The organism is Pseudomonas sp. BW7P1, assembly GCF_024981055.1.
GTDB lineage: Bacteria > Pseudomonadota > Gammaproteobacteria > Pseudomonadales > Pseudomonadaceae > Aquipseudomonas > Aquipseudomonas bananamidigenes.
The window spans coordinates 2,477,319-2,532,592 of record NZ_CP103374.1; the positions used below are offsets into that span (position 1 = coordinate 2,477,319).

At 60.7% G+C, this 55,274-nt stretch carries 56 protein-coding genes and 3 pseudogenes (2 of these 59 cut by a window edge); 32 read left to right on the forward strand and 27 right to left on the reverse strand.

The genetic code is table 11. The features are described from left to right. Positions 1 to 547, reverse strand: partial view of a CoA transferase subunit A gene (locus NWV16_RS11165; RefSeq protein ID WP_260523054.1) — the 5' portion only. Its footprint begins 152 nt before the window's first position; 547 of the gene's 699 nt are visible here — the first part of the coding sequence; it begins with the start codon at positions 545 to 547; its stop codon lies beyond the left edge, outside the window. Between the two features lie 143 nt (positions 548 to 690). On the opposite strand from NWV16_RS11165, the gene NWV16_RS11170 reads away from it, so the two are divergent. Next, positions 691 to 1,569 (forward strand): LysR family transcriptional regulator, encoded by an 879-nt coding sequence (locus NWV16_RS11170; RefSeq protein ID WP_260523055.1) that lies wholly within the window; start codon positions 691 to 693, stop codon positions 1,567 to 1,569. Here the strand turns inward: NWV16_RS11170 and NWV16_RS11175 are convergent. Together NWV16_RS11175 and NWV16_RS11180 are read right to left on the reverse strand one after the other, a co-directional pair. Then, positions 1,553 to 2,401 (reverse strand): NAD-dependent protein deacetylase, encoded by an 849-nt coding sequence (locus NWV16_RS11175; protein WP_260523056.1) that lies wholly within the window; start codon positions 2,399 to 2,401, stop codon positions 1,553 to 1,555. The genes NWV16_RS11170 and NWV16_RS11175 overlap by 17 nt on opposite strands. Before the next feature lie 79 nt (positions 2,402 to 2,480). Further along, positions 2,481 to 3,527, reverse strand: a complete 1,047-nt coding sequence (locus NWV16_RS11180) for a class I SAM-dependent methyltransferase (protein ID WP_065260378.1) — start codon at positions 3,525 to 3,527, stop codon at positions 2,481 to 2,483. Positions 3,528 to 3,975: 448 nt separating this feature from the next. Here NWV16_RS11180 and NWV16_RS11185 point away from each other — a divergent pair. The 3 genes and pseudogenes from NWV16_RS11185 to NWV16_RS11195 all read left to right on the forward strand — a co-directional run bounded on the left by NWV16_RS11185 (position 3,976) and on the right by NWV16_RS11195 (position 6,450). Beyond that, a pseudogene (locus NWV16_RS11185) lies at positions 3,976 to 4,508 on the forward strand (hypothetical protein). A gap of 360 nt (positions 4,509 to 4,868) precedes the next feature. Further along, complete coding sequence (locus tag NWV16_RS11190; RefSeq protein ID WP_260523057.1) at positions 4,869 to 5,708, forward strand: DUF692 domain-containing protein; 840 nt, start codon at positions 4,869 to 4,871, stop codon at positions 5,706 to 5,708. After that, positions 5,701 to 6,450 carry a DUF2063 domain-containing protein gene (locus tag NWV16_RS11195; protein WP_260523058.1) on the forward strand — a complete coding sequence of 250 codons (750 nt, stop codon included), beginning with the start codon at positions 5,701 to 5,703 and terminating at the stop codon, positions 6,448 to 6,450. The genes NWV16_RS11190 and NWV16_RS11195 overlap by 8 nt, the downstream gene beginning before the upstream one ends. 1 nt (position 6,451) lies before the next feature. Here NWV16_RS11195 and NWV16_RS11200 read toward each other — a convergent pair whose 3' ends face one another. The 5 genes and pseudogenes from NWV16_RS11200 to NWV16_RS11220 all read right to left on the reverse strand — a co-directional run bounded on the left by NWV16_RS11200 (position 6,452) and on the right by NWV16_RS11220 (position 11,931). After that, complete coding sequence (locus NWV16_RS11200) at positions 6,452 to 7,384, reverse strand: tryptophan 7-halogenase (protein ID WP_312846927.1); 933 nt, start codon at positions 7,382 to 7,384, stop codon at positions 6,452 to 6,454. Further along, positions 7,308 to 7,574: pseudogene (locus tag NWV16_RS11205) on the reverse strand (FAD-dependent oxidoreductase); the annotation flags it as partial. The gene NWV16_RS11200 and the pseudogene NWV16_RS11205, both read right to left, overlap by 77 nt. After that, positions 7,474 to 9,654: a hypothetical protein gene (locus tag NWV16_RS11210; protein ID WP_260523060.1), complete on the reverse strand. Its 2,181-nt coding sequence runs from the start codon at positions 9,652 to 9,654 to the stop codon at positions 7,474 to 7,476. The gene NWV16_RS11210 and the pseudogene NWV16_RS11205, both read right to left, overlap by 101 nt. A 232-nt stretch (positions 9,655 to 9,886) precedes the next feature. After that, positions 9,887 to 11,194, reverse strand: coding sequence for an ATP-binding protein (locus NWV16_RS11215; protein ID WP_260523061.1), 1,308 nt, complete (start codon positions 11,192 to 11,194; stop codon positions 9,887 to 9,889). Continuing rightward, positions 11,191 to 11,931 (reverse strand): response regulator, encoded by a 741-nt coding sequence (locus tag NWV16_RS11220; RefSeq protein ID WP_065260374.1) that lies wholly within the window; start codon positions 11,929 to 11,931, stop codon positions 11,191 to 11,193. Before NWV16_RS11220 ends, NWV16_RS11215 begins: the two co-directional genes overlap by 4 nt. Before the next feature lie 307 nt (positions 11,932 to 12,238). On the opposite strand from NWV16_RS11220, the gene NWV16_RS11225 reads away from it, so the two are divergent. The 5 genes from NWV16_RS11225 to NWV16_RS11245 all read left to right on the forward strand — a co-directional run bounded on the left by NWV16_RS11225 (position 12,239) and on the right by NWV16_RS11245 (position 15,467). Further along, positions 12,239 to 12,499, forward strand: coding sequence for a DUF2790 domain-containing protein (locus tag NWV16_RS11225; RefSeq protein ID WP_065260373.1), 261 nt, complete (start codon positions 12,239 to 12,241; stop codon positions 12,497 to 12,499). Positions 12,500 to 12,528: 29 nt separating this feature from the next. Beyond that, complete coding sequence (locus tag NWV16_RS11230) at positions 12,529 to 12,867, forward strand: hypothetical protein (RefSeq protein ID WP_260523062.1); 339 nt, start codon at positions 12,529 to 12,531, stop codon at positions 12,865 to 12,867. Positions 12,868 to 12,944: 77 nt separating this feature from the next. Then, on the forward strand, positions 12,945 to 14,159 hold the full coding sequence (locus NWV16_RS11235; RefSeq protein WP_260523063.1) for a cytochrome c biogenesis protein DipZ: 1,215 nt from the start codon (positions 12,945 to 12,947) through the stop codon (positions 14,157 to 14,159). 217 nt (positions 14,160 to 14,376) lie between these two features. Next, positions 14,377 to 14,649 (forward strand): DUF4242 domain-containing protein, encoded by a 273-nt coding sequence (locus NWV16_RS11240; RefSeq protein ID WP_065260370.1) that lies wholly within the window; start codon positions 14,377 to 14,379, stop codon positions 14,647 to 14,649. Positions 14,650 to 14,654: 5 nt separating this feature from the next. Then, positions 14,655 to 15,467: a class I SAM-dependent methyltransferase gene (locus NWV16_RS11245; protein ID WP_260523064.1), complete on the forward strand. Its 813-nt coding sequence runs from the start codon at positions 14,655 to 14,657 to the stop codon at positions 15,465 to 15,467. 35 nt (positions 15,468 to 15,502) lie between these two features. On the opposite strand, the gene pcsA is transcribed toward NWV16_RS11245, so the two are convergent. After that, positions 15,503 to 16,225 (reverse strand): phosphatidylcholine synthase, encoded by a 723-nt coding sequence (gene pcsA / locus NWV16_RS11250; RefSeq protein ID WP_065260411.1) that lies wholly within the window; start codon positions 16,223 to 16,225, stop codon positions 15,503 to 15,505. A gap of 251 nt (positions 16,226 to 16,476) precedes the next feature. On the opposite strand from pcsA, the gene NWV16_RS11255 reads away from it, so the two are divergent. After that, entirely contained in the window at positions 16,477 to 17,196 is a 720-nt protein-coding gene (locus tag NWV16_RS11255) for a tellurite resistance TerB family protein (protein ID WP_260523065.1), read from the forward strand. Between the two features lie 122 nt (positions 17,197 to 17,318). Beyond that, on the forward strand, positions 17,319 to 19,883 hold the full coding sequence (ligD, locus tag NWV16_RS11260; protein WP_260523066.1) for a DNA ligase D: 2,565 nt from the start codon (positions 17,319 to 17,321) through the stop codon (positions 19,881 to 19,883). On the opposite strand, the gene NWV16_RS11265 is transcribed toward ligD, so the two are convergent. After that, entirely contained in the window at positions 19,884 to 20,285 is a 402-nt protein-coding gene (locus NWV16_RS11265; RefSeq protein WP_260523067.1) for a hypothetical protein, read from the reverse strand. A gap of 114 nt (positions 20,286 to 20,399) precedes the next feature. Further along, positions 20,400 to 20,714 (reverse strand): DUF2388 domain-containing protein, encoded by a 315-nt coding sequence (locus tag NWV16_RS11270; RefSeq protein ID WP_065260365.1) that lies wholly within the window; start codon positions 20,712 to 20,714, stop codon positions 20,400 to 20,402. Positions 20,715 to 20,961: 247 nt separating this feature from the next. On the opposite strand from NWV16_RS11270, the pseudogene NWV16_RS27815 reads away from it, so the two are divergent. From NWV16_RS27815 to NWV16_RS11290, 5 genes and pseudogenes are all read left to right on the forward strand, one after another. After that, a pseudogene (locus NWV16_RS27815) lies at positions 20,962 to 21,720 on the forward strand (MCP four helix bundle domain-containing protein); the annotation flags it as partial. A gap of 129 nt (positions 21,721 to 21,849) precedes the next feature. Then, on the forward strand, positions 21,850 to 22,575 hold the full coding sequence (locus NWV16_RS27820; RefSeq protein ID WP_409519382.1) for a methyl-accepting chemotaxis protein: 726 nt from the start codon (positions 21,850 to 21,852) through the stop codon (positions 22,573 to 22,575). A 458-nt stretch (positions 22,576 to 23,033) separates the two neighbouring features. After that, positions 23,034 to 24,683, forward strand: coding sequence for a malate dehydrogenase (quinone) (mqo, locus tag NWV16_RS11280; protein WP_260523069.1), 1,650 nt, complete (start codon positions 23,034 to 23,036; stop codon positions 24,681 to 24,683). Positions 24,684 to 24,965: 282 nt separating this feature from the next. After that, positions 24,966 to 25,217 (forward strand): hypothetical protein, encoded by a 252-nt coding sequence (locus tag NWV16_RS11285; RefSeq protein WP_260523070.1) that lies wholly within the window; start codon positions 24,966 to 24,968, stop codon positions 25,215 to 25,217. A 42-nt stretch (positions 25,218 to 25,259) separates the two neighbouring features. After that, positions 25,260 to 25,676, forward strand: a complete 417-nt coding sequence (locus tag NWV16_RS11290) for a hypothetical protein (RefSeq protein ID WP_260523071.1) — start codon at positions 25,260 to 25,262, stop codon at positions 25,674 to 25,676. An 88-nt stretch (positions 25,677 to 25,764) separates the two neighbouring features. On the opposite strand, the gene NWV16_RS11295 is transcribed toward NWV16_RS11290, so the two are convergent. Beyond that, the gene (locus NWV16_RS11295; RefSeq protein WP_260523072.1) at positions 25,765 to 26,211 is read right to left on the reverse strand and encodes a nuclear transport factor 2 family protein; all 447 of its coding nucleotides are present in this window, start codon (positions 26,209 to 26,211) and stop codon (positions 25,765 to 25,767) included. Between the two features lie 452 nt (positions 26,212 to 26,663). Here NWV16_RS11295 and NWV16_RS11300 point away from each other — a divergent pair, with 452 nt between their 5' ends. Next, on the forward strand, positions 26,664 to 27,875 hold the full coding sequence (locus tag NWV16_RS11300) for a helix-turn-helix domain-containing protein (RefSeq protein ID WP_260523073.1): 1,212 nt from the start codon (positions 26,664 to 26,666) through the stop codon (positions 27,873 to 27,875). Positions 27,876 to 27,907: 32 nt separating this feature from the next. After that, positions 27,908 to 28,540, forward strand: a complete 633-nt coding sequence (locus NWV16_RS11305) for a PQQ-binding-like beta-propeller repeat protein (protein ID WP_260523074.1) — start codon at positions 27,908 to 27,910, stop codon at positions 28,538 to 28,540. Positions 28,541 to 28,544: 4 nt separating this feature from the next. Here NWV16_RS11305 and NWV16_RS11310 read toward each other — a convergent pair whose 3' ends face one another. Together NWV16_RS11310 and NWV16_RS11315 are read right to left on the reverse strand one after the other, a co-directional pair. After that, positions 28,545 to 29,411: a CAP domain-containing protein gene (locus tag NWV16_RS11310; RefSeq protein WP_260523075.1), complete on the reverse strand. Its 867-nt coding sequence runs from the start codon at positions 29,409 to 29,411 to the stop codon at positions 28,545 to 28,547. Positions 29,412 to 29,551: 140 nt separating this feature from the next. Beyond that, the gene (locus NWV16_RS11315; protein WP_260523076.1) at positions 29,552 to 30,322 is read right to left on the reverse strand and encodes an alpha/beta hydrolase; all 771 of its coding nucleotides are present in this window, start codon (positions 30,320 to 30,322) and stop codon (positions 29,552 to 29,554) included. A gap of 99 nt (positions 30,323 to 30,421) precedes the next feature. Between NWV16_RS11315 and NWV16_RS11320 the strand changes: the two genes are divergently transcribed. Next, positions 30,422 to 31,366, forward strand: coding sequence for an aldo/keto reductase (locus NWV16_RS11320; protein WP_260523077.1), 945 nt, complete (start codon positions 30,422 to 30,424; stop codon positions 31,364 to 31,366). A 55-nt stretch (positions 31,367 to 31,421) separates the two neighbouring features. On the opposite strand, the gene paoC is transcribed toward NWV16_RS11320, so the two are convergent. From paoC to paoA, 3 genes are read right to left on the reverse strand one after another with little or no spacing between them, the layout of a single operon-like run. Then, positions 31,422 to 33,620, reverse strand: a complete 2,199-nt coding sequence (paoC, locus tag NWV16_RS11325) for an aldehyde oxidoreductase molybdenum-binding subunit PaoC (RefSeq protein ID WP_260523078.1) — start codon at positions 33,618 to 33,620, stop codon at positions 31,422 to 31,424. Beyond that, positions 33,617 to 34,570, reverse strand: a complete 954-nt coding sequence (locus NWV16_RS11330) for an FAD binding domain-containing protein (protein WP_260523079.1) — start codon at positions 34,568 to 34,570, stop codon at positions 33,617 to 33,619. Before NWV16_RS11330 ends, paoC begins: the two co-directional genes overlap by 4 nt. Then, positions 34,567 to 35,208 carry an aldehyde dehydrogenase iron-sulfur subunit PaoA gene (paoA, locus tag NWV16_RS11335; RefSeq protein WP_260523080.1) on the reverse strand — a complete coding sequence of 214 codons (642 nt, stop codon included), beginning with the start codon at positions 35,206 to 35,208 and terminating at the stop codon, positions 34,567 to 34,569. The genes NWV16_RS11330 and paoA overlap by 4 nt, the downstream gene beginning before the upstream one ends. Before the next feature lie 115 nt (positions 35,209 to 35,323). Here paoA and NWV16_RS27825 point away from each other — a divergent pair, with 115 nt between their 5' ends. Continuing rightward, positions 35,324 to 35,686, forward strand: a complete 363-nt coding sequence (locus NWV16_RS27825; protein WP_409519353.1) for a hypothetical protein — start codon at positions 35,324 to 35,326, stop codon at positions 35,684 to 35,686. Positions 35,687 to 35,728: 42 nt separating this feature from the next. Here NWV16_RS27825 and NWV16_RS11345 read toward each other — a convergent pair whose 3' ends face one another. Further along, on the reverse strand, positions 35,729 to 36,001 hold the full coding sequence (locus NWV16_RS11345; protein ID WP_260523081.1) for a hypothetical protein: 273 nt from the start codon (positions 35,999 to 36,001) through the stop codon (positions 35,729 to 35,731). 230 nt (positions 36,002 to 36,231) lie between these two features. Between NWV16_RS11345 and NWV16_RS11350 the strand changes: the two genes are divergently transcribed. Together NWV16_RS11350 and NWV16_RS11355 are read left to right on the forward strand one after the other, a co-directional pair. After that, entirely contained in the window at positions 36,232 to 37,296 is a 1,065-nt protein-coding gene (locus NWV16_RS11350) for a hypothetical protein (protein ID WP_260523082.1), read from the forward strand. Positions 37,297 to 37,314: 18 nt separating this feature from the next. After that, complete coding sequence (locus NWV16_RS11355) at positions 37,315 to 37,668, forward strand: DUF1428 domain-containing protein (RefSeq protein ID WP_260523083.1); 354 nt, start codon at positions 37,315 to 37,317, stop codon at positions 37,666 to 37,668. Positions 37,669 to 37,683: 15 nt separating this feature from the next. Here NWV16_RS11355 and NWV16_RS11360 read toward each other — a convergent pair whose 3' ends face one another. Continuing rightward, the gene (locus NWV16_RS11360) at positions 37,684 to 37,878 is read right to left on the reverse strand and encodes a hypothetical protein (protein WP_065260347.1); all 195 of its coding nucleotides are present in this window, start codon (positions 37,876 to 37,878) and stop codon (positions 37,684 to 37,686) included. Between the two features lie 107 nt (positions 37,879 to 37,985). On the opposite strand from NWV16_RS11360, the gene thpR reads away from it, so the two are divergent. After that, positions 37,986 to 38,525: an RNA 2',3'-cyclic phosphodiesterase gene (gene thpR / locus NWV16_RS11365; RefSeq protein ID WP_260523084.1), complete on the forward strand. Its 540-nt coding sequence runs from the start codon at positions 37,986 to 37,988 to the stop codon at positions 38,523 to 38,525. A gap of 253 nt (positions 38,526 to 38,778) precedes the next feature. On the opposite strand, the gene NWV16_RS11370 is transcribed toward thpR, so the two are convergent. The 5 genes from NWV16_RS11370 to NWV16_RS11390 form a co-directional block, all read right to left on the reverse strand. Further along, a complete protein-coding gene (locus tag NWV16_RS11370) occupies positions 38,779 to 39,876 on the reverse strand; it encodes a polyamine ABC transporter substrate-binding protein (RefSeq protein ID WP_260523085.1) in 1,098 nt (365 codons plus the stop codon). Positions 39,877 to 39,967: 91 nt separating this feature from the next. After that, complete coding sequence (locus NWV16_RS11375; RefSeq protein WP_065260344.1) at positions 39,968 to 40,843, reverse strand: ABC transporter permease subunit; 876 nt, start codon at positions 40,841 to 40,843, stop codon at positions 39,968 to 39,970. Next, positions 40,840 to 41,721 carry an ABC transporter permease subunit gene (locus tag NWV16_RS11380; RefSeq protein ID WP_170929740.1) on the reverse strand — a complete coding sequence of 294 codons (882 nt, stop codon included), beginning with the start codon at positions 41,719 to 41,721 and terminating at the stop codon, positions 40,840 to 40,842. Before NWV16_RS11380 ends, NWV16_RS11375 begins: the two co-directional genes overlap by 4 nt. Before the next feature lie 29 nt (positions 41,722 to 41,750). Next, positions 41,751 to 42,893 carry an ABC transporter ATP-binding protein gene (locus NWV16_RS11385; protein WP_085686388.1) on the reverse strand — a complete coding sequence of 381 codons (1,143 nt, stop codon included), beginning with the start codon at positions 42,891 to 42,893 and terminating at the stop codon, positions 41,751 to 41,753. A gap of 219 nt (positions 42,894 to 43,112) precedes the next feature. Continuing rightward, positions 43,113 to 43,874, reverse strand: coding sequence for a gamma-glutamyl-gamma-aminobutyrate hydrolase family protein (locus NWV16_RS11390; protein WP_260523086.1), 762 nt, complete (start codon positions 43,872 to 43,874; stop codon positions 43,113 to 43,115). A 282-nt stretch (positions 43,875 to 44,156) separates the two neighbouring features. Between NWV16_RS11390 and NWV16_RS11395 the strand changes: the two genes are divergently transcribed. From NWV16_RS11395 to NWV16_RS11415, 5 genes are all read left to right on the forward strand, one after another. Next, on the forward strand, positions 44,157 to 45,533 hold the full coding sequence (locus NWV16_RS11395) for a glutamine synthetase family protein (protein WP_065260340.1): 1,377 nt from the start codon (positions 44,157 to 44,159) through the stop codon (positions 45,531 to 45,533). Positions 45,534 to 45,715: 182 nt separating this feature from the next. Then, the gene (locus tag NWV16_RS11400; RefSeq protein ID WP_260523087.1) at positions 45,716 to 47,206 is read left to right on the forward strand and encodes an aldehyde dehydrogenase; all 1,491 of its coding nucleotides are present in this window, start codon (positions 45,716 to 45,718) and stop codon (positions 47,204 to 47,206) included. Between the two features lie 52 nt (positions 47,207 to 47,258). Next, complete coding sequence (locus NWV16_RS11405) at positions 47,259 to 48,542, forward strand: NAD(P)/FAD-dependent oxidoreductase (protein ID WP_260523088.1); 1,284 nt, start codon at positions 47,259 to 47,261, stop codon at positions 48,540 to 48,542. 359 nt (positions 48,543 to 48,901) lie between these two features. Further along, a complete protein-coding gene (locus NWV16_RS11410) occupies positions 48,902 to 49,450 on the forward strand; it encodes a cupin domain-containing protein (protein ID WP_065260337.1) in 549 nt (182 codons plus the stop codon). Positions 49,451 to 49,719: 269 nt separating this feature from the next. After that, entirely contained in the window at positions 49,720 to 50,133 is a 414-nt protein-coding gene (locus NWV16_RS11415; protein WP_260523089.1) for a hypothetical protein, read from the forward strand. Between the two features lie 68 nt (positions 50,134 to 50,201). Here the strand turns inward: NWV16_RS11415 and NWV16_RS11420 are convergent, their stop codons facing one another. Both NWV16_RS11420 and NWV16_RS11425 read right to left on the reverse strand, forming a co-directional pair. Beyond that, positions 50,202 to 50,633: a hypothetical protein gene (locus NWV16_RS11420; protein WP_260523090.1), complete on the reverse strand. Its 432-nt coding sequence runs from the start codon at positions 50,631 to 50,633 to the stop codon at positions 50,202 to 50,204. A 127-nt stretch (positions 50,634 to 50,760) separates the two neighbouring features. After that, entirely contained in the window at positions 50,761 to 51,552 is a 792-nt protein-coding gene (locus NWV16_RS11425) for a hypothetical protein (protein WP_260523091.1), read from the reverse strand. A gap of 108 nt (positions 51,553 to 51,660) precedes the next feature. On the opposite strand from NWV16_RS11425, the gene NWV16_RS11430 reads away from it, so the two are divergent. The 4 genes from NWV16_RS11430 to NWV16_RS11445 are packed head-to-tail and all read left to right on the forward strand — an operon-like array spanning position 51,661 to position 54,238. Beyond that, positions 51,661 to 52,050, forward strand: a complete 390-nt coding sequence (locus tag NWV16_RS11430; RefSeq protein WP_260523092.1) for a hypothetical protein — start codon at positions 51,661 to 51,663, stop codon at positions 52,048 to 52,050. 15 nt (positions 52,051 to 52,065) lie between these two features. Then, positions 52,066 to 52,488 carry an HD domain-containing protein gene (locus tag NWV16_RS11435; RefSeq protein ID WP_260523093.1) on the forward strand — a complete coding sequence of 141 codons (423 nt, stop codon included), beginning with the start codon at positions 52,066 to 52,068 and terminating at the stop codon, positions 52,486 to 52,488. A gap of 35 nt (positions 52,489 to 52,523) precedes the next feature. Next, entirely contained in the window at positions 52,524 to 53,171 is a 648-nt protein-coding gene (locus NWV16_RS11440; protein ID WP_260523094.1) for a hypothetical protein, read from the forward strand. A gap of 47 nt (positions 53,172 to 53,218) precedes the next feature. Then, the gene (locus tag NWV16_RS11445; RefSeq protein WP_260523095.1) at positions 53,219 to 54,238 is read left to right on the forward strand and encodes an AbrB family transcriptional regulator; all 1,020 of its coding nucleotides are present in this window, start codon (positions 53,219 to 53,221) and stop codon (positions 54,236 to 54,238) included. Between the two features lie 361 nt (positions 54,239 to 54,599). On the opposite strand, the gene NWV16_RS11450 is transcribed toward NWV16_RS11445, so the two are convergent. Then, a protein-coding gene (locus tag NWV16_RS11450; RefSeq protein ID WP_260523096.1) for an NAD(P)H-dependent oxidoreductase crosses the window boundary here: on the reverse strand, positions 54,600 to 55,274 show its 3' portion. It continues 102 nt past the right edge of the window; the window shows 675 of its 777 coding nt (coding positions 103–777); the start codon falls outside the window, past its right edge — the gene reads right to left on this strand; the stop codon is at positions 54,600 to 54,602.

Sequence of the window (55,274 nt, forward strand, 5' to 3'; positions counted from 1 at the left end):
TGGCGGCCAGCGGGTTGAAGTTCTGCGCGGTGTGGCGGTAGATGACGTTGCCGAAGTGGTCGGCTTTCCAGCCTTTGACGATGGCGAAGTCGCCGGTGATGGATTCTTCCATCAGGTATTTGCGACCGTGGAACTCACGCACTTCCTTGCCTTCGGCGACCGGTGTGCCGACGCCGGTGGCGGTGAAGAAGGCCGGAATGCCGGCGCCGCCTGCGCGCATTTTTTCGGCGAGGGTGCCTTGCGGGGTCAGAACGACTTCGATGTCGCCCTTGAGCAGTTGCTCCTCGAACAGTTTGTTTTCGCCGACGTAGGAGGCGATCACCTTGCGGATCTGGCGATCGGTCAGCAGCACGCCGAGACCGAAGCCATCGACGCCGCAGTTGTTGGAAACGACGGTGAGGTCGCGGGTGCCCTTGCGCTTGATCTCGGCGATCAGGTTCTCCGGAATGCCGCACAGGCCGAAGCCCCCGGCGATCACGGTCATGCCGTCTTCAAGGCCCGCCATGGCTTCCTTGTAGGAATACACGCGCTTGTCGAAACCTGCCATATGCACCTCTTTTATTGTTTGTCGGGCGGCTGGCTAGCCGAATGACTGGAGTGTCTCGCTGCTGGATATATTTGTTAAGTTGATTTTTAAGGTTGATTGATTGATAAATCTCATCAAGTCTCTGATACGGAAGCATAGCGTTCATGACCATCAAGCAGATCCGCGCCTTTCTCGCCGTGGCCCAGAGCCTGAGTTTTGCCGTGGCCTGCGAGCGCCTGCACCTGTCGCAATCGGCGCTGAGCCTGACCATCAAGGCGCTGGAGGAGGGACTGGGCGGGCGCCTGTTCAGCCGCAACACGCGCAACGTGGCGCTGACGCCGGAAGGCGAATCGCTGCTGCCCCTGGCCCGGCGCCTGATCGCCGATTGGGACAACGCCGAAGATGAAATGCGCCAGCGCTTCAGCCTGCAACGCGGGCGAGTCACGCTGGCGGCAATGCCGTCGTTCGCCGGCAACCTGCTGCCGCCGATCCTCAAGACTTTCCGTGCGCGCTACCCGAACGTCAACGTCACGGTCAACGACGTCATCAACGAGCAGGTACTGGAAATGGTCCGTGATCGCCAGGTCGAACTCGGCGTGGCGTTCGAGCCGTTGCAGAACACCTCGTTGACCTTCACACCGCTTTACCGGGATCGCTTCGTCGCCGTGGTACCCCAGGATTCACCGTTGGCCCGGCGTACCGATGTCGACTGGCCGACCTTGCTCGAAGAACCCTTCATCACTCTGCAGCGACCGTCGACAGTGCGGGTGATGCTTGAGGAACACTTGCAGGCCCGAGGGATGAAACTGCCGGTGGAGTTTGAAAGCCATCAACTGGCGACTGTCGGGCGGATGGTGGCCAGCGGACTGGGTGTCAGCGCGGTGCCGGCCCTGTGCGCGGAGCAGATGCGCGAGCTGGGAGCGCACTGCCTGACCCTCCATGAGCCCGTGGTGGAGCGGGCGATTGGCGTGTTGACCGATTCCGGGAATGAATTGTCGACGGCGGCGCAGGCGCTTTTTGACATTCTCAAGGCTGAGCACTGAGGCGTTGAGCCAATGACGGCAGGATGTGTTCGCAGGACGCCTCGATCTTCATATCCAGCAGCTCATCCGCCCGGGTCTTGCCCAGATTGATTGCGATCAACGGCTTGCCCCGATCCGCAACCACCCGGCACAGGCGAAATGCCGAATACGCCATCAACGATGAGCCGACCACCAGCATTCCCCCCGCATTCTCCACTGCCGCCATGGCACGCGCCGCTGTCGGTTGGGCCACGTTCTCGCCAAAAAACACCACATCCGGCTTCATCCGTTCGCTTTCACAATACGGACAGTGCGGCACCTGGAAACGTGCCTCGAAAGCCGGATCGAGCAGGGTGTCGCCGTCCGGCGCCTGCACCGCATCGACGCCCGCCAGATACGGATTCTGTGTTTCCATCAAACGCTGGATCGAATCCCGCTCGCTGCGCCGGCCACAATCCAGGCACAGCACCCGGTGCAGGCTGCCGTGCAGTTCGATGACATCGTGACTGCCAGCCTGATCGTGCAAGGTATCCACGTTCTGGGTGATCAATCCGCCGATACGGCCCTGGCTTTGCAGGCTGGCCAGTGCCTCGTGGGCCGCATTCGGTTGAGCCTGGCGTACACGTGGCCAGCCGAGCATGGCCCGGGCCCAGTAGCGACGCCGCGACTCGGGCGCCGACAGAAACTCCTGATACATCATCGGCTGACGACCGCGGCGCACGCCGTTGGTGTCCCGGTAGTCGGGGATGCCCGACGCCGTGCTGATGCCGGCGCCGGTCAGCACTACGAAATCGCCGTCGGCCATGATCCGTTGCAGATAATCGAGATATTCGTCAGAAGGGTGGTCGAGCATGTTCGGTGTTCCGCAGGCTGCGAGTGCCTTGCAGGTTAGCACCGCCGGGCGCCTCTTGCGGGGCGCCCGGTGCCGACATTTATTTGCGTGCCTCCAGAATCAGGTTGAACGGTGTCTGCGTCGCCCGCCGGAACTGCTTGAAGCCGGCCTCATTGAACACCTTGCGCAAGCGCAGCTCACCGGCCTGTGCCCCGAGTCCCAGGCCCACTTCCTGGGACAGCGAGTTCGGCGTGCAGATGAACGTCGATGCCGCATAGAACAGGCGCCCGACCGGGTTGATGTTGTCGTCCAGGGTGTCGTTGGCAAACGGCTCGACCAACAGCACGGTGCCGTCGTCTTTCAGGCAATCGTAGGCATGCCGTGCTGCGCCGACCGGGTCGCCCATGTCGTGCAGGCAGTCGAAGTAGCAGATCAAGTCATAGTCATCGCCAGGAAAGCTTTTCGCCGTGCCCTGAAAAAACTTCGCCCGGCTGCTGACGCCGCCTTCTTCGGCGCGTTGGGTGGCGACACTTACCGAGGGCGCGTGATAGTCGAAACCGACGAAACGCGAGTTGGGATAGGCCTGGGCCATGATCACCGTGGAGGCGCCATGACCGCAGCCGACATCGGCGACCTTGGCGCCGTCTTCGAGTTTGGCCACCACGCCGTCCAGCGCCGGCAGCCATTCTGCAATCAAATGCCCTTTGTAGCCGGGGCGGAAGAACCGCTCGGTGCCGGTGAACATGCACGGATGGTGGTCGCCCCAGGGCAAAGCACCATTGCCGCGCATGGCTTTGACCAGTTTGTCCTTGTCGTGGAAAAACGACGCCACCACACCGAGCCCGCCGGCCACGTAGACCGGCGATTCGTCCTTGGCCAGGGCCATGGCCTGTTCTTCCGGCAAACGGAATTTGCCGTCCAGGTGTTCCATGTAGCCGGACGCCGCATGGGCGCTGAGCCATTCGCGCACCAGGCGGGTGTTGCAGGCGGTTTTTTCGGCGAGGGTTTCCGGGGAGATCGGCTGGCTGTCGGCCATGGCCTTATACAAGCCAAGTTCTTCGCCGACGATGACATTGGCCAGCATCGCTGCGCCGCCCATGTCGTTGACCAGTTTGCCCATGAACTCGTTGAGTCTGGCCTCGTCCATGTCATGTGCTCCTGTCAGGGATCACAGTCCGGTGATGATGGGGGTCGAGGCATTCACCACCGGGCGGTGGTCGTGGAAACGGGCAGGGCGCCGATGGCGTCTGCGGCCCCCTCGACTGGGTACTGATTGAGTCTAGTCGGTGTTGGTGCAGGCGAAAGCACGATAGGCGTACTTCCTTACACAACACGCAGACGTTGCCTACAACTTCGACGTGACGCTATCCCATATTCTGAGTCGACTTGGTCGAGGTAAAGACTTTTGAGTGCTGAAGTCTTTGTTTATCTGTGAAGTCCGAGGCTACCTCCTCGCGCAGCCTGATCGAATCCGTGAGAAATCATCCTCCGCTAGAAGCTGTGGACCTTGTCCTCTTGTCGGGTTACTCACCGATGGTGCTCGCGAGCCGAAGGGCAGAAATCAAAGTGATGCATTGGATGCAACGGAGAGCGAATTGACCGCCTACTTTCCCCCGCTGTGCATAGGCGGATTGACGTACAACCTTTCTCATCTCGAACCCTTTACTTTCACGATTCAGAGCCAATTGGCGAAGCGCGACTTACGCATACGCGTCACTTTTTCGAACCATTGTTTCAGCAAGGGATATGATCAAGCCTTGCATCCGGGAGGGGAGCCGATCCTGCTCGACCATTCCCGGCGGCAGCGTACCTTTTGCGCAATCCGCTATCGTCTTTCACTGTCACTGCCGCCAGTGATCAAGGGATTGAACCATCCCCAGGCGAAAGTTCGTGAAACGGCAGCGATGCGAAATTGGGCGTACTCCGTCATGATTGAGGATCCGGTCGGGCCCTACCATGTCTTTTTTGAGTTACGTCGCGCTGCCGAAGAAAAGCCGCAAGATCTCAATCTGGTCGTGGAGAGCGCCTACCACCAAGCTGAAAAGCCGCCCAGGCTGTTCGGGAAAATGGGATTTATGCTGCTGGCGGTAAGGTCTATCTTCTTCAACCAACCTCCACCAAACGCTGATAGCAGAAACGAAAAAAGGCGCCAAAGGCGCCTTTTTTCGATTCGGTAAAGCAGATCCAGATACCACTTGCGAACCGCCTTGCGCGGTTACAGCTCTCGCTGCCGGGAAGCGCTCAATCTCATCTGGTCAGTCGCTTCGATGGAGGCAAAGCTAACGAAAACTGGCGAACTCGTCAATGAATTCGTAACTCGCCGTTCACGAATAGGGCAGCGGGATCTGTATCCCATTATGTACAGGCTCGCCGCCGATACAAAACTCGTCAATTCCCGCGCATCGCCCACACAGCCGCGATACACCCTCCGGTTTAACTAAACCTGTCAGTCGCCACTTCCGGCGTCTCCTCAGCAGAGGTCTTGCCCATGCAACTTACCCACCCCACCTTGCAGGCCAGCGTCGGGCTCGGCCTGCGTCGCGGCCTGATGAAAGACCTGCAGGCCGCTCGCGCCGGCGATTTCGACTTTCTCGAAGTCGCCCCGGAAAACTGGATCGGCGTCGGCGGTGCCCACGGCGCCGCGCTGCGCGAACTGGCCGAGCGATATCCGTTGTCCTGCCACGGGCTGTCGTTGTCGCTCGGTGGCTCGGCGCCGCTGGACGTGGGCTTTCTGCGGGAAGTGCGGACCTTTCTCGATCATCACAAAGTGCCGCTGTACAGCGAACACCTGAGCTATTGCAGTGACGACGGTCATCTCTACGACCTGCTGCCGTTGCCGTTCACCGAAGAGGCGGTGCACCACGTCGCCGCGCGGATTCGTCAGGCCCAGGACATCCTCGGTCGGCGACTGGCAGTGGAAAACGTTTCCTATTACGCCGCCCCCCGGCAGGACATGGACGAGGTGACCTTCACCAACGCCGTACTGCGTGAGGCCGATTGCGATCTGCTGCTGGACGTGAATAACGTCTACGTCAATTCGATCAACCACGGTTTCGACCCGCAGACGTTTCTGGCCGGGATCGAATCGGGTCGGGTGGTCGGGATGCATGTGGCGGGGCACTTCGATGAGTCCGACACGCTGAAGATCGACACCCACGGCGCTTCGGTGAAACCGGTGGTCTGGTCGTTGCTGGCCGACGCTTATGGCCGATTCGGCGTGCAGCCGACCTTGCTGGAGCGTGATTTCAATTTCCCGGCGTTTTCTGAACTGGTGTCTGAGCTGCAAACCATCCGCCGCCTGCAAACCGAAGGAGGCCCGCGTGGATAATCTTCTGCTGCAACAACAGGCGTTGACCCGCTACCTGCGCGATCCTGACCACGAAACGCCGCCGGCTGACATGGACGCGAGGCGAGTCAATGTCTATCGCGATTTGGTGTTCAACAACGTCTCGCAACTGCTGGGCGGTACGTTTCCGGTGCTGATCCGGATTATCGGCCAGGAACGCTGGCGCACATTGATTCGTGGCTTCCTGCGGGACTACCGCGCGCAGACGCCGAAATTCGGTGAGATCGCCGAGGAGTTTGTCGGTTACCTCGCCTTGGAACCGACCGTGTTGAGCGCGGGCGAGTGGCCGGCGTTTCTCGTGGAACTGGCGCACTACGAATGGGTAGAAATGGTGTTGCAGCAGTCCGACGCCGAAGCCTTGCCTGCGAGTGATCCGGCGCAGTTGCTGGAGCGGCCATTGCAGGTTTCGGCACTGGCCTGGCCGTTGGCGTACACCTGGCCGGTGCAGATGCTCGGGCCGGATCATCAACCGGCCACGCCGCCGGCCCAGCCGACGCTTTTGCTGGTGCGGCGCACGACGGACTGGAGCGTGAAATTTTCCGAGCTGAGCCCGCTGGCGTGGCGGTTGCTGCAACGGATCGAGGCGTTTCCTGCGCTTAACGGTCGCGAGCAACTGCAAGGGTTGGCGCTGGAGGCGGGGTTGCCGGGAACGGTGTCATTCGTGGACAGCGGGCTGGCGTTGTTGCAGCAACTGCATGAGGACGGGGTGATCGGCATTGTTTGAGTCAATCGTGAGGTTTAAGCCAGCGAGGAGGATCGGGATGGAGGCGATAGAAGTGACGAAGTTGTGTCATGTCCTTTTCGAACCAGTCGTCCAGCCATTGGCTGTATTGCCGCTGAGCTGACGATTGCACGGAGGGTTGCCCGAGGCAGTCGCACACCGCCTGTGCGGCTTGCATACCGCTCATCAAGGCCTTGAGCACGCCATGCGAACAAGCCGGGTCGAGCTGACTGGCCGCGTCGCCGACCATGTAATAGCCGCCACCGGCTACTGCCGTACTGATGCGCCACGTTACATCGGCGCCGTGGATGGCGCCCTGCGTGGGCAAGTGTTGCAGCGGTTCGGGAACGGACGGGGAGCGCGGGTCTGGCGCGTCGAATGCCAGATGCGTCCAGTGCGTCAGTTGCGCCTGCACTTTTGCTATCCACGTCCATCCATTGGGGCCCGCCGATAAATGCGGTGCGTGCTCATAACCGTTTGGACATCCCCGGACATAACCGTAGCGGGCAATGAGACGTGGTGAACAGCGGTGGATGGTGAGTCCCAACTGTCGATGCAACCAGGCGGATGCACCGCTGGCATCGATCACATAGTCGGCGTGCAACGGGCCTGAATCGGTTCGCACGCCGGTCACGCGGTTTTTTTCGCTGAGGACTGCGAGTGCGCGACACGGCTGATGCACCGTCACTCCGAGCGTTGCGGCGTGCTGTAATAACGTCGTGTCCAGTGTTGCCCGGGGGAATCTGAAAGCCTCTCCACGGACCCTTGTCGTCACTACCAAAACCGTTGAAGCGCAACGGTTCGTTCCATTGCACCCAGTACCCGCTGAAACGCAACGCATCCTGCGCACACAGTTGCCCGGCAACGCCCAACTGCTGCAACACAGGTTCGACGCCTGGATGCAGGCTTTCACCGGGGCGAAATCGCGGGAAGTCATGACGCTCGATCAATACCACTCGCAGGCCACGCTGCGCGCAGCTGATCGCCGCCGCAGACCCTGCCGGACCGCCGCCGATTACCACGACGTCAAAGGGCTTCAAGGGCGAGTTGCCACGTAGCATTTTCGTGTTTGACCAGTATCGCCTCGGCGCTGACAAACAATCGCACTTGTTGCTTGACCTGCACATCCCTCCATCTGAAGTCCTCGGCAGGAGTGCTTTCGGTTCCACGTTCGTACATCAGGAAGCGAAAGACCCACCCGCGCAACGCTATGCCGACCTGCTGTTGCGCCGAGTCAAGTTCCGGATCGAGGCGCTGTACGTGGCGGAAGGACAGCAACGGCCACGTATTACGCAAGGTCTTGTCGGTTCCCGCGCCGAGTACGTTGTACACCCGGTACATCGAGAGCACGCGGTTCTGGTATTCCTGCTGGGTGATTGCGCCGGTCTGCTGCAGGGAGAATCTGTTTTCAAGGGCGACTTGTGTGTAATCGCTGTATTCGTAGGCGCGATAGCGGACGAACATCCGACCCTGATTCTGGATCAGTTGCGGGGGTGGCTGGTTGTCCCAGGCAACGGCGCCTGTTCCGGTTTCCGCATCGGTCAACGGGATGATGGTGTGCAGGCTGGCGCGGGGCTCGAAAATGCGAGCAGAATCGGGCGCCAGGCCCGGCCAGAAAGAGCCCAGCGCAGCGCAGATTCTGGCGTCCTCGGGAAACGGACTGGCCATTTGGTAACCGGCCAGGCAGTTGATCCAGTTGCCGTCCGGGCTTTGCTCACGAACCCATCCTACCCCCCACCCGGGGCCGAAAAGTCCGGCTTCGCCGTCCGGCAATGTGGCAGGGCGATCTATGCCGACAGGGTGCGTGCCTGCCAACGGCGGTGAGCCGGGCTTGCGCGGTAAGCCGACTATCGCGGTGACTCCCAGATCCTCCGGGGAGAACGGTTGCCCCGTGAGTGTCAGGTTGGCGCAATAACGCACATTCGATAACGCCTGCAGTCGGGCATGCCAGATGTTCGGGTCGGTAAAGGCTGGCACCTGCCTGGCCCAGTGCATCAGGCGGCGCGGGTGGCAAAACGGAAAAAAATCCGGGGTGGCAATGATCGAATAGGCAGAAATCGATGGCAGGTGCTCAAGCGACATACAGTGTGCGCGGATGTAGCCGTCGGCCGTGCCGTCCCGATAGTGCAGGGCGCGATATCCGCCTTGCTTCACCAACTCGGCAACACCCTCGCGCTGGTTCAGATCTTCGATGGTGCCATCGTCGTGGAGCATTGACCGACCGTGGATCATGCCTCCCGAGTCCCTGGGCATCGTGAACGACAACAACTGGCCCCGGTAATGGGTCTGCTCGACGAGCCGGGGAGTGGGCCGGGGCAGCAGCAGGCCCGAGCCCGATCCGGGTTCCACCTCCAGCGTTGCCAGATCCTCGGTGATGACAAAGGGCGATTGGGAGATATCCGGCTCTTGCCAGCCCGATCCGCTGTGGCGCAGATGGATATGGCGAATCTTTTCATTGATCTGAACGTCCTGGAAACTGACGTTCAGATCCTGTCCCGCAAGGCATTCCCTGCCATCGAACAGCTTGTAAATCGGCACCCAGAATTGCGTTGCGGGATCGACGTCCGGTTGAAAATCCATCGGTCCGAACTGCTCGTGATTCCCTTGGCCTTGCACGGCGATATAGGCGCTGTAACGCACCGGCATGATGCGAATGCCATGGGCGTCCTTCTCGACAAACGGCAGGAAACAGCGCAGATCGGGGGAGTACAGGGCGTTGGTATTGCCCACTCGAGCAATTCCAGTACGCGAGTAACACAGATCGGCGTGCTCACCATGCACCGTGTCGGGGGCGCAACGGTACTCGCTGGCAAACACTGCCACGGCCAGCAATTCGCCCTGGGCTTGTCGCTGCAAATCCTTGAGCGTGGGCGGACGGACGCCGAAAACATAGTTCAGCACTGCCTCGACTTCGGCGGGGGTTGGATAGGTTTGCAAAGGCTGACCGCTCGCGTCGCACGTGACCCGAGGTGACGCCAGCGCATGGAACAGCAGGCTGTGAGCGGGCCGGGACGGTTCGATCGCCCGGTTGCCGGTCGGGCAGAAATCCTCGAAACCGGGAACTGACCGGTCGATGCGCAGCGGTTTGAGCAGTTCGGACTTGAGCGGCACCGCGAGAATATCCAGACCATGCGCCAGCATCAGCGAATGCCAACCGCCTGGAGCCAGTCGTTGACAGATTTGGGTGACGGCATCGAGCAGACTCATGGACCCTCCACAAAGCAGCTGTACGGGATGCCATCGCACATGAATTAGCTTACGGTGACGACTGTCAGAAATACCAGTTGCGACCAACGGTGGTCAGCAGCGGTGCGGGCAGCGAAACGATAACGTTCGATACCCTGCACTGACAGTCGGCAATTTCCGGGCAGTTTGTAACTTTCGTCCTGGCGAGATGTCGTCCCGCACACCCGTTGGCTCGGCGCTGTTTAAACGGCCGTCACGAATGAAGCGGCAACTTGAGCTCCGCACACAACCCGCCACCGTCGCGATTGCTCAGCGTCAGCGAACCACCCAGCGCCATCGCCAGTTGCTGGGCAATCGCCAGCCCCAGCCCGGTTCCGCCGGTGCTGCGGTTGCGCGAATTCTCCACGCGATAGAACGGCTCCATCACCTGGGCCAGTTCTTCTTCGGCGATGCCCGGCCCGCGATCCATGACCTTGATCGAAAGGCCGGTCTTCTCTCGCTGGATCAGCAGCTCTGCGGCACCGGCAAATTTCAGCGCATTGTCGGTCAGGTTCACCAGCACCCGGCGCAGGGCGTGGGGGCGGGTGTCGATGACCGCTTCGCTCTTGCCGCTCAACTGCACTTGCTTGCCCATGTCCTGGTAGTCGAACACCAGACTGTCGAGGAACGAATCGAGGTTGGTGCGCCGGCTTTCTTCGGTCGCGCCGTGGATGCTGCGGGCGTAGGCCACGCCTTCACGCACCAGATGCTCCATCTCGCCGAGGTCGTTCCACAGTTTGTCCTTTTCCGCCGAATCGTCCATGAACTCCGCGCGCAGCTTCATTCGGGTGATCGGGGTTTGCAGGTCATGGGAAATTGCCGCCAGCAACTGCATGCGCTCCTTCAGGTACGCGGCGATGCGTGCCTGCATGGTGTTGAACGCACGGGCGGCGTAGACCACTTCGTTCGGACCCTGCTCATCCAGATTGATCGGATGGGCGTTGGGGTCGAGGGTTTCCACCGCATTGGCCAACCGGGTCAGCGGGCGGATGGCGATGCGCACCGCCAGCCAGGTACAGGCAATCATCAGCGCCAGTTGCCCGAGCAGCACCACCGGTAGCCAGGGTGACAGCGGCACCATCGACGGTCGTACATCGATGGTCACCGGGCTGCCGTCGCTCAGGCGCAGATGGCCCTGAAAGTGCTTTTTCGGCCCGGGAATGTCGGTGAAGGTCAGCGGATAGTTTTCGCCGATGGCGTCGGTGATCGAGGTGACCGCAATCGGCACTTCACCCGCATTGATCGGCGTACCCGGTTCGCCTTCGCTCAGCAGGTAGCCGTAGTTGGGCCGGGCCAGGCGTTCGAGCCATTGCGGGCGCTCGGCTGCGGGCAGGCGATCGAGGATCGCGATCGAGGTCGACACGTCGGTTTCCAGATTGCCCAGCATGGTGTTCTTTGCGCTTTCATAGCGCTCGTAATACTGAGCACCGAATGAAAGCGCCTGGGCGAGGATCAGGCCGATCAGGAAAATCAGCGACAGCCGCGAGGCGAGGGTGCGCGGCCAGTGCAGCGCGATCTTCATGCCGGGGCTCCGAGGATTTCCACCGGCAGCGAAAACACGTAACCCTCGCTGCGCACGGTCTTGATGTAGGCCGGTTCGCGGGCATCATCGAGCAGTCGCTGGCGCAGCCGGCTGACCAGCAGATCGATGGAGCGGTCGAACAGATCGGCGTCGCGGCCCTGGGTCAGGTTGAGCAACTGATCGCGGCTCAACACCCGCTGCGGATGATCGAGGAATACCCGCAACAGGCGGTATTCCGCACCGCTCAGGGCGACCATGGTGCCATCGCTGTCCAGCAGGTGCCGGGCCGAGGTGTCGAGCTGCCAGCGACCGAAGGCCAGCAAGCGGCCGCTTTCGGTGACCACCAGATTGGGCGGCAGCATTCGCGTGCGGCGCAGCACGGCGTTGATCCGCGCCAGCAGTTCGCGGGCGGCGAAGGGTTTGGTCAGGTAATCGTCGGCGCCCATTTCCAGGCCGATGATGCGATCGGTCTCATCGTTGCGTGCGGTGAGCATCAAGACCGGCGTGGCCTTGTGTTTGCCGGCGCGCAATTCGCGGCACAGCAGCAGGCCGTCATCGCCGGGCATCATGATGTCGAGCACGATCAGGTCGACGGTGTTGGCTTCCAGAAAACTGCGCATCTGCCGGCCATCGGCGACCACGGTGGTGCGCAGGCCATTCTTTTTCAGGTAGTTGCCAACCAGTTCGCGAATCTCTCGGTCGTCGTCGACGATGAGAATGTGATCGACATGATCCATGGAGCCAAACCTCTATCAAGTGGGGGAATGTCTCGCAGTCTATAGAGCCCGTACCAGCTCGCCTGCCTGCCTTTGTATTGCAGTGTATCTGCCGCGATGGCTGATACATGTGGACGCAAAATCACGATTTTTTCCGGGTTTTGTATCGCTGTGTATCCCCCGGCGGGCGAGATACGTAGCGATTTATACCGGCCGTTTTCCGACACAGACGGGATACCTCGCGAGCTTTAAATGAGCTCCATCGAGGCACACCACAGCGCCTCGGCTCAAACAACCGACGACCCATTGAAGCCTTGAGGAAAACGCCATGACTCACAAATCCGCAATCGCCGCCTGCCTGTTTGCCGCTCTGAACATCTGCACCCTGTCGGCCCGCGCCGAAGCAGCTGCCCCGCAAACCTACACCTACGGCACGCATCTGGATATCCAGAAAGTGATCTCGATGAAAGAAGACAAATCGATGACCTGCGGCATCGTCGACGCCCGCATGACCTACCTCGATTCGGCCGGTCAGACCCGCGTGCTCGATTACAGCAAATTCGCCGACGGCTGCAACAACGAAAACTGATTGCCCACTTCCATCAAAGGACTCTCGCCATGATCAACGTATCTCGCTTTCTGACCGCTGTTGCTTTCTCCTTCGCCGGCGTCGCCGCCCATGCCAACGCCGCCGTCGAACAGAACACCTGTGGCAGCAGCACTTGCTTTCAACTGGCCCCGGTGGCCAAGCCGGGCCACGATGGCCTGATGGCCTCCGACGGCTCCAGCCGTACGCCGCAAGGACAAATGGTGGCTGCCGATGGTGCCAGCCACACGCCGCAAGCGCAGATGGTCGCGGCAGACGGCTCAAGCCATACACCGCAAGGGCAGATGGTTGCCGAAAATGGCGCCAGCCGGGCCCCGCAGAGCCAATGGCTGGACAGCCAGACGGCTTGAACCGCAAAGGTGTCCGCCGGTGAACGGCAGACACCTCTTTGATCGGCAGACCGCCCACATTTCAAAAGGTGAACCCCATGTTCCTCATCGCTTTCCTGGGCGGTCTGTTGACTGTCCTCAGTCCCTGCATCCTGCCGGTGGTGCCGTTTCTGTTTGCCGGCGCCGACCGCTCGCGTTCCTCGATCCTGCTGACCCTCGGCGGCATGGCCCTGACCTTCGCTCTGATCTCCAGTCTCGCCGTGGTCAGCAGCGAGTGGGTGATTCAGGCCAACAATACTGGCCGTCATGTCGCGCTGATCGTGATGGTGCTGTTTGCGCTGTCGCTGATCTCTGCCCGTATAGGTGACTGGCTGGCACGTCCGTTCGTGTTGCTCGGCAATCGCCTGGGTCCGGACACCCGCAAGAAGGCCGGCCCCATGGCTCCGGTCATGATCGGCGTGGCCACCGGTCTGTTGTGGGCGCCATGCGCCGGGCCGATTCTCGGGGTGATCCTCACCGGTGCAATGTTGCAGGGCGCCAGCGCCCAGACCAGCCTGCTGTTGCTGGCTTACGGCGCGGGCAGTGCGCTGTCGCTCGGGACGCTGATCTTTGCCGGTCGCGGCCTGGTCAACCGGTTGAAACCGTCGATTCCTTTCACCGGCTGGTTCCGCCGTGGCGCAGGTGTCGCCGTGCTGGCGGCGGCGGTGGTGATTTCCACCGGGGCCGATCGGAGCCTGCTGGCCGGCACATCGTCCGAAGGCGTCGCCAGTGTCGAGAAAAACGTACTGGAAAACGCGCCGAAAGTGATCGACTACTTCATCAGCAAAGTGCGGGCGGACTCGACTTCGGACGAGCAGAGTAAAGGCACGATGCCGTCGCTGGCCGGCGCGGTGCAATGGCTGAACTCACCGGAGCTGAACGCTCAATCGCTGCGCGGCAAAGTGGTGCTGGTGGACTTCTGGACCTACGACTGCATCAACTGCCAGCACACGCTGCCCTATGTGAAAGCATGGGAGAAGAAGTACGGCAAGGACGGCTTCGTGGTGATTGGCGTCCACACCCCGGAATACGGCTACGAGCGTATCATCGACAACGTCAAGGATCAGGTGAGGAAGCTCGGCATTACCTATCCGGTGGCCATCGACAACAACTACGCGATCTGGCGTAACTTCGACAACCAGTACTGGCCGGCGCATTACCTGATCGATGCCAAGGGGCAAGTGCGTTACACCCACTTCGGCGAGGGGCGCTATGACGCTCAGGAGCAGATGATTCAACAACTGCTCAAGGAGGCCAAGGCACCTTCTGCGTGAACCTGATCGATGACGGCCCGGCGACGAATGTCCCGGGCCTTTTTCGTTGGCCGGAAATCTGTTTCGAGTGCTTTACAAAATCCCGCCATTCATCGGTGAAGTCCCGGTTTACGGGGCTCTCCAGACGATCGGCAGGGACGGCGCACAGTCTCGGGACGATAGTGAAAGAGCAGGGCTGTATCCGCCCTGTCACTGATAAAAAGAAAGCGAGGTTGCCATGCCGAAATTCGTGATTGAACGCGAGATTCCAGGAGCCGGAAACCTTTCGGAGCAAGAACTCAAGGCGGTATCGCAAACGTCCTGTCAGGTGTTGCGCGAACTCGGACCACAGGTGCAGTGGCTGCAGAGTTATGTCACCGCCGACAAGATCTACTGCGTGTACATCGCCCCTGATGAGGAGCAGGTGCGCGAGCACGCGCGGCTGGGCGGGTTTCCGGCCAACAGCGTATCCCGGGTGATGAGCGTCATCGACCCGACGACCGCCGAGTGACGCCTATGAGCACCCCCATCGATCTCAATGCCCTCAAGGAACGCCAGAAGGTCGCCTGGGCCAGCGGCGACTACGCGGTGATCGGCACCACCTTGCAGATTGTCGGTGAGAACCTCGCCGAAGCCTGCGATTTGCGTTGCGATGAAGAAGTACTCGACGTGGCGGCCGGCAATGGCAATGCCACGCTGGCGGCGGCGCGTCGGGGTTGTCGGGTGTTGTCCACCGATTATGTCGCGGCCCTGCTGGAGCGCGGTCAGGACCGGGCGCGGGCCGAACATCTGGACGTGACCTTCCAGGTGGCCGACGCCGAAGCGCTGCCGTTCGACGACGCCAGTTTCGATGCGGTGCTGTCGACCTTCGGTGTGATGTTCGCCCCGGATCAGGCCAGGGCGGCGCAGGAACTGGCCAGGGTCTGTCGCCCCGGCGGGCGGATCGGGCTGGCCAACTGGACACCGGAAGGTTTCGTCGGCCAGATGTTCAAGACCCTTGGCCGCCACCTGCCGCCGCCACCCGGTGCGCAGCCCCCGTCGAACTGGGGCGCGCAAGCGTGGCTGCATTCGCAGTTCGATGATCGCCAGTTCCGGTTACAGGTGACTCGCCGCCACTTCAATTTTCGTTATCGCTCGGCGGCGCACTTCATTGACATTTTTCGCCACTGGTACGGACCGGTGCACAAGGCGTTCGCCGTGTTGCCACCGGAAAGCGGGCAGGCACTGGAAAGGGATCTGACGCAACTGATCGACGGGCTGAACCGGGCTGGGCCGGACTCGATGGTGGTGCCGAGTGAGTATCTGGAGGTGGTCATCACCAGGCGCTGAACCTTGTGGGAGCGAGCCTGCTCCCACAGGTTTTTCTATTTCAGATGGGCACCGTCAAACCATTCAAGCGCCGTGCGCCAGAAGCAGATGCCGAGGAAATAAGCCGATGCCAGCAGCCACAAACCCATCACCAGCGGGTTGATCACCGGGTGGTTGAGCACCAGCGACAGGCTGCACAACAGCCAGATTGCCGTCACCGCAATATTGATCGGCATGAAGCGGCGCACGCGAAACGGGTGCAGGAATTTCATCCGGGTCACGGTCAGCAGTGCCAGACCGATCACGGTCAGGAAGGTAATCCACGGACCGGGTTCGATGATGTACAGACACAGCGCGACCACGTTCCACGCAGCAGGGAAACCGACGAAGTAGTTGTCCTTGCTCTTCATGTTGACGTTGCAGAAGCAGAACAGCGACGACACCAGAATCAGCGACACGGTCAGCAGCAGGGTGTAATCGGGAAGGGGAATGTAGCGATAGATGAACAACGCCGGAATGAACACGTAAGTCAGGTAATCGATCACCAGATCGAGGATCGAGCCGTCGAAACTCGGCAACACCGATTGCACGTTGACCTTGCGCGCCAGCGCCCCGTCGAGGCCGTCGACGATCAATGCGACGCCCAGCCACATCAGGCAGTGGGTCGCCTGGTTTTCCAGCAGGGCGAGAGTGGCGAGGAAGGCGGTGACCACGCCGGTCGCGGTGAAACCATGGGCGCCCCAGGCCTTGAGCCTGGCGATGTGAACGGTCGATATCACGGAGGCGGTCTCCAGAAAGTGAAGCAGGCCGGGAACCAGCAACAGGCATGCGGCCAACCGGGTCGGGTTGCAGCTATCGACCGGCCGGGCCGGGATAAGGTTCACCCACTCATGAATGTTAGCTGGCAACGGGATTTTTTCGACGCACAAATCGCCTGCCCGTCCCGGTGTCGGCCAAACGGTGCTGGCACAAGCCGCAGGCGGGTCTATCGTTGCCTGACGCTGTTATGCCTTTGCTTGAGGATGACGTCATGAACACCCGTGATCTGCTCGAACAACTGCTGCGAGGCCAGGCCTCGGCGGGACAACAAAGTGGCGCCTCGGCCGGCGACGGTCTCGGAGGTCTCGGCGGTCTGCTGGGTGGGCTGCTCGGTGGCGGTGGCGCCAACGGCGGTGGTGTGCCTGCCGGCGGACTGGGTGGCTTGCTCGGTGGATTGCTCGGCGGTGGAGGACTGGGCGGTGGTACGCCAGGTCGTTCCGGTGGCACCCACTACGCGGCACTGGCTTCGCTGGGCATGATGGCATTCCAGGCGTACCGGGCCTGGCAACGCAGTCAGGCGTCAGCGGCCCCGCAACAGACACCGCAGACTGCGGACCTGCTGGCCGGCCCGCAGGTCGAGGAACATAGCCATGCGGTGTTGCGCGCATTGATTGCGGCGGCCAAGGCCGATGGACGAATCGACGAGTCGGAAAAACGCTTGATCGGCAGTGAAATCGGCCGCCACACCGATGACCCGAATCTTCAGCAATGGCTGGACGCCGAAGTCGCCAAACCTCTCGATGCCCGCGAAGTTGCGCAGGCGGCGAACAGCGATCCGGCCGTGGCTGCCGAAATGTATATCGCCAGTGTGATGCTGGTAGACGATCAGCAGGACGCCGAACGCAATTATCTGGATGAGCTGGCGGCGGCGCTGCAGATCGATCCCGAGTTACAGGTGCATCTGGAACAGCAGGCCAAAGGTACAGCGTGAAACGGGTCATCACCCGGGCCCCGGACGTTTCCATCCGTCCGGGGCTTTTTTACACCGATTGAATTTTTCCGTGCCGGCGTCGCTCTTCTGCATAACAGCAGCCGATTGCAGCCGGAGCCGCCATGAACAGAAACCTCGACGACTACAACCGCATGCGCGACTTCTCGGCAACCTCGGAGCCGGCAGCGGTCAAGCGTCGGGGCAGGAAGGCCGGGACCGACCACGCGTTACAGTTCTGCATTCAGAAGCACGATGCCTCGCACCTGCATTACGACTTTCGCCTGGAGCTCGACGGTGCGCTCAAAAGCTGGGCGGTGCCCAAGGGCCCTTCGCTCGACCCCAAGGTCAAGCGCCTGGCGATCCACGTCGAAGACCATCCGCTGGATTACGCCACCTTCGAAGGCCACATTCCCGAAGGGCACTACGGCGCAGGGGATGTGATCGTCTGGGATCGCGGCGTGTGGATTCCACTGGAGGATCCGCAAAAGGCCTACGCCAGGGGCAAGCTCAAGTTCGAGTTGCAGGGTGAAAAACTCGGGGGCGTGTGGAATCTGGTTCGTACCCATATGCCGGGCAAGAAGGAACAGTGGTTCCTGATCAAACATCAGGACGACGCCGCCCGGCCGCAAGACGAATACGACGTACTGGACGCCGAACCGGACAGCGTGCTCAGCGAGCGCACGCTGGTCGACAAACCGAAGCTCGACGCCAGGCAAGTCAAACCGCTGAAGCCGGCACCGCGCAAATCCGCGTCGGGCAAGCTTGTCGGCGCGCACAAGGCACGACTCCCCGCGCTGTTGAAGCCACAACTGGCCACGCTGGTAGACAGTGCGCCCCAAGGGGAATGGAGCTACGAAATCAAGTTCGATGGCTACCGGATCATGGCGCGCATCGATCATGAGCAGGTGCAGTTGTTCACCCGTAACGGCCATGACTGGACGCACAAACTGCCGGAACATGCCCGGGCACTCGCGGCCCTGGGACTGGAGTCGGCATGGCTTGACGGTGAAGTGGTGGTCGCCAACGAAAACGGCGTGCCGGATTTTCAGGCGCTGCAGAACGCCTTTGACGCCAACCGCAGTGCCGACATCCTTTATTACCTGTTCGACCTGCCTTACCTCAATGGCGTCGACCTGCGCGAAGTTCCGGTGCAAGAGCGCCGGGCTGCGCTGGCCACGGTATTGAAGGCTCACGAGCAGCCGTTGCTGCGTTTCTCCGAAGCCTTCGACGAAACCCCGCAGGCGTTGCTCAACAGCGCCTGCCAGATGCAGATGGAAGGCCTGATCGGCAAACGTCTCGGCTCACCCTATGTGTCCCGGCGCAGCAGTGACTGGATCAAGCTCAAGTGCAAGCACCGCCAGGAGTTCGTGATCGTTGGCTACACCGATCCGAAAGGGGCGCGCAGTGCCTTTGGTGCGCTGCTGCTCGGCCTGCATGACCGCGACAGCGGCGAGCTGCGTTATGCCGGCAAGGTCGGCACCGGTTTCAATGAGGTCACCCTGAAAACACTGCTGGCCCGGCTCAAGCCGTTGCGGGCAAAAAAGACTGCACTGGCCAACCCGCCCAGTGGTTTCGAGGCCAAGGGGGTGCACTGGCTCAAGCCGCAGCTGCTGGCAGAGGTGGCGTTTGCCGAAATGACCCGGGAAGGTTCGGTTCGCCATGCCGTGTTCCATGGTCTGCGCGATGACAAACCGGCGGCGCAAATTACCGAGGAGCGAGCAAAGCCAATGACAACTTCAGCCACCAGGACCTCCGCGAAAAAACCTGCGACCACCGCCAGGGCAGCGTCGCAAGCCGGACTGGTCAGCGGCAAGGTCAGAATCACCCACCCGGACCGGGTGATCGACGCCACCAGCGGCACCACCAAGCTGCAACTGGCCGAGTATTACGCCAGCGTCGCCGACTGGATTCTGCCGCAGCTCAAGGATCGGCCCGTGGCGCTGGTGCGGGCCCCGGATGGCATCGCCGGTGAACTGTTCTTCCAGAAAAACGCCGAACACCTGGCGATCCCCGGCATCCGCACCCTGGACAAGCATGTCACCGGGCAACCGGTGATGTTGATCAACAACGCCGAAGCGCTGATCGGCGCGGTGCAGATGAGCACCGTAGAACTGCACACCTGGAATGCCACCACGGTAGACCTGGAGAAACCCGACCGCTTCGTTCTCGACCTCGACCCGGATCCGGCGCTGCCGTGGAAGAGCATGGTGGAAGCCACAGCGCTGACCTTGAGCGTGCTGGACGAACTGGGTCTCAAGGCTTTCCTCAAAACCAGCGGCGGCAAGGGCATTCACTTGGTGGTGCCGTTGACCCGCAAGCATGGCTGGGACGAAGTGAAGGATTTCAGCCATGCCATCGTCAGCCATATGGCCCGCTTGCTGCCGGAGCGATTCTCGGCGGTGTCGGGGCCGAAGAATCGCGTGGGACGGATTTTCATCGATTACCTGCGCAACGGTCTGGGCTCCACGACCATTTGCGCCTACGCCGCCCGTACCCGGGAAGGGCTGCCGGTATCGGTGCCGCTGTTTCGGGAGGAAGTCGGCGACATCAAGGGCGCTGATCACTGGAATGTGCGCAATGTTCACGAGCGGCTGGCGGATGTCGGCGACGAGCCCTGGGCCGACATGAAGAAAGCCCGTCAGAGCATCACTGTCGAGATGCGCAAACGGGTCGGTATGAAAAAGTGATCAGGCGTCACGTAACAAGTCGTGAGCGTTGAGCAGTTCGAAGGCGATTTCCGGATGCTTTTCCAGGCCTCGGCGAATGGCCGCCGGGATCGCCTGGCGAGTCTTGCGGCACATGCCCGGCAGTTCGTCGATTTCGATGGCGATGCCGCGCATGGTTCGTACTTCGTTGAAGCCTGGAGCGATGTCCAGGCGAATCCCCAACTGCTCGTACATCCGCTGTTGCAGGCGTTCGAGATCGGCCAGGCTTTGCAGGTTTTCCAGGCGCTCGAGCAGACGTTTTTCCTCCTGGCGCGTCAGCAACAGGATGCGCAGATCGGCGCCGGGCATTTCCAGCAACGGATCACGCCCGCAGATGCAGGCGCCGGGCGGGCAGGGGGAGCGGATCGGGGCGGAAATCGTCATGGCCTCCATCATAGAGGCCGTTCGACGATTTTGCCCATGGTCGCCCGACTACCGTCCATCGGCAGAGCGCGAAGGTGGCAAATCCGTCCGCCACCGTCATCGAGCATGGGACTGTTACTGCGACAGGCCTTCGTAATGGGCCAGGATCGCATTGGCCAGCTCTTCATCACTGGCGTTCAGTCCAGGGTTGGCCTGACGAACCTGTTGCAGCGCCGACTCAAGGTAAGCGCCACGGATCGCTCCGCCGCTGGCGACGAACGCGGACAGGTCGTCACGGGCCGGAATCACCATTTTGTGATCCTTGAAGGTGGAATACAGCGATGCGGAAACACCCGCCGAAGTAGCGACATCTCCCGCATCCACGCGGGCGAAGGCCGAGCCGAATGGCAGGCAGAGCACAAGAGACGAAACAAGTAATAAACGACGCATGACGGTGTTCCTCCAGCAGCGTAAAGCGAAAAGGAATTACCACATAATGTGAGAGGTGCGGCTTGACCGGGAGTTCCGTGCAGGATGGCAGAAGGTCGCGGCATAAAGTGGGACCGGGTGCACAGTCTTCGATGGTGCGAGGCGGGCGCTGACATACATTGCGACGCTCTGATGCGGCAGGCGAGTGGAAATAGGCTTAACTGAAACGCTGAAAGGCTCGTTTCAGGGCGCTCAGGGAGGATCCACCGTGTCGATCAAACTGCGTTTGGTGTTGCTGATCGCGACCAGTCTGCTGACGGCGCTGATCGTGAGCCTGGTCAGTTATGTCGGTAACCAGCGGATGGCGTCGGCAGTCAGTGACAACGCGGTCAGCATGAGCGCACTGCGCAATCACATGGAAGCCGACATGATGCATGACGCCCTGCGTGCCGACGTCTATTCGGCCATGCTGGTGGGGCTGGGCAAAGGCGCCGGCACGGCGGACGAGGTGCGCCGCTCCGTCGAAGAGCATGCCGCGCATTTTCGCGAAGTCCTCGGCGAAAACCTCAAACTGCCTCTGGACCCCTCGATCCGTACAGCGCTGGAGCAGATCCGGCCGAGTCTCGATACTTACATCAACGCAGGCGAGCGGATTGTCGGGCTGGCGCTGGACAACCCGGACACGGCGCAGCAGGAGCTCGGTACGTTCAGTGCCGCGTTCAGCCAGCTCGAAGAACAGATGGCCTCCTTGAGCGAGCTGATCGAAAGCAATACCCGGCAGACCAGCCAGGGTACCGAAGCCGCGATCCGTAATGCCAACATGGCTCTTGGCATTGTGCTGATCGCCAGCCTGTTGCTGCTGGCGGTTCAGGGGCGCTGGGTGATCCTGGGCATCATCGGTCCATTGAAAACCGCCAGCCGCATTGCCGAAAGCATTGCCCATGGCAACCTCGGCGAGTCGATCGCCGAGCCATCGGGCAAGGACGAGGCCAGCGCGCTGATCCGTACGCTGGCAACCATGCAGCGGGATCTGCGCGAGATGATCGACGTGGTACGGCGCAATGCCCACGGCGTCAGTGGCATGAGCGAGCAACTGAGCCACGGCTGCCATCGGGTGGCCGACAGCAGCCAGCAGCAAAGCGCCGCGGCAGGCACCATGGCCGCCGCCGCGAGCCAGATGACCGCCAGCATCGAAGAAATCACCCGGCATGCCGAGCGGGCCCTGAGCATGGCCAGTCAGGCCGAGGCGCTGGCCAAGAATGGCGGGCAGGTCATTCATCAGGTGGTCAGCGACATGGATGACATCGCCCGTTCCGCCCAGCAGTCGGCGCAGGTGATTCGCACCCTGGATCATGAGTCCGAGGGCATTTTCAACATCATCCAGGTGATCAAGAGCATCGCTGACCAGACCAACCTGCTGGCGCTTAACGCGGCCATCGAAGCCGCACGGGCGGGGGAGCAGGGCAGAGGGTTTGCGGTGGTCGCCGACGAGGTGCGCAGCCTGGCTGCCCGTACCAGCGCCTCCACTCAGGAAATCGCCGCGATGGTCGCCCGCATCCAGAACAGCACCCGCGAAGCGGTCAGCAGCATGGAGGCAGGGGTGGCGCAGGTGGACAAAGGCATGGCCGTCACCGCTGATGTCGAGCGCGCCATCCGTGAAATCCTCGATGCCACTCTCAACACCACACAACTGGTCAACGACATCACCCGCACCATCGGCGAGCAGAGCCAGGCCAGCAACGAAATCGCCCATCAGGTGGAAATGATCGCCGGCATGTCGGAAGGCAACAGCAAGGTGATCGGCGAAACGGCGAATACGACGGATGAACTGTCCAGTCTGGCGGGGCGACTGGCACAGTCGGTGGATCGGTTCAGACTTTGAGCCGCACCCTCCCGATCTCATTTGTAACAATTGTGCGGCGGGAAAGGTCGGCCAAAAGGCTGAAAGGCTTCAGCCAGAGCCATTTCAAGGGTCATGTTCGGCGATTGGCCGCCGATAAGTCCCCAGGCGGATAAAGACCATCAAGTCGGGAACAGACGCGCGGGTTTGTCCTGACGTGATATTCTTCGCGCCACTTGGTTTGACCCCATTCAGTCTGGCGCGCTTTTCGGCGGGCCGACCGAACCCCTGTCGCTCAAGTAGCTGAAGCCAATAATGATAAAAAGTCAGTTCAGAAGGGACATATAACTGAGGTCGACGCAGCCTGTCGGCCTTGTGTGCCCACCCGTCAAAATTGAAGTGTGCCGGACTCCGCGGCGCTGGCCTGAGTGTCGCGAGAACAGGGGAACGCATACGTACAACAGCGGCGGGCGGAAGACGTTTTATCATAGGTGCAACAGATGTTTAAAAAAGTGAACACAGCCCTGCTGGGGCTGGCTTTGGCGATGGGGATGTCGTCCGCCAATGCCGAAGAAGCAAAGAAAGTCGACGTCCTGCTGATCGGCGGCGGCATCATGAGCACCACCCTGGGTGTGTGGATCAATGAGCTGGAACCGAGCTGGTCGATGGAAATGGTCGAGCGCCTCGACGGCGTCGCCCTGGAAAGCTCCAACGGCTGGAACAACGCCGGTACCGGTCACTCCGCCCTGGCCGAGCTGAACTACACCCCGGAAGACGATAAAGGCAACGTCACGATCCCGAAAGCCGTCGAGATCAACGAAGCGTTCCAGGTCTCCCGTCAGTTCTGGGCCTGGCAGGTTCAGCAAGGCGTTCTGAAGAACCCTCGCTCGTTCATCAACACCACGCCGCACATGAGCTTCGTGTGGGGCGATGACAACATCAAGTTCCTGAAAAAGCGCTACGAAGCCCTGCAGGCAAGCCCGCTGTTCGCCGGCATGCAGTACTCCGAAGACCCGGAAGTGATCAAGAAGTGGGTCCCGCTGATGATGGAAGGGCGTGACCCGAACCAGAAGATCGCGGCCACCTGGAGCCCGCTGGGCACCGACATGAACTTCGGCGAAATCACCCGCCAGTTCGCCGGTTACCTGCAGACCAAGCCTAACTTCGACCTGAAACTGTCGAGCGAAGTACAGGACATCACCAAGAACGCCGACGGCACCTGGCGCGTCAGCTACAAGAACCTGAAAGACGGCACCAAGACTGAAACCGACGCCAAGTTCGTGTTCATCGGCGCCGGCGGCGGTGCCCTGCACCTGCTGCAGAAGTCCGGTATCGAAGAAGCCAGGGAATACGCCGGCTTCCCGGTAGGCGGCTCGTTCCTGGTGACCGATAACCCGGCCATCGCCGAGCAGCACCTGGCCAAGGCCTACGGTAAAGCATCGGTCGGCGCGCCGCCGATGTCCGTTCCGCACCTGGACACCCGTGTCCTGGACGGCAAGCGCGTCATCCTGTTTGGCCCGTTCGCGACCTTCAGCACCAAGTTCCTGAAAGAAGGTTCGTACCTGGACCTGCTGACCAGCACTACCACTCACAACATCTGGCCCATGACCAAGGTCGGCATCAAGGAATACCCGCTGGTCGAGTACCTGGCCGGTCAACTGATGCTGTCGGATGAAGACCGCCTGAACGCGCTGAAGGAATACTTCCCGAACGCGAAAGCCGAAGACTGGCGCCTGTGGCAGGCCGGCCAGCGCGTGCAGATCATCAAGCGTGATGAAGCCGCTGGCGGCGTGCTGAAACTGGGCACCGAAATCGTTGCTTCGAAGGACGGCTCCATCGCCGGTCTGCTGGGCGCATCCCCAGGCGCGTCGACCGCTGCACCGATCATGCTGAGCGTGCTGCAGAAAGTCTTCAAGGACAAGGTCGCTACCCCTGAGTGGCAAGCCAAGCTGCACCAGATCGTTCCAAGCTACGGCACCCAGCTGAACAACGATCCGGCCAAAGTGGCCGAAGAGTGGGCTTACACCGCCAAGATCCTGCAACTGCCAACGCCTCCGGCGATTGGCCAGGTTGCACCTGCGGCGGCACCTGCTTCGGCTGAAAAGCCACAGGCTCCGAAAGAAAGCGCTGCACGTGACATGGCGCTGTAATTAGACAGCCCGACCCAAATGGGATGGGCTATCTGAATTGCTAAGTGTGTGACAAGAAAAACCCGCTGGCCCTTACAGGTTCAGCGGGTTTTTTTCTTTCTAATTCGGCTATAAAAAAACCATCAGAATGATGGCATTTTGATTTCTTCTGGGCTTATGCTGTCGTTGCAACTGCACAGAACTGCTGAGTCGATATTCATCGGTGCTGGGGTTTTGAACGGTTGATCAGGTCCCATTGAGGCCTGCAATTCTATGGAGCTTTGTTTGTGATGGAGTTATCTAGTGCCAAATATTAATCTTCAAGCCTACTGGGGAGCGACCAGTTTTAATCTGGAATGTCATGAACTGAAGGAGTTAAGGGCGTATTTGGCGAATCGGCCGTCAGGGATGATTGTGGTCGGTGCCTGGTCCTTCGAGTGGAAGAGTGACGTCCTCTATTTTTCTAGTGGTGGCATCCCGGGCAAGTATTATATTGATATGACTCTGAAGGACATCATTGCTGTAATTGACGCTGCTATTGCCCAGTTCTGTTGATAAGTAAAGGGTAGATTTTTCTTGGGTTTAGGGAGCGAAGAAATGGCGGTAAAAATTCAGGCGTTTTCTGAAGAAAAGTTTAAATGTTTCGTTCGTTACATGATTCAGGTTGCCAAGCAAAAGCGCTGTGTTACGTATGTTGAGCTGGAAAACTCCTTTGGTTTAGGGCATGGCCAGGTTGGGTGGTATGCGGGAAAGTTAGGCGATTATTGTAACGCCAAGGGTTTGCCACTCCTGAATGGATTGATTATAAGCAGCACTGATTGTGTCCCTAGCAATGGTTTTGATTGGTATGAAGCTCAGTATGGGAAGACATGGGGTGAAATTGTTAGCGAATGTTTTAAATGTTTTCACGTAACCTCTTCAAGAGCTAAGCAATCAGAGGGTTTTAGCGGTCGCGATGCAGATGTTGGCAGTTTTTTGAAGGAAAGTGGCACCCCTCAGTATCTGGAGGATTAAACGTTCAGGCTGGATAAGAGCTCCGTCGCATTTTTTGAGATGGAGCTCTTTATGTTTTCAGATCGGATCCCCCCCGCGGTGGCATCTCTTACAGGCGTTTTGAAGAATCAAACTTTGCGCTTGCAAGATAAGCCCCAAGCCGCCGCCCCATCTCTTCCCCCAACGCCTGCAACCCGCTCAACGGCCGTACCATCACCTCGAATTCAACAATCTTCCCCTGTTCATCGAAGCGAATCATGTCGATGCCTTTCAGCTCTTTCGCCCCGACCTTCGCGCTGAATTCCAGCACCACGTTCAAGCCATCTGCTGTCGCCAGCTCTCGGTGATATTTGAAGTCTTCGAACACGTTGAACACGGTGTTGAGGATCATCGAGACCACGGGTGCGCCGGGGTAAGGCGTGTGGGCCATCGGCGAGCGGAATACGGCTTGCGGATCGAGCAGGTCGGGCAGGGCCTTCAGGTTGCCGGTACGAATCATCTCGTGCCAGCGGTTCAGGGATTCGGCGGCGTTGGGGTGCAGGTTCAGTTCGGACATGGTTTCACTCCTGTATTTTTGTTGTTCTTGGCCTGGCGCCAATCACTCTAGATCAAAGCGGCGCAAGGGAAACCATCCGTAGTGGTCTGAATAGCGAAGCATGCACAGGCCAGATCCATCTGATCCGCTTTTTCCGGTTGAATCTGCATCTGTAACCGTCTCAGCCAGGCGCCCAGAATAGCCCTGCGGTTCGGCCACACAGCACGCCCTTCATTCCGAAGCGCCCGGTGCGCCGGACATTCAGTATTCAGGAGGCCTGTATGGCTAAGATGGCGATTTTCCTCGGCGGCTTTCTTGTGTTGACCATCATGATCGGTGTTCTGGCCACGATTTCTCCGGTCTGAGTCATTCCGTGCCAGTCGGTCTTGCGCGGGCCGTGACTGGTATCTGCGCAGAATCTGGTCTAAACCGGGGTATCCCTTTACTGGAGTACCCACCGTGGCTTCCAAGGCATGGACTCGCTGATCAACGCCGCCGGCCACGCCCTGGCGGCGGGTGATCCGTTGGCGGCGCTGAATTTCGTGGCTTTGCGCGAAGATCCGCCTGCCCTGGCTCTGCGCGGAATCGCCATGGCCCAGCTCGGCGACATGGCGCGGGCCAAGGCATTGCTGCAACGGGCGGTAAAAGCGTTCGGCGCCAACGAGCCGTTGTCCCGGGCGCGCTGCGTGGTGGCCCAGGCCGAAGTGGCGCTGGCAGCGCGGGATCTGGGCTGGCCGGTGAAGGCGCTGGAGGCGGCGCGGCAGACACTGCACGATCACGGCGACTGGCTCAATGCGGCGCACGCGCGCTATTTGCAGATCCGTCGGTTGTTGTTGATCGGGCAGTTGAATGAGGCTGATGCGCTGCTCGATGAACAGGACCCAGCACCGTTACCCCCGACCTTGCGCGCCGCCCATGAACTGATGTCAGCCGGGATCGCGCTGCGGCGTGTGCAGGCGCAAAAGGCGCAAGCGGCGCTGGAGCGTGCGCAACGGGCGGCGCAGCTGGCCGACATTCCGGCGCTGCTGGCGGAGATCGAACACGCCCGGCAAACCCTCGACGCTCCCGCCGCCCGATTGCGCATTGCCGGTGACGTGAAAGCGGTGACGCTCGCGCAGGTCGAAGCCTTGTTTGCGTCTGCGACGTTGGTGATCGACGCCTGTCGTTACAGCGTGCGCGGCGCCGGCATGACGGTAGCGCTGGCTACACGACCGGTGCTGTTCAATCTGCTTCAACTGCTCGCTGAAGCCTGGCCGGGGGATGTTCCGCGAGAGACGCTGATCGCCAGGGCCTTCCGTTTGAAACTCGATGATGAGTCTCACCGCGTCCGATTGCGGGTCGAGATTGGCCGGCTGCGCTCTGCACTGAAGCCGTTGGCCGGAATCACTGCGACGTCCCGTGGCTATGCGCTGGCTGCGCAAGACGTGGCGCTGCTGACATTGCCGCTCGAAGACAGACACGCCGCACTGTTGGCCCTGCTCGCCGACGGCGAGGCGTGGTCAAGTTCGGCGCTGGCGCTGGCCTTGGGCAGCAGTCAGCGTCAGGTACAACGGGCGCTGGAAACGCTGGCCGGGCAAGACAAGGTCCAGGCGTTCGGTGTCGGCCGGGCACGACGCTGGCTGACGCCGCCGGTGCCGGGTTTCGCGACGATCTTGTTACTCCCGGTGTCGTTGGGTAATGGCTAGGCTGGACTCACCCACTCAACGAGGTAGTCAGCATGAAACAGGCAAACGCAGAAATCCTTCGGGAATACGGCCCGTTTGAAGGCATCCATGGCGTCCACGGTGTGACCTTCGACGGCCAGCAGGTCTGGTTCGCCAGCGACGGCCAGCTCAATGCACTGGACCCGGTCAGCGGCGAAACGGTGCGCACGATCAAGGTCGGCGCTGATGGTGGCACCGCGTTCGATGGCAAGCATCTGTATCAGATCGCCGACCGCCGAATCCACAAGATCGATCCGGCCACCGGCAAGGTGCTCCATACCATCGCGGCGCCCGGCGGGGGAGGCGATTCGGGCATGGCCTGGGCCGAGGGCACGTTGTGGGTCGGGCAGTATCGCGAGCGCAAGATCCATCAGATCGACCCGGAAACCGGCAAGATCCTCCGTACGCTGGAGTCGAACCGCTTTGTCACCGGCGTGACCTGGGTCGACGGTGCGCTGTGGCACGGGACGTGGGAGGGCGACGAAAGCGAGATCCGGCGCATCGATCCGGGCAACGGCGAAGTGCTCGAAAGCCTTGCGTTGCCCGTCGGCATCGGTGTCTCGGGACTGGAAGCCGATGGCGGTGAGCGTTTCTACTGTGGCGGTGGGAACACCAGCAGTGTGAAGGCGGTGCGCCGGCCCACGTGAAACCTCACGGCGCGCCGAACAGCATCGTCCAGTACACGCCGTTGTCACTGCGGGCGTCACTGGCAAAACCGGCGCCGACCTGGGTGAACATCGGGTTCATCAGGTTGGCGCAATGCCCGGGGCTGGCGAGCCAGCCGGCCATTGCACTGCTCGGCGAACTTTGCCCGGCGGCGATGTTCTCGCCGATCTGCCGGCCACGGTAGCCGGCGGCGCGGGCCCGGTCGGCCGGCATATCGCCGTCCGGGTCCTGATGGGCGAAATAGTTGCCGTAGGCCATGGCCTTGCTGTGGCCCAGGGCAGCGGCGCCGAGGGAAGGGTTCCAGCTCAAGGGCCGGGCAGCGGCGAAACGCTGGCGTCCGCACAGACGCGGCCGGGCGCGGGCAGCGTTGACTTGTGCCAGCAGGGCCTTGCCGACACTGCGGTTGTCGCCCATGTGACTGTCAATGACTGGCCGCGCCAGTACTACCTGCCATTCGTTGCGGGCGCGGCTGATGCCGATGTCGGCGTACTGCGCATCGACCAGTGCGCTGCAATGTTCGTCCTGCAACTGATCGAACGCCTCTTCGGCATCCTCGGCCCCGACAATGCGGATGCTGCGCACGGCCACCGCCGCATAACCGGAAGCCTTCAACTGCTCGCGCAATCCACCGCCGTAGCCATAGCCGATGGGCAACGCAATATTCTGTTTGAGCGCCAGGGGTGCCAGACGTTGTGCCGCACGCCGGTCACAGCGTTGCGGATGGGCGCGCAGGTCATTGATGGCGGCCGCCAGTTGGCGTTCCGCGCCGGCATGGGCAGAGGAGGCGAGCAAGGGAGAGAGGATCAACAGGCACAGCGAAACGAAGCGAGACGAACGAACGGCGTGGCGCATGGGACGCAAGACTCTGAAAAAAGACAGCGCTGACAGGGAGTTAACCGCGAATACGGCGCGCGTAGGACTGGCCTTTTTGTACTTGGTTCACGAAGCGGCGGGGGCTTTCGCCGGCTGCCGACGAAGTGCACAAATGCCGTTCAGCGATTCAGCATTTCCTTCATCGATTGCAGGTATTGCGGCCGCTCGGAAATCGAGTTGTGCGCCGAATCCTTCACGACTTCGAGCGTCGCCACACCGTCGGGAAAGCTGTGCAGCAGGCGCTCCGTGCTGGCCCGGGGGACAACCTCGTCATCGCTCGCTGCCAACAGCAGCGTCGGCGCACGGATGTGCGCCGCATATCTGCCCGATTCGAAACGCTCCTTCAGCAGCCACTTCACCGGCACCCACGGGTAATGCTTGGCGGCGAGCTCTACAAGGCTGTTGAACGGCGTGACCAGAATCAGCCGTTTCACCGGTCGTTGGCTGGCCAGTCGTACCGCAACGCCGGAGCCCAGACTGCGCCCGATCAGGGCGACCTGCGGATGCCTGGCAAACACCTGATCGAACAACGCGAGGGCATCCCGGGCAATCGCTTCTTCGGATGGGGAATCGCCACTGCCACCGAAGCCGCGATAATGCAGCAGGTAGATCGCGTAGTCGGGAAACGCCTCGGCAAAGGCCGGCAGATTGCGCGAGACGTCCTCGGCATTGCCACCGAAATAGATCAACGCCCGCGCCCCTGAATGCTCGCGGACACTGACGCGAATGTCTGCATCGGGCATTGTCAGGGTCATCCGCGATTGCGCCGAATCCACTGAGCCTGACTGCGGAAAATAGATCAGCGAGCGCTGGAACACGAACAGCGCTGCACACAGGATCAGGTACAGCGCCAGCAGCAAAGCGACGAGTGACATCAGGATTCTGGACATTCGACTAACTTTAACGGGACGCGAAGGTTCGCCCATGCAGTGTAGTTGAGCCTTCCCCGGCGACCGCCGCACACAAGGTGCAACAACACAGAGGCGAGCATGAGCCACACTGAGGGTTGTTCACGTCGCCGTCTGCTCAAACTGGCAGCCGGTGTTACCGCACTTATCACCGTTGACCGGGCGTTGGCTGCCGCCACGTCGTCGAGTGCCCCCGGAGGCCTGACCATGCAGACCCGCGCCATCCCCTCCAGCTCCGAGCTGCTGCCTGTGGTAGGGCTGGGCACCTATCGTGGCTTCGACGTCGCGCCGGGCGAGCCGGCCTATAGACAATTGTCGGCGGTACTCGACGAGTTGTTCAGAAAGGGCGGCACGCTGATCGACAGTTCACCGATGTATGGCCGCGCCGAAGAAACCACCGGCGAGCTGCTGTCGATTCACGAACCGCGTTCACCGGCGTTTCTGGCGACCAAGGTGTGGACCCGCGGGCGCGAGGAGGGCATCGCGCAGATGGAAAACGCCTTTCGCCTGCTGCGCACCGAGCGTATCGACCTGATGCAGATCCACAATCTGCTGGACTGGCAGACTCACCTGCCGACCCTGCGTGAATGGAAGGAGCAGGGTCGCATCCGCTACATCGGCATCACCCACTACACGCCCTCGGCCTACGAGGAAGTAGAAGCAGTGTTGAAGGCCGAATCGCTCGACTTCCTGCAGATCAACTACGCCCTGGACGACCGTGGCGTTGAAAAACGCATCCTGCCGTTGTGCCGCGAGCGGGGTGTGGCGGTGATCTGCAACCGGCCGTTTGGCGGTGGCGGGCTGCTGGCCCGGCTCAAGGGTAAACCGTTGCCGGGCTGGGTGTCCGACGTGCAGGTCAACAGCTGGCCACAACTGGCGCTGAAGTTTTTGTTGTCGAACACCGCGGTGACTTGCGTGATCCCCGGCACCGGCAACCCGCGTTACATGGCCGACAATGCCGGCGCCGGGTTCGGGCCGATGCTGACCGATGCACAGCGCCAGCAGTTGATTGCACTGGTCGGGTAATTTTCATCGCGGGTGTGAATAGCGCACCAGCATCCCATGCTGGTGCGCCAGCGGATCAGATCATCGGCGGCAGTGAGTCCAGAATCTTGTCCAGGGTAATCGGATACTCCCGCACCCGCGCCCCGGTGGCGTTGTAGATCGCATTCGCCACCGCCGCACTGACCCCGCAGATCCCCAGTTCGCCCACGCCCTTGGCCTTCATTGGCGAAGAGATCGGGTCGGTTTCATCGAGGAAGATCACCTCCTGATGCGGGATGTCGGCATGCACCGGCACCTCGTAACCGGCCAGGTCGTGATTGACGAAAAAGCCCAGGCGTTTGTCCACCGCCAGCGCTTCCATCAGTGCCGCCCCGACCCCCATGGTCATGGCACCGATCACCTGGCTGCGGGCGGATTTCGGGTTGAGGATCCGCCCCGCAGAGCAGACCGCGAGCATGCGTCGCACGCGCACTTCCCCGGTGAAGGCATCGACCGCGACTTCGACGAAATGCGCACCGAAGGTCGATTGCTGATACTGCTTGGCGAGGTCAGCGAACTCAATGTTGTCCTCGGCTTCGATCGCGCCGTTTTGCGCGGCATTGCGCAATGGCACCTGTTGGCTGGCGAGCTGCACGTGACCCTCGGCGAACACCGCTTCGCCTTCGGTCATGCCCAGTTTCTTCGTCACCGCTTCGCGCAGTTTCATGCACGCGGCGTAGACCCCTGCAGTCGAGCAATTGGCGCCGAACTGACCGCCGGAGCCGGACGACACCGGAAAATTCGAATCCCCCAGATGCACTGTCACGTCCTCCAGGCTGACGCCCATCATTTCGGCTGCGGTCTGCGCGATGATCGTGTAGCTGCCGGTGCCGATATCGGTCATGTCGGTTTCCACGGTGATCTTGCCGTCACGCTCCAGCCGCACCTTGGCGCCGGATTTCACCAGCAGGTTATTGCGAATCGCTGCCGCCACGCCCATGCCGATCAGCCAGCGACCTTCGCGACGGGTGCCGGGTGTTGCGTTGCGCTTGTCCCAGCCAAAGTGTTCGGCACCGGTTTGCAGGCATTCGATCAGGCGTCGTCGGGAGAACGGTCGCTCGGTTTTCACCGGATCGACCTGGGTGTCGTTGAGGATGCGGAACTGGATCGGGTCGAGTTTGAGCTTTTCCGCCATCTCGTCCATGGCGATTTCCAGCACCATCAGCCCCGGGGCTTCGCCGGGGGCGCGCATGGCGTTGCCTTCCGGCAGGTCCAGCGGCGCGAGACGCATGCTCACCAGACGATTTTCCCCGGCGTAGAGCAACTGGCTCGGTTGCGCGGCAAGTTCGACCTTGCCCTCGGCCAGGTTGCCCGACCAGCCTTCGTGGGCGATGGCGGTGAGTTTGCCGTCCGCCGTGGCCCCCAAACGAATACGCTGGAGGGTGGCCGGGCGGTGCGTGGTGTTGTTGGCCATCTGTGGGCGGGCGAGGGCGACCTTCACCGGGCGGTTGGCCAGACGCGCGCCGAGGGCGGCCAGGATCGCGTCGGCGCGGATGAACAGCTTGCCGCCGAAACCGCCGCCGATGTAGGGCGAAATCAGCCGCACCTTGTCTTTGGGCAGGCCCAGTGTGGCGGCGATGTCACCGACGCTCCAGGCGATCATCTGGTTCGAGGTCCACAGGGTCAGATGATCGCCTTGCCAGGCGGCGAGAGTCGCGTGGGGCTCCATCATGGCGTGGGACTGGTCCGGGGTGCTGTAGGTCTGGTCGAACTGCACCGCAGCGGCGGCGAAGGCCGTGTCGAAGTCGCCGTGCCTCACGTCCGGCAACTCGTCCTTCGGCTCTACGCCTTGATCGCGCACGGCGGCCAGATCGAACCGGCCTTTGTCGACGCTGTACTCGACATGGACCAACTGCGCCGCAGCGCGGGCCTGTTCGAAGGTTTCGGCCACCACCAGCGCCACAGCCTGGTGATAGTGCTGCACCTCGGGGCCGGCCAGCAGATGCGCGGCGTTGTACTGGCCCTTGCCGAGCTTGCCGGCATTGGCCGCCGTGACGATGGCCAGCACGCCAGGGGCGGCGCGAGCCTGATCCAGGTCCATGCGCGTGATGCGGCCCTTGGCGATGGCGGAGCCGACCATGAAACCGTAGGCCTGATGCTGCGCGGCTTCATGCTGCTCGTAAGCGTAGGGTGCCTGACCGCTGGTTTTCAGCGGGCCTTCGATACGGTCGGTGGGCTGGCCGATGACCTTCAACCGGTCAATGGGGTTGGTGGTGGCGGGTGTGTCGAATTTCATGCTTCGTCCCTCGCTTGGGCCAGCACCGAGGCGAGCGTGCGCTCCACCAGCGTTACCTTGAACCGGTTGTCAGGGGTAGGCGTGGCGCCGTCGAGCAGGCGCGCACTGACGGCTTTCGCGCCTTGAGGCAGCAGCGTTTCGGCGGCCTCGACCCGCCAGGGTTTCGGCGCGATGCCACCGACGGCGACGCGGCCGCTGCCGTCCTTTTGCAGGATCAGACCGACGGACACCAACGCGAAGGCATAGGACGAGCGATCCCGCACCTTGTGATAGACGTGGGTGCCGCCCACCGGGGCGGGCAGGGTGACGCCGGTGATCAATTCGCCGGGTGTGAGCGCGGTTTCGATATGCGGCGTACTGCCGGGCAACGCGTGAAAATCGGCCATGGCGATGCGCCGGGTGCTGCCATCGGGTTTGAGGGTTTCGATCTGCGCATCCAGCGCCCGCAGGGCAATCGCCATGTCGCTCGGGTGTGTGGCAATGCACGCGTCGCTGACGCCGATGATCCCCAGCTGTCGGGTGACCCCGCCAATCGCCGCGCAACCACTGCCGGGATTACGTTTGTTACAGGCCTGGTTGGTGTCGTAGAAGTACGGGCAGCGGGTGCGTTGCAGCAGGTTGCCGGCGGTGGTTGCCATGTTGCGCAACTGCCCCGAGGCCCCGGCCAGCAAGGCACGGGAGAGCAGGGCGTAGTCTTTGCGCACACGCGGGTCGGCGGCCAGGTCGGTGTTGCGCACCAGCGCGCCGATCCGCAGACCGCCCTCGGGGGTGGCCTCGGTCTGGTCGAGGCCCAAGTGATTGATGTCGATCAACTGCTGCGGCGTTTCGATGTCGAGCTTCATCAAGTCCAGCAGGTTGGTGCCGCCGGCGATGAATCGCGCGCCTTGTGCTTGCGCCGCTTGCGCAGCGGCGGCGGGAGAGTCGGCGCGACTGTAATTGAACGCTCTCATGCCGAGACCTCCGCGACTTCGCTAATGGCTTCGATGATGTTGGAGTACGCACCGCAACGGCAGAGGTTGCCGCTCATGCGTTCCTGCAACTCGCTGGTGATCAGTTGCGGCGGCTCGGTCAGGCTGGGGCTGGCGTGACTGGGTATGCCGTCGCGAATTTCCTGGAGCACCGCCACCGCCGAGCAGATTTGCCCGGGCGTGCAATAGCCGCATTGATAACCATCATGCTTGATGAACGCGGCCTGCATCGGATGCAGCCGGTCCGGCAAACCGAGGCCTTCGACGGTGGTGACTTTGGCGCCGTCCTGCATCACGGCCAGGGTCAGGCAGGAATTGATTCGCCGGCCATCGACGATCACGGTGCAGGCGCCGCACTGGCCGTGGTCGCAGCCCTTTTTGCTGCCGGTCAGGTGAAGGTGTTCGCGCAGGGCGTCGAGCAATGTGGTGCGATTATCGACTTCAAGGGCCTGCGGCTTGCCGTTGACCTCAAACGTTATGTTGGCCATGGCCGGTTGCTCCAGATGGGCCGCATAGGCCTTGAGGCTGATGAAGGGTGGCAACGCAAACGCGGTGGCGGTCACGGCGCCGAGAATCAGAAACCGGCGTCGGGACAGCCCCGAGGGCGGATGATCGTTCATGGCTGGTAGTCCTCTGATCAGGTCGGGCGGGCGACAAATGACCCGCGCGTGAACGCCGGCGTGGTGGCCGGTTCTGGTCTGTTCTAGGAGTGACCGCAGGGGGGAGGAAAAGGTTTTGTCGGATTTTGGCCCCGGCGCCAGGCTTGAAAACGGGGCGATCAACGGTCATGGACCGTCAGTGAATCATCGGCGTTTTCCCCGGTCGAAGTCGCGGCTGCGCACCGCGCTGACCATTTCCGTCGTCAAGACTCAGGTTTTAGGGAAATTCCGAATGATGCGTGCAACAACCCTGCTGCTGACTGTTTCCGCTGCCGTTTTGCTCGGCGGCTGTGTGGCGGACTTTGATGATGACTATCGTCATGGCCGGCATTACGACCGCGATCATGGCCGTTATTACGAACATGACCGGCGTTGGGATGATTGCGATCATGATCGGCGCGATGGGCGTCGCGACTACCGCGATCGGGATGATGACTGATCGAAATGAAGAGGGCGTTCCCGATGGGAACGCCCTGCGGCATTAAAAATGAGCGTTCGCCCGGACGCTGGATCGCGCAGGCACGGAGGCCTCGATGTCCAGCAAATGGGTGGCGAGTATGTCGCTCAGAAAGCGGAACTGATCGTTGAGGCCCACCACTTCATTGCTGAAATGATTGCTCGCGGCGGGCATCAGCAGATCTTCGAAATCTTCGTTGAACACCAAGGCCTGTGCCTTCAGCGACACCGGATGCTGGTCGTAATAGTTGTTGCCGAAGACCGGGAAGCTCACGGCGAGGGTAACGGTATGACTCATGATTTGAAGACCTCGCGTTGTGTGTCTCGTATGGGTGAATCCTGCGCCAGTCGCGTTTGATGCGGAAGGCAATCGTCGCGATGGTGAATATCGACGCTATTGATGATTGGAACATGTGCTGAACTCGCTCCCCGGAGCCGGTGAGTGGCACAAACGGACAAACGGCTGATACCCGCACCTATACTCAAGTCGTTACCTCCAGATCTGATCCATCAAGGGACGTCGCCACCGTGAACCTGCGTGCGCTGGTCGTTGCCGCACTGATGTTGCTGGCCGGTTGCGCAACCACGGCGCGGGGCCCGGCGAGCGTGCCGGCGGTGGTGGTATCGCCGGCGACCTGGCAGCAGATCGACCGGGACATCGTTGCGGCGTCCCGGCAGTCCACCGAGCAGGTCAAGGCTTTTGCCCGTGGTTCGATGGAACATTGGCGCATTCGGGTCTACGAGCAAACTGAAGAAAAATTCATCCCCTGGTTCAGCAGCTACTGGACCCAGGAATGGCTGTCGATGAAGGTCAGCTGGTACACCCTCAGCGCCGGTGGCGAGCAGGATGCCTCTTCAAAACGTCTGGCTGCGTATTTGCTGGAGCAATATCAGCAGCGGGTGCTGGCGCCGGTGGCGCTGGAGATTGACCCGGACGCGATCCTCGCCCAATCCACCGCGTTCTACGCGCAACTGATGGCGCAGCAGATGCCGGTCATCGCCCAGCGCTATGGCGTGCCTGTCGCCCAGCTCAACGGCCACTTGCAGAAAATCCCCGCCATTGCCCTCGGCCCGCCGCCGGCTCGGGATGCCTCGCTGTATCAGGTGGTCAGCACCGAGCCGCTGAACACCTTGCCGGCCTATGCTGCGCTGATCGAAAAGATCCACACTGAAGGCGGGGCCAGGGGTATCGCTTCGACCGATGCCGGCATGGCTCCGGTGGCCAGGCGTGCCAGCCAGCGCATGGAGGCGGAAATGGCCCCCCGTGGGGCCGCCAGCGCAGTGGCAGCAGCGGCAGGCAAGCTCGTCGGCGGGCTGATTTCGGCGGGCGTGGCAGGCATTCGCGCCATCCTTCAGGCCAACGACCGCCCCGACAGTGAAGCGCTGATCCGCAGCAGCCTGGGCAACACGTTCGACAAGAGCTGGCTGAAACTGCTGCAGAACCCGACGACCGGTGTGATGGCCGGCACGCTGCACATGGCGGCGCAGGTGGAAGGAAGCCTGGGCGGGTCGGACGAACCGTCGGTCGGATCGGGTGCCACACCCGTCGAATGGCACCCACCCGGGGCGACTATCCAGCAGATGGATCCCTAAACCCGCAGGAGAACGACCATGGCTTACATCGATGTTTTTGTCGCACCCGTCCCGAATGCCAACCGCGAACAGTACAAAAAACACTGCGAAATCGCCGCCAGGCTGTTCAAGGAGTACGGCGCACTGGAGGTGGTTCAAGGCTGGGGTGATGACGTGCCGGACGGCAAGGTCACCTCATTCCCGATGGCCGTGAAACTCAAGGACGGAGAAACCGTGTCGGCCGGCTGGCTGGTCTGGCCGGACAAGGCCACCCGCGACGCCGGCATGGGCAAAATGATGGAAGATCCGCGCATGCAACCGGACGTCAATCCGATGCCGTTCGATGGGCAGCGAATGATCTTCGGCGGCTTCAAGGACATTCTCGAGTCGTGATGCAGCGCTGCCGGGTCACTCCGCCGACGGGGTGATCCGGCAGCCTTTTCGATTGCGGATCTGCTCGTCCGTCGGCCGCTCGCGGACAAATTCGAAACGCGGTTCTCCCTCGCTGTAATGCACCAGCCAGCCCCATTCCAGTTCCTTCTCATCCTGTCCGGGATTCGGTGGCCGGGCCCACCAGGGTTCTTTGCTGAGGACTTCGCGCATGGCGTTCTCCAATTGACGGCAATCGTTGAACTATAAACCCCAGGCCGAGAGTCGCCAGAAACGGGTGTGTAGAATCCAGAGATCTCGACGAACGAAGGAGCGTGGCCATGATGGACGAAATACGCGAGGATCAAGCCTTCAAGCGGCTGTTCTTCGCCCTCGACTGCCCACCGGCACAACGCAAGGCGATTGCCCAGTGGCGCAGCGAGCTGGGGCTGCGTACCGGCAAACCGGTGCCGGCGGACAATTTTCACCTGACGCTGCTGTTTCTCGGCGCAGTGCCGTTGGCGCAGATTGGCGAGGTCTGTGAGGCGGCATCCAAAGTGAGTACGCCGGGTGAGGTGCTGAGGATTTCGCTGGATCGCTTGCAGGTGTGGCGGCGTGCCGGGGTGTTGTCGCTGGCGCCGGAGCAGGCTCCGGCAGGGTTGTTGCGGCTGGTTTACGGACTGGAGCAGGCGATGTTGCCGTTCGGGTTCGAAGAGGCGACGCGCGAATATCGTCCGCACCTGACATTGGCCCGGGACTATCGGGCGCCGGAGCCGGAATCCGCCACGCCACCGGAGTTCTTCCTGCGGGCTGAACGCTTTGCGCTGTTCGAATCCCACAAGGGCCGTTATCGAATGGTTCAGGATTGGCCGCTGACCTGAGCCCACAAAAAAAGGCGCCCGAAGGCGCCTGAATTCACCTTAACCGAGGGAGGCCAGGTGAGGCCGTTCAGAGCGAGGGTGCAGCGGTGGTAAGGCGCTGCGTGAACGGAAAATCATCAATTCTTTCTGTTGTAACACTGATCCACTGTGGGAGCGGGCTTGCTCGCGAAAACGGTGTATCAGCCACAGATGCATCGATTGACCCGACGCATTCGCGAGCAAGCCCGCTCCCACATTTGGATTTGTACCGGGTTTACTTGCCGAGTTTCACGCGAGTCCAGCCCCGGGTCATGATCCGTTGCGTGGCAATCGGTTGATCCGGCACCGCATACAGGGTGGCCATCACGTCCTGCGACGGGTACGAGCCCGGATCGTTGCGGATCGCTTCGTCCACCAGCGGCGTCGCCGCCGCGTTGGCGTTGCTGTAGCCGTTGCTGTTGGTGATCTCGGCGATGATGTCCGGCCGCATCAGGAAGTCCATGAACAGGTAAGCGTTCTCGACGTTCGCCGCATCGCGCGGAATGGCGACCATGTCGTAGAAACTGCCGGCACCTTCCTTGGGAATGCTGTAGTCGATCACCACCTTGTTGCCCGATTCCACTGCGCGGGCCTTGGCCTGCAATACGTCACCGGAATAACCGACCGCCACGCAGATGTTGCCGTTGGCCAGGTCCGAGATGTATTTCGAAGAGTGGAAGTACGCCACGTTCGGGCGAATCTTCATGAACAGCGCCTCGGCTTCCTTGATGTGCGCGGTGTCCTTGTCGTTCACCGGATAGCCCAGGTAGTGCAGGGCCGCCGGGATCATTTCGGTCGGCGAGTCGAGGAAACTGATGCCGCAAGCCTTGAGCTTCTCGGCGTTCTCCGGTTTGAACAGCAGGTCCCAGGAGTTGGTCGGCGCATTCTTGCCGAGCACTTCCTTGACCTTGGCCGGGTTGAAGCCGATGCCGATCGAGCCCCACATGTACGGGAATGCGTGAGCGTTGCCCGGATCACTGGCGGAGGCGTTTTTCAGCAGCACCGGGTTGAGATTCTTCCAGTTCGGCAGTTTCGATTTGTCCAGGGGCTGGTAGACCCCGGCCTTGATCTGCTTGGCCAGGAAACTGTTGGACGGCACCACGATGTCGTAGCCGGACTTGCCCGCGAGCAACCGCGCTTCGAGGGTTTCGTTGCTGTCGAACACATCGTAGGTCACGCGGATGCCGGTCTCGTCCTCGAACTTCTTGACGGTGTCCGGGGCGATGTAGTCCGACCAGTTGTAAACGCGCAGCACCTTGTCGTTGGCCTGGGCGCCCGTGGCGATTGCGCCCATTAAGGACAGTGTCAGCAGAGTCCTGCCAAACATTTTCATCGGTACAACTCCATTCTTTTTATTCAAAACATTGGTGCATGTAGAACGCTGTGGCGAGGAGCAAGCTCCTCGCCACAAAAGCGGTAACGCTTCAAGCAGTGGCGGCGCGTTGCGGTTGCTGCCACGATTCGTTGGCGGTCTGATCCATCGCTTCCTGAATCGCACGCTTGCGGTTGGCCTCTGCCTTGCGGCCGAAGTACCAGACCAGGAAGGTCACCAGCGACACCGCCAGCAGAATCAGGCTGGCCACGGCGTTGATCTCGGGCTTCACGCCCAGACGCACGGCCGAGAACACTTCCATCGGCAGAGTCGTCGAACCGGGGCCGGAGACGAAGCTCGCCAGCACCAGATCGTCCAGCGACAGAGCGAACGACATCATGCCGCCCGCTGCCAGCGACGGCGCGATCATCGGGATGGTGATCAGGAAAAACACCTTGAACGGTTTCGCGCCCAGATCCATCGCCGCTTCTTCGATCGACAGGTCCAGTTCACGCAAGCGGGCGGAGACTACCACCGCCACATAAGCGGCACAAAACGTGGTGTGGGCGATCCAGATCGTGACGATGCCACGCTCCTGCGGCCAGCCGATCAGTTGCGCCATGGCCACGAACAGCAGCAACAGCGACAGACCGGTGATCACCTCAGGCATCACCAGCGGCGCGGTCACCAGGCCGCCGAACAGCGTACGGCCCTTGAAGCGCGTGACGCGGGTCAGCACGAACGCGGCGAGGGTGCCCAGTGCCACTGCGGCGACAGCGGTGTAGCAGGCGATTTCCAGCGAACGCACCACCGAACCCATCAGTTGCGTGTTGTCGAGCAGGCCGACGTACCACTTCACCGACCAGCCGCCCCAGACCGTCACCAGTTTCGAGGCGTTGAACGAGTAGATCACCAGAATCAGCATCGGCAGATAGATGAACAGCAGGCCGAAGATCAGCATGAACTTTGAAAATCCGAAGCGTTTCATCCCCGTCCCTCCATCTCTTTGGCCTGGCTGCGGTTGAACAGCAGGATCGGCACAATCAGGATCAGCAACATCACCACCGCCAGGGCGGACGCCACCGGCCAGTCGCGGTTATTGAAGAACTCTTGCCACAGCACGCGACCGATCATCAACGTCTCCGGGCCACCCAGCAGTTCCGGAATCACGAACTCGCCCACCACCGGAATGAACACCAGCATGCAGCCGGCGATGATGCCGTTTTTGGCCAGCGGCACGGTGATTTTCCAGAAGTTGTTGAAGTTGCTCGAACCCAGATCCTGCGCGGCTTCCAGCAGGCTGCCATCGTGCTTCACCAGGTTGGCGTAGAGCGGCAGCACCATGAACGGCAGATACGCGTAGACCACGCCGATATACACGGCGGTGTTGGTGTTGAGGATCTCGATCGGGTGATCGGTGAGCCCGGTCCACATCAGGAACGCGTTGAGCAGACCGTTGTTGCTGAGGATGCCCATCCACGCGTAAACGCGGATCAGGATCGCGGTCCAGGTCGGCATCATGATCAACAGCAGCAGGACGTTTTGCGCTTCCTTGCTGGCCTTGGTAATCGCGTAAGCCATCGGGAAACCGATCACCAGGCACATCATCGTGCTCAGCGCCGCGACCTTCAGCGAACCGAGGTACGCCGACAGATACAGCTCGTCTTCGCCGAGCATGGTGTAGTTGCCGATGTTCAGCAGCAGCTGGAATTTCTGTTCAGCGTAGGTGTAGATCTCCGAGTACGGCGGGATCGACAGCGCGGCTTCCGAGAAACTGATCTTCATCACCAGGAAGAACGGCAGCATGAAGAACAGGAACAGCCAGATGAACGGGATGCCGATGACGAACTTTCGCCCGCTGGGCACCAGACGCAGGCATTGCTGATTGAAGGTTCTCATGAGCGCAGTACCACGCCGCTGTCGTCTTCCCACCAGACGTAGACCTTGTCGTCCCAGGTTGGACGCGCGCCACGCCGTTCGGCGTTGGCCATGAACGACTGGACGATCTTGCCGCTCGGCAATTCGACGTAGAACACCGAGTGGCCGCCGAGGTAGGCGATGTCATGCACCTTGCCTTCGGACCAGTTGTAGCGGGTCTCCGGCTTGATCGTGCTGACGAGCATTTTTTCCGGGCGGATCGCGTAGGTGATGGATTTGTCCTGCACCGAGGTGCTGACACCATGACCGACGTAGATCTTTTGCTGCAGGTCCGGGCTGTGAATGATCGCATGACCTTCGAGGTCCTCGACCACGGTGCCGTCGAAGGCGTTCACGTTGCCGATGAATTCGCAGACCATGCGGTTGACCGGCGCCTCGTAAATGTCGACCGGGCTGCCGACCTGAGCGATCCAGCCCAGGTGCATGATCGCGATACGCTCGGCCATGGTCATGGCCTCTTCCTGATCGTGGGTCACCATCACGCAGGTCACGCCGACGCGCTCGATGATCTCCACCAGCTCAAGCTGCATCTGCGAACGCAGCTTTTTATCCAGCGCGCCCATCGGTTCGTCGAGCAGCAACAGCTTCGGACGCTTGGCCAGGGAGCGGGCGAGGGCCACGCGCTGACGCTGACCACCGGACAGTTGATGCGGGCGGCGCTTGGCGTATTGGGTCATGTGGACGAGGCGCAGCATCTCTTCGACGCGGGCATCGATTTCGCTGGCCGGCAAACGGTCCTGCTTGAGGCCGAAGGCGATGTTCTGCGCCACCGTCATGTGCGGGAACAGGGCGTAGGACTGGAACATCATGTTGATTGGCCGCTCGTACGGCGGCATGTCGGTGATGTCGACACCGTCGAGCAGAATGCGTCCTTCAGTCGGCCGTTCGAAACCGGCGAGCATGCGCAGCAGGGTCGATTTGCCCGAGCCGGAGCCGCCGAGCAGGGCGAAGATCTCGCCCTGATGGATCTCCAGGGACACATCGTCCACCGCAGTGGTTTCGTCGAACTTCTTGGTGACTCGATCGACTTTCACCAGAACCTTTTTCGGTTGCTGATGACCTTCAAGAGCCTTCCTGTAAGTGCTGGAGGCGTTTGCCATGTGAAACTCCCAACAGGTTTCAGTCGCCGGGCCAACGTGGCCTGGCTTAAGAGTGGATTGCAGACCCGCACCGTGCGGGTTGTTCGGCGCCGCCGTCCTGGCTGCCTGGGTAGTACTTGTTGTTATTACGGTTTGTTGTTTTCACGGATGACGGATGCGCAAGCGCGCAGCCGCCGACCCCGCGGGGGCAGTAAATGGTTTTGCAATCGTTGGGTGGTGTCAGCGCAGGTTGCGTCGCGCCGCACGCTGGCGGCAGGCCTCGCCGAACGCCTGGAAGATCCGCAGGTAGTTCGGGTTGTCCAGCACCTGCCATTCCGGGTGCCATTGCACGCCGAGGGCGAAGGTCGGGCTGTGCTCCACCGAGACCGCTTCGATCAGGCCGTCCGGCGCCACGGCTTCGGCGCGCAGGCCGGGAGCGAGGCGGTCGATGCCCTGACTGTGAATCGAGTTGACCTGGAATTCGCTCGGCAGCTCCAGCGCTTCGAACACGCCGCCCGGAAGTACCGACACAGCGTGGGCCGGGGCGTATTGCACGGCGACATCCGGGCTGTCGGCCTCGCGGTGATCGAGCATGCCCGGCAGTTCATGCACCTTCTGGTGCAGGCTGCCGCCGAACGCCACGTTCATTTCCTGGAAACCCCGGCAAATGCCGAGTACCGGAACGCCCGCCGCGATGGCTGCACGCAATAGAGGAAGGGTAGTGGCATCCCGCGCCGGATCGTGATCCGTACCGGGAGCGCTGGCCGGGCCCTGATAGTGGAAAGGCTCCACATTGGACGGCGAGCCGGTCAGCAACAGTCCGTCGAGCTGACCCAGCAGGTCGTCGATTTCAGTCAGTTTGCCAAGGGAAGGAATGACGACAGGCAACCCCAGCGCCGCAACGCTGACAGCGCGAACGTACTTGTCGCCGCTGATGTGATAGGGGTGCAGGCCAATCTGTTTGACGCACGCAGTAACGCCGATCAATGGCTTGAATGCCATTTTTATTCACCTCGAAGTTTGACACTTGAACGAGCTTTTCCGGAGCTTAGCCTCGTTGATTTTAATTAACAACTCCCATGTAAAAAATTCTAAACGCCGTTCATCAAATCGTCATCAAGGCCGGGGCTCTGGCGCCTGCTTTGGCACGAGAGTGTTAAAAAAAGCCTGAAAAATAAACACTGAACGGCCTTGTGTTCGCTATTGACTTCACTTTGCCGTTCGGGTTGACTGGCTCCGCGAAACAGCAGTGAACATAATAATTAACAGCTAAATAGGTGCATCATGTCGGTCCCTCTGCGTGCCGTTCAACTCAACGAAGCAAACGCATTCCTTAAGAAACATCCTGAGGTTTTGTACGTCGACCTTCTGATTGCAGACATGAACGGTGTGGTGCGCGGCAAGCGCATCGAACGCACCAGTCTTCACAAGGTTTACGAGAAAGGCATCAACCTGCCGGCCTCGCTCTTTGCCCTCGACATCAACGGCTCCACGGTGGAAAGCACCGGCCTGGGCCTGGACATCGGCGACGCCGACCGCATCTGCTACCCGATCCCCGGCACCCTGAGCATCGAACCCTGGCAGAAGCGCCCGACCGCTCAACTGCTGATGACCATGCACGAACTGGAAGGCGAGCCGTTCTTCGCCGACCCGCGTGAAGTGCTGGCCAACGTGGTGCGCAAATTCGACGAACTGGGCCTGACCATCTGCGCCGCGTTCGAACTCGAGTTCTACCTGATCGACCAGGACAACGTGAACGGCCGTCCGCAATCGCCGCGTTCACCGGTGTCGGGCAAGCGTCCGGTGTCGACCCAGGTCTACCTGATCGATGACCTCGACGAATACGTCGACTGTCTGCAGGACATCCTCGAAGGCGCGAAAGAGCAGGGCATTCCGGCTGACGCCATCGTCAAGGAAAGCGCCCCGGCGCAGTTCGAAGTCAACCTGCACCACGTATCCGACCCGATCAAGGCCTGCGAATACGCGATCCTGCTCAAGCGTCTGGTGAAAAACATCGCCTACGACCACGAGATGGACACCACCTTCATGGCCAAGCCGTATCCGGGTCAGGCGGGCAACGGTCTGCACGTACACATTTCGATTCTGGACAAGGAAGGCAACAACATCTTCGCCAGCGAGGATCCCGAGCAGAACGTCGCGCTGCGTCACGCGATCGGCGGCGTGCTGGAGACCCTGCCGGCGCAAATGGCTTTCCTGTGCCCCAACGTCAACTCCTACCGCCGTTTCGGCGCGCAGTTCTATGTGCCGAACTCGCCGAGCTGGGGCATCGACAACCGCACCGTGGCCGTGCGCGTACCGACCGGTTCGCCGGATGCCGTGCGCATCGAGCACCGCGTGGCCGGTGCCGACGCCAACCCGTACCTGCTGATGGCATCGGTGCTGGCGGGCGTGCATCACGGCCTGACCAACAAGATCGAGCCGCCGGCCCCGACCGAAGGCAATTCTTACGAGCAGAACGAGCAGAGCCTGCCGAACAACCTGCGCGACGCCCTGCGTGTGCTGGACGACAGCGAAGTCATGGCGAAATACATCGACCCGATGTACATCGACGTCTTCGTCGCGTGCAAGGAAAGCGAGCTGGCGGAGTTCGAAAATTCGATCTCCGACCTTGAGTACAACTGGTATCTGCATACCGTCTGACGTTCAAGCACGACCTAGCCAACACCGCAAAACCCTGTGGGAGCGGGCTTGCCCGCGAAGAGGCCATCACCTTCAACATTGAAGGTGACTGACCCATCGTATTCGCGAGCAAGTCGAATCGTCGCACCGTCGCCCCCACAGGGATATCGGTCACTAATTTTCCTGTGTGAGTCACCCCCCCCATGACCATGACCCGCAACGATTGGGAACAACGCTTCCAGTCCCTGACCATTGAATCCCGCGCCTTCATCAACGGCGAATACCGCCCGGCCATCAGCGGCGCCACCTTCGAGTGCCTGAGCCCCGTCGACGGCCGTTTCCTGGCCTCCGTGGCCAGCACCGATGAAGCCGATGCCAACCTCGCCGTCGAAGTCGCGCGCCAATCCTTCAATTCCGGCGTGTGGGCCAGCAAGGCCCCGGCCGAGCGCAAGCGCATCCTGATCCGCTTTGCCGACCTGATCCTGCAACACCAGGAAGAACTGGCGCTGCTCGAAACCCTCGACATGGGCAAACCGATCAGTGACTCGATGAGCATCGACATCCCGGCGACCGCCAACGCGATCCGCTGGAGCGCCGAGGCCATCGACAAGATCTACGACGAAGTCGCCGCCACCCCGCACGACCAGCTCGGTCTGGTGACCCGCGAGCCGTCCGGCGTGGTCGCGGCCATCGTGCCGTGGAACTTCCCGCTGATCATGGCCAGCTGGAAATTCGCCCCGGCGCTGGCGGCAGGCAACTCGTTCATCCTCAAGCCTTCGGAAAAATCCCCGTTGACCGCGATCCGCATCGCGCAACTGGCGCTGGATGCCGGCATTCCGAAAGGCGTGTTCAACGTTCTGCCAGGCTTCGGTCATACCGTCGGCAAGGCGTTGGCGCTGCACATGGACGTCGACGTGCTGGCCTTCACCGGATCCACGGCGATTGCCAAGCAACTGATGATTTATGCCGGCCAAAGCAACATGAAACGCGTCTGGCTCGAAGCCGGGGGCAAGAGCCCGAACGTGGTGTTCGCCGACGCACCGGACTTGCGTGCGGCAGCACAAGCGGCGGCTGGCGCCATTGCATTCAACCAGGGTGAAGTCTGCACCGCCGGCTCGCGCCTGCTGGTGGAGCGCTCGATCCGCGAGCAATTCATCCCGCTGCTGGTGGAAGCACTGCAAGCTTGGAAACCGGGGCACGCCCTCGATCCGGCGACCAATGTCGGCGCCGTGGTCGATCAGCGTCAACTGGACAACGTGCTGCGCTACATCAGCCTCGGCCGGGAGCAGGGCGCTGAACTGATCGCCGGTGGCCGACGCGCCCTCGAAGAGACCGGTGGCACCTACGTCGAGCCGACGATTTTCGACGGCGTGACCAATGCCATGACTATCGCCAAGGAAGAAATCTTCGGCCCGGTACTGTCGCTGATCACCTTCGACACCGTCGAGGAAGCGCTGCAGATCGCCAACGACAGTATCTTCGGCCTCGCCGCCGGGGTCTGGACCAGCAACCTGAGCAAGGCCCACACCTTCGCCCGTGGCCTGCGCGCCGGCAGCGTGTGGGTCAACCAGTACGACGGCGGCGACATGACCGCACCGTTCGGTGGCTTCAAGCAGTCGGGCAACGGGCGCGACAAATCGCTGCATGCGTTCGACAAGTACACCGAGCTGAAAGCGACCTGGATCAAGCTCTGACTCTTTTACAACGGTGGCCGCCTGCAACCGGCGGCCTTCGGAGAATAAAAAAATGAAACAACAACACGTGAACAGCTACTACGCCGCCACCCGCAACGAAGTGATCGATTTCCCGATCCTCGAAGAGTCGGTGGAGTGCGACGTCTGCATCATCGGCGCCGGCTACACCGGCCTGTCCTCAGCGCTGTTCCTGAGCGAAGCCGGCTATAAAGTGACGGTGCTGGAAGCGGCAAAAGTCGGCTACGGCGCCAGCGGCCGCAATGGCGGTCAACTGGTCAACTCCTACAGCCGCGACGTCGACGTGATCGAAGAGCGCTACGGCGACAAGACCGCCGAAATCCTCGGCAGCATGATCTTCGAAGGCGCCGACATCATCCGTTCGCGCATCAAGGAATACGACATCAAGTGCGACTACCGCCCGGGCGGTATCTTCGCCGCGATGAACAAGAAACAGCTCAATGGTCTGGCCGAGCAGAAACGCAACTGGGAGCGGTACGGCAACCGTAATCTGAAGCTGCTCGACGCGGCGGACATCCGTCGCGAAGTCGGTTCCGACGCCTATGTCGGCGGTCTGCTGGACATGCAGGGCGGCCACGTTCACCCGCTGAACCTGGCCCTCGGTGAGGCCGCGGCCATCGTGCGCCTGGGTGGCAAGATCTACGAGCAATCCGCTGCGGTGGAAATCAAGTACGGCGAGCCTAACGTCGTGCGCACCGCCAAAGGCCAGGTCCGCGCCAAGTACCTGCTGATCGCCGGCAATGCCTACCTGCCGCAAGGCCTCGATAACCGCGTGACCGCCAAGAGCATGCCGTGCGGCTCGCAGATCTGCGTCACCGAACCGCTGACCGAAAAGCAGGCCCGGAGCCTGATCACCAATAACTACTGCGTCGAAGATTGCAACTACCTGCTCGACTACTACCGCCTGACCGCCGACAACCGCCTGCTCTACGGCGGCGGTGTGGTGTATGGCGCCCGTGAACCGGACGACATCGAAACCCTGATCCGCCCGAAAATGCTCAAGACCTTCCCGCAGCTCAAGGACGTGAAAATCGACTACCGCTGGACCGGCAACTTCCTGCTGACCATGTCGCGCATGCCGCAATTCGGCCGTATCGAGAAAAACGCCTACTACATGCAAGGCTACAGCGGCCACGGCGTCACCTGTTCGCACCTGGCCGGCAAACTGATCTCGGAAATGATCCGCGGCGACGCCGAACGCTTCGATGCTTTCGCCTCGCTTCCGCACATGCCGATGATCGGTGGCCGCACGTTCTCCGCGCCGCTGACCGCCCTCGGCGCCGTGTACTACTCGCTGCGTGACCGTTTCGGCATCTGATTAACCTCGCCGGCGGTGGCCCCGCACAGGCGCCGCCGGTTTTTTACTTGGCAAGCAACACCACAAACCCTGTGGGAGCGAGCTTGCTCGCGAAAGCGGTCTATCAGCAAAAGGGATGTTGGATGTGCCGCCCAATCGCGAGCAAGCTCGCTCCCACAGGTCTTGTGCCTGACCCGCAATTACCAGCAGCAGGCTCTTTTCACCCACCGTCCATCGAACCTGCTGAGCAACACCGATAAACGTGATTTAATAGCCGCCTTTCACGGTTCCGGGACACGGGAGCAACGTGATCCGCGCGCCTTGCGCGGCACCCGCCACCCACCCCCATTACCCTTAAGTCGTTCTCACATAAGGCTGTCATGGATACGGGTTCTCGACTCAAACTAGTACGCGAAAGCTACAAACTCTCCCAGCGCGAGCTGGCCCGGCGTAGCGGCGTGACCAATGCCACCATCTCCCTGATCGAACAGAATCGTGTCAGTCCTTCCGTCAGCTCCCTGAAAAAGCTGCTCGAAGGCATCCCGATGTCCCTGGCCGACTTCTTCACCTTCGACCAGCCGCCGCGCGAACACCAATACGTCTTCCGCGCCAACGAACAACCCGACCTCGGCCGCCACGGCCTGCGCCTGCTGCTCATCGGCGCCTCGGTGCCCAGCCGCCAGATGCGCCTGCTGCGCGAGCAATACGCACCGGGCGCGAGTTCCGGGGAAGAGCCGATTGTTCACACCGAGGGTGAGGAGTGCGGACTGGTGACCCGTGGCACGGTCGAGTTGACGGTGGACGGCCAGGTGAGCGTGTTGAGTGCCGGGGACGGGTATTACTTCCCGACGACGCTGCCGCACAAGTTCCGCAATATCGGGGCGGATGAGGCGGAGATTATCAGTGCGAATACGCCGGCGAATTTTTGATTCGGATAATTCGTCAACGCAAAATGCGATGCCCAGGAGAAACCGCAGAGATGCGGTTTCTCTTTTTCATATGCAGGCCTGCTTCGCAGTCCAGCGGGAGCAAGCTCCCTCGCCACGGGTACAAGGCTTTCAGATCGCGAAACCCGGTACTTCACTCGTCTCGGAACTTTCCCCAAAACCGATGTCAATTTGATGGCGTGTCGCGACGCCCATTTTGAACGAGTCACCCAGTGCCAGGCTGTTTCCCGGCAAGCCCAAGGAAGTGTGAGATGAAACTGATTCTTGCGATGTTGTTGCTGTTCAGCGGTTACGTTTGCGCCAGTTGTTCCAGCATCAGTGATCACGACAAGCGCAGTTATTGTGAGGCCACGCAGGAAGGCAGCAGTTGTTCTTCCATCGGCGACCATGACATGCGTTCAGCCTGTGAAGCGGAGAAAGGCAGTTCCTGCTCAAGCATTGGTGATCATGACCAGCGCGCTTATTGCGAAGCCAGAAAGGGCAGCAGTTGCGTCTCCATCGGTGATCACGACATGCGTGCAGCCTGCGAAGCGGAGAAAGGCAGTTCCTGTTCGAGCATCGGCGATCACGACCAGCGTGCCTTTTGTGAGGCAAAGAAGGGCAGCAGTTGTTCGTCCATTGGCGATCATGACTTGCGCAACCAGTGTGAAGCCATGAAACGCTGAATCCACGCGCAATTCAGAGCAAAAGGGACACCCGTCGGTGTCCCTTTTTCATGGGCGCATAATCGCCGTTATTTCGCCTTCCAATGCCCACCCCCGTTCTCACAATCAATCCGCGCCTGCGCCAGATGCTCCATGTCGTAGTAATACGTGGTCACTTGCGCGCTGTCCGGGATGTTCAGGGCTTTGGCGTTTTTGTCCTTGCTGGTGGAGTGCGGGTTGGCCAGGGATTCCTGTGTGAGGGTGGCGATACACGACGCCTGATAGTGATCGGCGCAGTGTTTGACCCTGTTTTTGCTGCTGTTGAGCATGTCCTTGCTTTCGTTGCTGCATGACCAGTCGATCGCGTTGACCGGCATGCCTTCGTATTCGTAGCAGCTGTGCGTCTCCACGGCGGGCACCGAGGGACTGGAGGAGCGGGTCCTGACGTCGCAGCCCTCGGCCATGACGCACGTGGGAATGACGCCGAAAGTGGCGATCAGGAGCAACAGTCGGATGTTCATCGTGGAACTCTCCCATGGCGCCGTATTTGATCGTGAGTGGGGGCGCTTATGGTTTCGAGATTGAATCGTCTCGGAAGGTTCCATCAACTATTCCGATGAGAGTTACGCGAAGACGCTCATGTTCAACTCACTCGGTGTCGTACATTAACTCTAATCTTTCGATCCAATCATCAGTTGCGTTAAATCTCGAATAATAAGATTGCTTTTCAATGGCGCTTAATTGAGTGAAAAAGCTGAAGAAGTAGTTGTTGTCGTAATACTCTTGAGCACCTTGCATGCTCCCGCCCCACCAGGAAGGCTCGTAACCTTCAAAAGCAAACCATGGCGGGGGAACCGCAAATTTTTTGCGATTAAGCATCGTTAGAAAGTCAAGGCTGTTCGTTATCAAACGAATCGTGACGGAGTTGAATTCTCTGGTGGAGGCGAAGAATATCAGTCGGTCTCCGTTCAGTGCACTTTCGTATTCAAATACTGGAAGGTCATTGAAGGTTCTTTCAGTGTTTTTTCTGAAGTTGAATTCAACGAGTGATTCAAATTCAACTAAGTCTTTGGGTTCGATAAGGAATTGCGAAAAGAATGCGCAGATATCAGCGCTTTCCAATGAACGAACGGGTGGGTGACTGGAGAAATCGGCAACGGCCAAAGGACGAGAAAATTGACTTCTCAACTCACTTTCACTGTAACCAACTATTTGTTTTTGCTCACGCGCTGACTTCATTAACGCCTTGATCTTTTCGATAAAACTCATACCGTGCTCGTTCTTGAAATATTCAGACAGCGATGCGTCCAAGTCTCCAGTCTGCCAATTCGCTATGACTCGTCCCGATCCGGCGCAGTCAGCTATCACGTCGATTTCGGCGTCTATGATGCCCGTCTCCTGTGGTTTTCTGAAAGATAAGCTTCGGCTCAATCCGCTCATACCTTTCGTTTGCCAACCCCCAGTTCATCACCAAAGGTTCCCCCCATCCACACCACGTCGTAGACTGCGAAACAAGTTGTAACGCCTCTCCCACGGACGGAACCGCGCATGATCCAGATCGGCAGCCGCAACAACGCCCCCACGCCGCAGCACAAAAACCATGACATCTATATCTTCAGCATCGACCTGTCTCGACCGGCGACGCCGTTCTGTTTCGAGCAATCGATTGGCGGTGGGCATGGCGAGCAGGGTGGTGCGCGGTGGCTGGCGCTGGAGGAGCTGGATGGCTGGCCCGGTGAATGGCGTGAGCATTTGAAGAAGGCCAATTGCGCCTGGGTGGCCGAGTTGCTGGATGCGCACCCGGGCAAAAGGCAGGAGGAGCTGGTTTCGCTGATTCTTCAGCGCTATGCAGATCCTGCGCAGCCAACCGGGCGTTTGCAGGCGATCGGCCGCTGGTTCAAGCGTCATTTCTATATTGGCGGCCGGTACGGCGTCTGACCCGAGGAAACGCCCATGACTCAGACTCTGGAACGCGCCATCGCCATTGCCGCCACGGCCCACGCGGGGCAGGTGGACAAGGGTGGTGCGCCGTACATTTTGCATCCGCTGAAAGTCATGCTGCGCATGAGCAGCCTGGAAGAACGCATCGTCGCGGTGCTGCACGATGTGGTCGAAGATTGCGGCATCAGCCTGGAGGATTTGCGCAAGGAAGGTTTCAGCGAAGAAGTTCTGTCAGCCATCGAGTCGGTGACCAAAGTGCCCGGCGAATCCTACGAGGACTTTGTCGAGCGTGCGGCGCAGAACCCGATCGGGCGGGTGGTGAAACTGGCGGATCTGGAAGAGAACAGCGACCTGTCGCGGATCGCCTCGCCAAGTTGGGAGGATCTGGAGCGGATCGAAAAGTATCGGCGGGCGATCGGACGGTTGCGCGCATAGTCATTGCAACGAAAGTAAACGGAGAAGCACCACGGATGGAGTTCACAACAATCGTTCAATTACTAACGGCCATGGGAATAGTCGCAGCGGCGACGAAGGTCATTCGGGAGTTGTTGTTCATGGGCAAGAGCCGACTGATCGAGGAGTATCGGGTGGCCAGGGAAGTGCTCAAGGACATGGAACACAATCCCGGCCAGCATCCTCTGGTTGTCGAGCGTGGTTATTTTGCTATCGCAGGTACTTCCGCGATCAATCCTGCGGACGTCGCCTACCTGATTTCCCTCGTCGATCCGGCCAAGAGCCTCAAGGCTTATGTGCTTTCGAGACAGTATGTCGAGCTCGATGTGCGGCGACACAGAATTGATTTTCGACCCAAATACAAAAGTGTCTTTTCCAGAGTCTGGAGGAAGGGCTGGTACGGCACGATGTATGTCGTGTGGTTTGTCGTGGCGATGGCGCCGCTGCTGTTGATCCAGCCGATGGGGCTGGAACCGAGGTTCGCGTTCTGGACGGGGGTCACTATTCCTGTCGCGGGTTTTTTCGGCGTCAGTTCCTTGATCGACTGCCTGAAAATTCTCAGAAGCGAGAAACTGGTCAAATCGCAGGAACAGCACACGCCAAGAATTCTTTTCGGGCAAGAGCTGAAAAAAACGTCGATCGCGCCCGGTAAAAGTTCTTCATGAACTTCCGGTTCAAAAGTCCTGAACGTCATCCAGTGGATGGAGTCCCCATGAAATCCATTCTATGCCTGCTGATCGCCGCCGGATTCGGTGCGGCGTTGCAGTTCCAGGGCGTGCCCCACGGTTTGCTGTTGGGCTCGATCCTCGTCACCGCGCTTACGGCCACTCGATTCGGCTTCGCGCCCAGGACGCCTTATGGCTTGGGTTACATCCAGGTCACCCTGGGCATCGCCACCGGGCTGATGTTCGAAGCCTGGGACAGTGCGACCGTCTCGACAATGCTGCCAAGCCTCGGCGTGTTGCTGCTGTGCCTTGCGCTGCAAGTGATGTTGTCGGCCTGGTGGCTGACGCGCGGAGCCGGATGGAACCGCACGGATGCGTTGCTGGCGGTGTACCCCGGGGCGCTCGCGGCGGTGTTCGATTTGCTGGAATCGCATCAAGCGTCGAGCAAGGTCATCATCGTGCACCTGATGCGTTTGCTGCTGATCACGGTGCTGGTGAGTCTGCTGATTCCCGGTCAGGCAACGGTCGCGGTGGCCGAGGTCGATCCGTTGTCCACTGGCATGGCGTTGACCGTATTCGGGCTGATCCTGTTGAGCGTGATCGTCGGGCGTTTGCTGCTGGCCATAGGCGTGCCGGCGCCGTTCATGTTGACGGCGATTATCCTGACCGCCGTGTTCCTGAAATCGGGATGGCTGCACGGCTTTCACATGCCGGACTGGAGCCTCGATCTGGCGACCGTGATTCTCGGGGCACGCATCGGCTCACGTTTCCAGGGCCTCGGTCTCGCGGAGCTGGCACGGCATGGGCGAGCGGCACTCGTCTCGGTGGGTTTGATGATTCTGGTCGCGGCGGGGTTCGCCGAAGTGGCGGCGCGATTGCTGGGCAGTGATGCGTTGTCGCTGTGGCTGGCCTACATGCCGGGGGCGATCGAGACCATTGCCATCGTGGCGTTCGGTGGCGGGTTGAACGTGGTGTTTATCCTGACTCACCATCTGGTGCGGATGGTGCTGCTGCACTTTGCGCCAGCGTTGCTGGTGCAGGTGCGTAGAGCGCGGGAGGAAGTTTGATCTGTGCGTCGTTCACTTATTGGTGTCTTGAGGTAGGTCATGGGGTCATGGGTTCGGTGCAAATGTGATGAACTGGTTCACAAAAACTGGTTTTGCGGGACGGGTGTATCTCTGGTGGCTTCAGAGGATGCGCTAGATCTGCCGGATGGAAATCAAATGACCGCCCATCAGCTCGTCGACAAGCTGTTTGCGGAGTCCGACATGCTTCTCAGATGCTGGAATTGCGCTCGGATCATTTTGTTGAACGAGCGGGGCGGGGAGTTTGATATCAGGTTTTTCGCCCCCGAGTCTGATTGATCGGCGGCGCCCTGCTACTAAATCTGGGCTGCTGTGCAGCCCAGCGAAAGCAGGTCGAGCAACACTAGATGATGTGCGTTGCGAATCCCTCGAGTCCCGGCGCAATCCCGTCCTTCAACGTCAGCGCCGGAATCTCATAATCCCCGCCATTTTGCCGTCGAAACCCTATCGGCCGGGCACTCCACAACTCATCCAGTCTCAACCCCAGTTCTTCACACGTCCGGGCAAACCGCGCCTCATCCATTTTCCCCGTGCGATACACCACAAACGGCGGCAGCACTTCGAATCCGGGGTAGTAGAGAATCCCGTGATGAATCGGGAACAACAGATCATCGATCGGCCCGTTGATCCCGCGCTGACTGTAGTGCGATTCCCAGCCGCCGGCCGTGACCATCAACATCGCCCGTTTGCCTTTCAACGTCCCTTCGCCATAACGATCACCCCAGCGGGCGTCAGAATGTTCGCCGACGCCGTAGGCAAATCCGTAGGCGTACACGCGCTCGACCCAGCCCTTGAGGATCGCCGGCATGGAAAACCACCAGAGCGGAAATTGCAGTATCAACGTGTCTGCCCACAGCAGTTTTGCCTGTTCGGAGGCGATGTCAGTGGCTTGCCGGCCTTGTTCGAACGCGAGTTTCGAGTCGAGGGAGGCATCGAATGGCCGACTGCTGTCGCGACCGGGGCTGTCGTCGGCGTCGAGGCTGGCTTTCCAGTTCATCGCGTAGAGGTCGGAAACCTG

Bases quoted from the DNA above. Each gene is read 5' to 3' on its own strand.
- NWV16_RS11315 (WP_260523076.1), bottom strand. From the start codon at position 30,322: ATGTCCAGAATCCTGATGTCACTCGTCGCTTTGCTGCTGGCGCTGTAC.
- NWV16_RS11235 (WP_260523063.1), top strand. From the start codon at position 12,945: ATGTTCCTCATCGCTTTCCTGGGCGGTCTGTTGACTGTCCTCAGTCCC.
- NWV16_RS11395 (WP_065260340.1), top strand. From the start codon at position 44,157: ATGTCGGTCCCTCTGCGTGCCGTTCAACTCAACGAAGCAAACGCATTC.
- NWV16_RS11360 (WP_065260347.1), bottom strand. From the start codon at position 37,878: ATGCGCGAAGTCCTCAGCAAAGAACCCTGGTGGGCCCGGCCACCGAAT.
- NWV16_RS11215 (WP_260523061.1), bottom strand. From the start codon at position 11,194: ATGAAGATCGCGCTGCACTGGCCGCGCACCCTCGCCTCGCGGCTGTCG.
- NWV16_RS11290 (WP_260523071.1), top strand. From the start codon at position 25,260: ATGGCGGTAAAAATTCAGGCGTTTTCTGAAGAAAAGTTTAAATGTTTC.
- NWV16_RS11410 (WP_065260337.1), top strand. From the start codon at position 48,902: ATGGATACGGGTTCTCGACTCAAACTAGTACGCGAAAGCTACAAACTC.
- ligD (WP_260523066.1), top strand. From the start codon at position 17,319: ATGAACAGAAACCTCGACGACTACAACCGCATGCGCGACTTCTCGGCA.
- NWV16_RS11355 (WP_260523083.1), top strand. From the start codon at position 37,315: ATGGCTTACATCGATGTTTTTGTCGCACCCGTCCCGAATGCCAACCGC.
- NWV16_RS11245 (WP_260523064.1), top strand. From the start codon at position 14,655: ATGAGCACCCCCATCGATCTCAATGCCCTCAAGGAACGCCAGAAGGTC.
- NWV16_RS11415 (WP_260523089.1), top strand. From the start codon at position 49,720: ATGAAACTGATTCTTGCGATGTTGTTGCTGTTCAGCGGTTACGTTTGC.
- NWV16_RS11265 (WP_260523067.1), bottom strand. From the start codon at position 20,285: ATGACGATTTCCGCCCCGATCCGCTCCCCCTGCCCGCCCGGCGCCTGC.
- NWV16_RS11170 (WP_260523055.1), top strand. From the start codon at position 691: ATGACCATCAAGCAGATCCGCGCCTTTCTCGCCGTGGCCCAGAGCCTG.
- mqo (WP_260523069.1), top strand. From the start codon at position 23,034: ATGTTTAAAAAAGTGAACACAGCCCTGCTGGGGCTGGCTTTGGCGATG.
- NWV16_RS11445 (WP_260523095.1), top strand. From the start codon at position 53,219: ATGAAATCCATTCTATGCCTGCTGATCGCCGCCGGATTCGGTGCGGCG.
- paoC (WP_260523078.1), bottom strand. From the start codon at position 33,620: ATGAAATTCGACACACCCGCCACCACCAACCCCATTGACCGGTTGAAG.
- NWV16_RS11310 (WP_260523075.1), bottom strand. From the start codon at position 29,411: ATGCGCCACGCCGTTCGTTCGTCTCGCTTCGTTTCGCTGTGCCTGTTG.
- NWV16_RS11435 (WP_260523093.1), top strand. From the start codon at position 52,066: ATGACTCAGACTCTGGAACGCGCCATCGCCATTGCCGCCACGGCCCAC.
- NWV16_RS11320 (WP_260523077.1), top strand. From the start codon at position 30,422: ATGAGCCACACTGAGGGTTGTTCACGTCGCCGTCTGCTCAAACTGGCA.
- NWV16_RS11220 (WP_065260374.1), bottom strand. From the start codon at position 11,931: ATGGATCATGTCGATCACATTCTCATCGTCGACGACGACCGAGAGATT.
- NWV16_RS11425 (WP_260523091.1), bottom strand. From the start codon at position 51,552: ATGAGCGGATTGAGCCGAAGCTTATCTTTCAGAAAACCACAGGAGACG.
- NWV16_RS11330 (WP_260523079.1), bottom strand. From the start codon at position 34,570: ATGAGAGCGTTCAATTACAGTCGCGCCGACTCTCCCGCCGCCGCTGCG.
- NWV16_RS11405 (WP_260523088.1), top strand. From the start codon at position 47,259: ATGAAACAACAACACGTGAACAGCTACTACGCCGCCACCCGCAACGAA.
- NWV16_RS11255 (WP_260523065.1), top strand. From the start codon at position 16,477: ATGAACACCCGTGATCTGCTCGAACAACTGCTGCGAGGCCAGGCCTCG.
- NWV16_RS11400 (WP_260523087.1), top strand. From the start codon at position 45,716: ATGACCATGACCCGCAACGATTGGGAACAACGCTTCCAGTCCCTGACC.
- NWV16_RS11420 (WP_260523090.1), bottom strand. From the start codon at position 50,633: ATGAACATCCGACTGTTGCTCCTGATCGCCACTTTCGGCGTCATTCCC.
- NWV16_RS11180 (WP_065260378.1), bottom strand. From the start codon at position 3,527: ATGGACGAGGCCAGACTCAACGAGTTCATGGGCAAACTGGTCAACGAC.
- NWV16_RS11370 (WP_260523085.1), bottom strand. From the start codon at position 39,876: ATGAAAATGTTTGGCAGGACTCTGCTGACACTGTCCTTAATGGGCGCA.
- NWV16_RS11385 (WP_085686388.1), bottom strand. From the start codon at position 42,893: ATGGCAAACGCCTCCAGCACTTACAGGAAGGCTCTTGAAGGTCATCAG.
- thpR (WP_260523084.1), top strand. From the start codon at position 37,986: ATGATGGACGAAATACGCGAGGATCAAGCCTTCAAGCGGCTGTTCTTC.
- NWV16_RS27820 (WP_409519382.1), top strand. From the start codon at position 21,850: ATGGCCGCCGCCGCGAGCCAGATGACCGCCAGCATCGAAGAAATCACC.
- NWV16_RS11240 (WP_065260370.1), top strand. From the start codon at position 14,377: ATGCCGAAATTCGTGATTGAACGCGAGATTCCAGGAGCCGGAAACCTT.
- NWV16_RS11175 (WP_260523056.1), bottom strand. From the start codon at position 2,401: ATGCTCGACCACCCTTCTGACGAATATCTCGATTATCTGCAACGGATC.
- NWV16_RS11305 (WP_260523074.1), top strand. From the start codon at position 27,908: ATGAAACAGGCAAACGCAGAAATCCTTCGGGAATACGGCCCGTTTGAA.
- NWV16_RS11375 (WP_065260344.1), bottom strand. From the start codon at position 40,843: ATGAAACGCTTCGGATTTTCAAAGTTCATGCTGATCTTCGGCCTGCTG.
- NWV16_RS11200 (WP_312846927.1), bottom strand. From the start codon at position 7,384: ATGACTTCCCGCGATTTCGCCCCGGTGAAAGCCTGCATCCAGGCGTCG.
- NWV16_RS11295 (WP_260523072.1), bottom strand. From the start codon at position 26,211: ATGTCCGAACTGAACCTGCACCCCAACGCCGCCGAATCCCTGAACCGC.
- NWV16_RS11345 (WP_260523081.1), bottom strand. From the start codon at position 36,001: ATGAGTCATACCGTTACCCTCGCCGTGAGCTTCCCGGTCTTCGGCAAC.
- NWV16_RS11210 (WP_260523060.1), bottom strand. From the start codon at position 9,654: ATGAGTCTGCTCGATGCCGTCACCCAAATCTGTCAACGACTGGCTCCA.
- paoA (WP_260523080.1), bottom strand. From the start codon at position 35,208: ATGAACGATCATCCGCCCTCGGGGCTGTCCCGACGCCGGTTTCTGATT.
- NWV16_RS11300 (WP_260523073.1), top strand. From the start codon at position 26,664: ATGGACTCGCTGATCAACGCCGCCGGCCACGCCCTGGCGGCGGGTGAT.
- NWV16_RS11230 (WP_260523062.1), top strand. From the start codon at position 12,529: ATGATCAACGTATCTCGCTTTCTGACCGCTGTTGCTTTCTCCTTCGCC.
- NWV16_RS11440 (WP_260523094.1), top strand. From the start codon at position 52,524: ATGGAGTTCACAACAATCGTTCAATTACTAACGGCCATGGGAATAGTC.
- NWV16_RS11270 (WP_065260365.1), bottom strand. From the start codon at position 20,714: ATGCGTCGTTTATTACTTGTTTCGTCTCTTGTGCTCTGCCTGCCATTC.
- NWV16_RS11430 (WP_260523092.1), top strand. From the start codon at position 51,661: ATGATCCAGATCGGCAGCCGCAACAACGCCCCCACGCCGCAGCACAAA.
- NWV16_RS11225 (WP_065260373.1), top strand. From the start codon at position 12,239: ATGACTCACAAATCCGCAATCGCCGCCTGCCTGTTTGCCGCTCTGAAC.
- NWV16_RS11190 (WP_260523057.1), top strand. From the start codon at position 4,869: ATGCAACTTACCCACCCCACCTTGCAGGCCAGCGTCGGGCTCGGCCTG.
- NWV16_RS11390 (WP_260523086.1), bottom strand. From the start codon at position 43,874: ATGGCATTCAAGCCATTGATCGGCGTTACTGCGTGCGTCAAACAGATT.